The sequence below is a fragment of the Klebsiella sp. JB_Kp004 genome, from assembly GCF_040065795.1.
GTDB classification, from domain to species: Bacteria; Pseudomonadota; Gammaproteobacteria; order Enterobacterales; family Enterobacteriaceae; genus Klebsiella; species Klebsiella quasipneumoniae.
Genome location: NZ_JBEAKW010000034.1, coordinates 1 through 57,671, shown reverse-complemented (window position 1 = coordinate 57,671; position 57,671 = coordinate 1). Strand labels below are relative to the sequence as shown.

The 57,671-nt window shown below is 58.3% G+C and carries 47 protein-coding genes and 1 riboswitch (1 of these 48 running past the window's edge); of the genes, 28 read left to right on the top strand and 19 right to left on the bottom strand.

Going from position 1 to position 57,671, the window contains the following annotated elements; all coding sequences use genetic code 11:
- The 11 genes from mraY to leuO all read right to left on the bottom strand — a co-directional run.
- Positions 1-585: the 5' portion of a phospho-N-acetylmuramoyl-pentapeptide-transferase gene (gene mraY / locus ABLX76_RS15075; protein WP_004204335.1), read on the bottom strand. It extends 498 nt beyond the left edge of the window; only the first 585 of its 1,083 coding nucleotides appear in the window; it begins with the start codon at positions 583-585; its stop codon lies beyond the left edge, outside the window.
- Positions 579-1,937, bottom strand: coding sequence for a UDP-N-acetylmuramoyl-tripeptide--D-alanyl-D-alanine ligase (gene murF / locus ABLX76_RS15070; protein WP_044521021.1), 1,359 nt, complete (start codon positions 1,935-1,937; stop codon positions 579-581). Before murF ends, mraY begins: the two co-directional genes overlap by 7 nt.
- On the bottom strand, positions 1,934-3,421 hold the full coding sequence (gene murE / locus ABLX76_RS15065) for a UDP-N-acetylmuramoyl-L-alanyl-D-glutamate--2,6-diaminopimelate ligase (protein ID WP_023291978.1): 1,488 nt from the start codon (positions 3,419-3,421) through the stop codon (positions 1,934-1,936). The genes murF and murE overlap by 4 nt, the downstream gene beginning before the upstream one ends.
- Positions 3,408-5,174 (bottom strand): peptidoglycan glycosyltransferase FtsI, encoded by a 1,767-nt coding sequence (locus ABLX76_RS15060; RefSeq protein WP_023291977.1) that lies wholly within the window; start codon positions 5,172-5,174, stop codon positions 3,408-3,410. The genes murE and ABLX76_RS15060 overlap by 14 nt, the downstream gene beginning before the upstream one ends.
- A gap of 15 nt (positions 5,175-5,189) precedes the next feature.
- Complete coding sequence (gene ftsL, locus ABLX76_RS15055; protein WP_002888550.1) at positions 5,190-5,555, bottom strand: cell division protein FtsL; 366 nt, start codon at positions 5,553-5,555, stop codon at positions 5,190-5,192.
- On the bottom strand, positions 5,552-6,493 hold the full coding sequence (gene rsmH / locus ABLX76_RS15050; protein ID WP_004204328.1) for a 16S rRNA (cytosine(1402)-N(4))-methyltransferase RsmH: 942 nt from the start codon (positions 6,491-6,493) through the stop codon (positions 5,552-5,554). Before rsmH ends, ftsL begins: the two co-directional genes overlap by 4 nt.
- 2 nt (positions 6,494-6,495) lie before the next feature.
- Positions 6,496-6,954, bottom strand: coding sequence for a division/cell wall cluster transcriptional repressor MraZ (gene mraZ, locus ABLX76_RS15045; RefSeq protein WP_004204327.1), 459 nt, complete (start codon positions 6,952-6,954; stop codon positions 6,496-6,498).
- 640 nt (positions 6,955-7,594) lie between these two features.
- Positions 7,595-8,599, bottom strand: a complete 1,005-nt coding sequence (cra, locus tag ABLX76_RS15040; RefSeq protein WP_004145952.1) for a catabolite repressor/activator — start codon at positions 8,597-8,599, stop codon at positions 7,595-7,597.
- Between the two features lie 180 nt (positions 8,600-8,779).
- On the bottom strand, positions 8,780-9,271 hold the full coding sequence (ilvN, locus tag ABLX76_RS15035) for an acetolactate synthase small subunit (protein WP_002888536.1): 492 nt from the start codon (positions 9,269-9,271) through the stop codon (positions 8,780-8,782).
- Positions 9,272-9,273: 2 nt separating this feature from the next.
- Positions 9,274-10,998 carry an acetolactate synthase 3 large subunit gene (gene ilvI / locus ABLX76_RS15030; RefSeq protein WP_002888534.1) on the bottom strand — a complete coding sequence of 575 codons (1,725 nt, stop codon included), beginning with the start codon at positions 10,996-10,998 and terminating at the stop codon, positions 9,274-9,276.
- A 394-nt stretch (positions 10,999-11,392) separates the two neighbouring features.
- Complete coding sequence (gene leuO, locus ABLX76_RS15025; protein WP_072140386.1) at positions 11,393-12,361, bottom strand: transcriptional regulator LeuO; 969 nt, start codon at positions 12,359-12,361, stop codon at positions 11,393-11,395.
- 614 nt (positions 12,362-12,975) lie between these two features.
- Between leuO and leuL the strand changes: the two genes are divergently transcribed.
- From leuL to aroD, 9 genes are all read left to right on the top strand, one after another.
- A complete protein-coding gene (gene leuL / locus ABLX76_RS15020) occupies positions 12,976-13,062 on the top strand; it encodes a leu operon leader peptide (RefSeq protein ID WP_017901192.1) in 87 nt (28 codons plus the stop codon).
- Positions 13,063-13,157: 95 nt separating this feature from the next.
- The gene (leuA, locus tag ABLX76_RS15015; RefSeq protein ID WP_023291975.1) at positions 13,158-14,729 is read left to right on the top strand and encodes a 2-isopropylmalate synthase; all 1,572 of its coding nucleotides are present in this window, start codon (positions 13,158-13,160) and stop codon (positions 14,727-14,729) included.
- On the top strand, positions 14,729-15,820 hold the full coding sequence (gene leuB, locus ABLX76_RS15010) for a 3-isopropylmalate dehydrogenase (protein ID WP_023291974.1): 1,092 nt from the start codon (positions 14,729-14,731) through the stop codon (positions 15,818-15,820). The genes leuA and leuB overlap by 1 nt, the downstream gene beginning before the upstream one ends.
- 2 nt (positions 15,821-15,822) lie before the next feature.
- Entirely contained in the window at positions 15,823-17,223 is a 1,401-nt protein-coding gene (gene leuC, locus ABLX76_RS15005) for a 3-isopropylmalate dehydratase large subunit (RefSeq protein ID WP_023291973.1), read from the top strand.
- A 10-nt stretch (positions 17,224-17,233) separates the two neighbouring features.
- The gene (gene leuD, locus ABLX76_RS15000) at positions 17,234-17,839 is read left to right on the top strand and encodes a 3-isopropylmalate dehydratase small subunit (RefSeq protein WP_048336394.1); all 606 of its coding nucleotides are present in this window, start codon (positions 17,234-17,236) and stop codon (positions 17,837-17,839) included.
- Between the two features lie 397 nt (positions 17,840-18,236).
- Positions 18,237-20,270 (top strand): FAD-dependent oxidoreductase, encoded by a 2,034-nt coding sequence (locus ABLX76_RS14995; protein ID WP_087849883.1) that lies wholly within the window; start codon positions 18,237-18,239, stop codon positions 20,268-20,270.
- An 11-nt stretch (positions 20,271-20,281) separates the two neighbouring features.
- Positions 20,282-21,145, top strand: a complete 864-nt coding sequence (locus ABLX76_RS14990; protein WP_017901194.1) for a shikimate dehydrogenase — start codon at positions 20,282-20,284, stop codon at positions 21,143-21,145.
- A 10-nt stretch (positions 21,146-21,155) separates the two neighbouring features.
- On the top strand, positions 21,156-22,370 hold the full coding sequence (locus ABLX76_RS14985) for an MFS transporter (RefSeq protein ID WP_032453837.1): 1,215 nt from the start codon (positions 21,156-21,158) through the stop codon (positions 22,368-22,370).
- A 30-nt stretch (positions 22,371-22,400) separates the two neighbouring features.
- Entirely contained in the window at positions 22,401-23,156 is a 756-nt protein-coding gene (gene aroD, locus ABLX76_RS14980; protein WP_065882765.1) for a type I 3-dehydroquinate dehydratase, read from the top strand.
- Positions 23,157-23,193: 37 nt separating this feature from the next.
- Here aroD and ABLX76_RS14975 read toward each other — a convergent pair whose 3' ends face one another.
- Positions 23,194-24,090, bottom strand: coding sequence for a LysR family transcriptional regulator (locus tag ABLX76_RS14975; protein ID WP_004204315.1), 897 nt, complete (start codon positions 24,088-24,090; stop codon positions 23,194-23,196).
- Positions 24,091-24,321: 231 nt separating this feature from the next.
- On the opposite strand from ABLX76_RS14975, the gene ABLX76_RS14970 reads away from it, so the two are divergent.
- On the top strand, positions 24,322-25,632 hold the full coding sequence (locus tag ABLX76_RS14970; RefSeq protein WP_348874765.1) for an MFS transporter: 1,311 nt from the start codon (positions 24,322-24,324) through the stop codon (positions 25,630-25,632).
- Positions 25,633-25,676: 44 nt separating this feature from the next.
- Here the strand turns inward: ABLX76_RS14970 and ABLX76_RS14965 are convergent, their stop codons facing one another.
- Both ABLX76_RS14965 and sgrT read right to left on the bottom strand, forming a co-directional pair.
- Positions 25,677-26,861 carry a sugar efflux transporter gene (locus ABLX76_RS14965; RefSeq protein ID WP_023291966.1) on the bottom strand — a complete coding sequence of 395 codons (1,185 nt, stop codon included), beginning with the start codon at positions 26,859-26,861 and terminating at the stop codon, positions 25,677-25,679.
- Between the two features lie 277 nt (positions 26,862-27,138).
- Positions 27,139-27,291: a glucose uptake inhibitor SgrT gene (sgrT, locus tag ABLX76_RS14960; protein WP_004204309.1), complete on the bottom strand. Its 153-nt coding sequence runs from the start codon at positions 27,289-27,291 to the stop codon at positions 27,139-27,141.
- 87 nt (positions 27,292-27,378) lie between these two features.
- On the opposite strand from sgrT, the gene sgrR reads away from it, so the two are divergent.
- The 4 genes from sgrR (at position 27,379) to thiQ (ending at position 32,578) form a co-directional block, all read left to right on the top strand.
- On the top strand, positions 27,379-29,034 hold the full coding sequence (sgrR, locus tag ABLX76_RS14955) for an HTH-type transcriptional regulator SgrR (RefSeq protein ID WP_065882768.1): 1,656 nt from the start codon (positions 27,379-27,381) through the stop codon (positions 29,032-29,034).
- Positions 29,035-29,071: 37 nt separating this feature from the next.
- Positions 29,072-29,291, top strand: a riboswitch (TPP riboswitch).
- Between the two features lie 32 nt (positions 29,292-29,323).
- Positions 29,324-30,307: a thiamine ABC transporter substrate binding subunit gene (gene thiB, locus ABLX76_RS14950; RefSeq protein ID WP_023291964.1), complete on the top strand. Its 984-nt coding sequence runs from the start codon at positions 29,324-29,326 to the stop codon at positions 30,305-30,307.
- On the top strand, positions 30,283-31,893 hold the full coding sequence (gene thiP, locus ABLX76_RS14945; protein WP_065882770.1) for a thiamine/thiamine pyrophosphate ABC transporter permease ThiP: 1,611 nt from the start codon (positions 30,283-30,285) through the stop codon (positions 31,891-31,893). Before thiB ends, thiP begins: the two co-directional genes overlap by 25 nt.
- Positions 31,877-32,578: a thiamine ABC transporter ATP-binding protein ThiQ gene (thiQ, locus tag ABLX76_RS14940; protein WP_348874762.1), complete on the top strand. Its 702-nt coding sequence runs from the start codon at positions 31,877-31,879 to the stop codon at positions 32,576-32,578. The genes thiP and thiQ overlap by 17 nt, the downstream gene beginning before the upstream one ends.
- Here thiQ and ABLX76_RS14935 read toward each other — a convergent pair.
- Positions 32,565-33,332 carry a DedA family protein gene (locus ABLX76_RS14935; RefSeq protein WP_023291961.1) on the bottom strand — a complete coding sequence of 256 codons (768 nt, stop codon included), beginning with the start codon at positions 33,330-33,332 and terminating at the stop codon, positions 32,565-32,567. The two genes, thiQ and ABLX76_RS14935, sit on opposite strands and share 14 nt — an antisense overlap.
- A 128-nt stretch (positions 33,333-33,460) precedes the next feature.
- A complete protein-coding gene (gene araC / locus ABLX76_RS14930; RefSeq protein ID WP_004204301.1) occupies positions 33,461-34,306 on the bottom strand; it encodes an arabinose operon transcriptional regulator AraC in 846 nt (281 codons plus the stop codon).
- Between the two features lie 336 nt (positions 34,307-34,642).
- Here araC and araB point away from each other — a divergent pair, with 336 nt between their 5' ends.
- The 6 genes from araB to rluA all read left to right on the top strand — a co-directional run bounded on the left by araB (position 34,643) and on the right by rluA (position 44,997).
- Entirely contained in the window at positions 34,643-36,352 is a 1,710-nt protein-coding gene (gene araB, locus ABLX76_RS14925; protein WP_348874760.1) for a ribulokinase, read from the top strand.
- Between the two features lie 10 nt (positions 36,353-36,362).
- Positions 36,363-37,865 (top strand): L-arabinose isomerase, encoded by a 1,503-nt coding sequence (gene araA, locus ABLX76_RS14920; RefSeq protein WP_023291959.1) that lies wholly within the window; start codon positions 36,363-36,365, stop codon positions 37,863-37,865.
- Between the two features lie 137 nt (positions 37,866-38,002).
- Positions 38,003-38,698 (top strand): L-ribulose-5-phosphate 4-epimerase, encoded by a 696-nt coding sequence (gene araD / locus ABLX76_RS14915; protein WP_017901201.1) that lies wholly within the window; start codon positions 38,003-38,005, stop codon positions 38,696-38,698.
- 176 nt (positions 38,699-38,874) lie between these two features.
- Positions 38,875-41,232: a DNA polymerase II gene (gene polB / locus ABLX76_RS14910; RefSeq protein ID WP_348874759.1), complete on the top strand. Its 2,358-nt coding sequence runs from the start codon at positions 38,875-38,877 to the stop codon at positions 41,230-41,232.
- A 187-nt stretch (positions 41,233-41,419) separates the two neighbouring features.
- The gene (gene rapA, locus ABLX76_RS14905; protein WP_032453828.1) at positions 41,420-44,326 is read left to right on the top strand and encodes an RNA polymerase-associated protein RapA; all 2,907 of its coding nucleotides are present in this window, start codon (positions 41,420-41,422) and stop codon (positions 44,324-44,326) included.
- A gap of 11 nt (positions 44,327-44,337) precedes the next feature.
- A complete protein-coding gene (gene rluA, locus ABLX76_RS14900; RefSeq protein WP_348874757.1) occupies positions 44,338-44,997 on the top strand; it encodes a bifunctional tRNA pseudouridine(32) synthase/23S rRNA pseudouridine(746) synthase RluA in 660 nt (219 codons plus the stop codon).
- Between the two features lie 42 nt (positions 44,998-45,039).
- On the opposite strand, the gene citX is transcribed toward rluA, so the two are convergent.
- Positions 45,040-45,579, bottom strand: a complete 540-nt coding sequence (gene citX, locus ABLX76_RS14895; RefSeq protein ID WP_004204286.1) for a citrate lyase holo-[acyl-carrier protein] synthase — start codon at positions 45,577-45,579, stop codon at positions 45,040-45,042.
- Positions 45,580-45,758: 179 nt separating this feature from the next.
- Positions 45,759-47,123 (bottom strand): 2-hydroxycarboxylate transporter family protein, encoded by a 1,365-nt coding sequence (locus tag ABLX76_RS14890; RefSeq protein WP_044520990.1) that lies wholly within the window; start codon positions 47,121-47,123, stop codon positions 45,759-45,761.
- Positions 47,124-47,446: 323 nt separating this feature from the next.
- Here ABLX76_RS14890 and ABLX76_RS14885 point away from each other — a divergent pair, with 323 nt between their 5' ends.
- The gene (locus tag ABLX76_RS14885) at positions 47,447-49,072 is read left to right on the top strand and encodes a sensor histidine kinase (RefSeq protein ID WP_049015408.1); all 1,626 of its coding nucleotides are present in this window, start codon (positions 47,447-47,449) and stop codon (positions 49,070-49,072) included.
- Positions 49,062-49,760 carry a response regulator gene (locus tag ABLX76_RS14880; protein WP_023291954.1) on the top strand — a complete coding sequence of 233 codons (699 nt, stop codon included), beginning with the start codon at positions 49,062-49,064 and terminating at the stop codon, positions 49,758-49,760. The genes ABLX76_RS14885 and ABLX76_RS14880 overlap by 11 nt, the downstream gene beginning before the upstream one ends.
- A 31-nt stretch (positions 49,761-49,791) precedes the next feature.
- Here ABLX76_RS14880 and djlA read toward each other — a convergent pair whose 3' ends face one another.
- The gene (gene djlA / locus ABLX76_RS14875; RefSeq protein ID WP_008807470.1) at positions 49,792-50,619 is read right to left on the bottom strand and encodes a co-chaperone DjlA; all 828 of its coding nucleotides are present in this window, start codon (positions 50,617-50,619) and stop codon (positions 49,792-49,794) included.
- A 243-nt stretch (positions 50,620-50,862) separates the two neighbouring features.
- Here djlA and lptD point away from each other — a divergent pair, with 243 nt between their 5' ends.
- From lptD to apaH, 6 genes are read left to right on the top strand one after another with little or no spacing between them, the layout of a single operon-like run.
- Positions 50,863-53,211, top strand: coding sequence for an LPS assembly protein LptD (gene lptD / locus ABLX76_RS14870; RefSeq protein WP_032429098.1), 2,349 nt, complete (start codon positions 50,863-50,865; stop codon positions 53,209-53,211).
- A 54-nt stretch (positions 53,212-53,265) separates the two neighbouring features.
- Entirely contained in the window at positions 53,266-54,552 is a 1,287-nt protein-coding gene (gene surA / locus ABLX76_RS14865) for a peptidylprolyl isomerase SurA (protein ID WP_023291952.1), read from the top strand.
- A gap of 5 nt (positions 54,553-54,557) precedes the next feature.
- Complete coding sequence (pdxA, locus tag ABLX76_RS14860; RefSeq protein WP_023291951.1) at positions 54,558-55,547, top strand: 4-hydroxythreonine-4-phosphate dehydrogenase PdxA; 990 nt, start codon at positions 54,558-54,560, stop codon at positions 55,545-55,547.
- A complete protein-coding gene (gene rsmA, locus ABLX76_RS14855; RefSeq protein WP_023291950.1) occupies positions 55,544-56,365 on the top strand; it encodes a 16S rRNA (adenine(1518)-N(6)/adenine(1519)-N(6))-dimethyltransferase RsmA in 822 nt (273 codons plus the stop codon). The genes pdxA and rsmA overlap by 4 nt, the downstream gene beginning before the upstream one ends.
- A 2-nt stretch (positions 56,366-56,367) precedes the next feature.
- Positions 56,368-56,745 carry a Co2+/Mg2+ efflux protein ApaG gene (gene apaG, locus ABLX76_RS14850; protein WP_004204274.1) on the top strand — a complete coding sequence of 126 codons (378 nt, stop codon included), beginning with the start codon at positions 56,368-56,370 and terminating at the stop codon, positions 56,743-56,745.
- Between the two features lie 4 nt (positions 56,746-56,749).
- On the top strand, positions 56,750-57,598 hold the full coding sequence (apaH, locus tag ABLX76_RS14845) for a bis(5'-nucleosyl)-tetraphosphatase (symmetrical) ApaH (protein WP_348874755.1): 849 nt from the start codon (positions 56,750-56,752) through the stop codon (positions 57,596-57,598).
- Positions 57,599-57,671 lie beyond the last annotated feature (73 nt).

The window sequence follows — 57,671 nt, the reverse complement described above, 5'->3', positions numbered from 1 at the left end:
GTCGGTCAGGTTAACCGCATTGCCGGTGCCGACGATCACGAAGTAGGCCAGCAGGATATAGAACAGCCCCAGCTGCGGCATAACGTCTTTAAAGAACGGTACCACCAGCTCGGTCGCTGGGGTGTCTTTCCCGGCCAGATAGAGCGCGAACGCCACGCCCAGCGCGATCACCGACATCCAGAAATATTTCCAGCGGGCGATCAGGCCTTTGGTGTCTTTGCGCACCACTTTACGGTAGTCATCAACGAAGCCGATGATCCCGTAGCCGATTAATACCGTCAGCACGCACCAGACGTACGGGTTGGAGGGGTAAGCCCACAGCAGCACTGACACGGTGATCGCGGTGAGGATCATGATCCCCCCCATGGTCGGCGTGCCGCGTTTGCTGAAGTGGGACTCCGGACCGTCGTTACGAACCACCTGGCCGAAGGAGAGTTTTTGCAGACGGGCGATCATGCGCGGGCCCATCCACAGAGAGATGAACAGCGCGGTCAGCAGGCTGACGATGGCGCGAAACGTCAAATACGAAAAGACGTTAAAGCCGGAATAATATTTGACCAAATGTTCGGCCAGCCATACTAACATGTCCCAGTCTCCTGTAATGCGCGTACTACCTCTTCCATGGCGGCACTACGTGAACCCTTCACTAAAATGGTCATTATCTTATGCTCCGCCAGCAGCTCGCGCAGGCGAGCCACCACGGCGGCTTTATCGTTAAAATGTTCGCCCACGCCGCTGGCGCGGCTGATATCCGCGCTCAAGGCGCCGACGCTGAGAACGCAATCCAGCCCTGCCGCTTTCGCCGCCTCGCCGACTTCACGATGGCAAGCCGCGCTTTCCGCGCCAAGCTCCGCCATATCGCCGACCACCATCGTCCGGAAGCCGGGCATCTCTGACAGCACCTGCACCGCCGCGGTCATCGAACCGACGTTAGCGTTATAGGAGTCATCCAGCAGCAGCTGGCTCTCGGTCAGGCGAATCGGGAACAGACGTCCCGGCACGGCCTGCAGCTGCGCCAGACCGGCTTTCACCGCCGCCAGATCGGCGCCTACCGCCATCGCCAGCGAGGTTGCCGCCAGCGCGTTAGCGATGTTGTGGCGTCCAGGCAGCGGCAGCAGTACGTCAACGTTGCCGGTTGGGGTCTGCAGCGTAAATTCGGTGCCGTGGCTGGTGATCTGCACGTTAGTCGCGGTGAAATCGCTGTTGGCCGCGTTCGGCGAGAAGCGCCACACTTTGCGATCGCCAATCACCGCCTGCCAGTTCAGCCAGTCGTTGTTGTCGGCATTGAGAATGGCGATGCCGTTTTCCGGCAGACCGGTATAGATTTCGCCCTTCGCCTTCGCCACGCCCGCCAACGAGCCGAAACCTTCAAGGTGCGCGGCGGCAAGGTTGTTGACCAGCGCCGCTTCCGGACGCGTCAGGCTGACGGTCCAGGCGATTTCGCCCTGGTGGTTGGCGCCAAGCTCAATCACCGCGTACTGATGTTCTTTGGTCAGACGCAGCAGGGTCATCGGTACGCCGATATCGTTGTTCAGGTTGCCGGCGGTATACAGCGTGTTGCCGCACTGGCTGAGGATCGCCGCGGTCATCTCTTTGACCGAGGTTTTACCGGACGAGCCGGTCAGGGCGACGACGCGAGTCGGCACCTGCTGACGTACCCAGGCGGCCAACTCGCCGAAAGCCTGCCGGGTATCTTTCACAATCACCTGCGGGAGATCGCAGGGCAGCGGACGGCTCACCAGCAGCGCGCCGGCGCCTGCCGCTTTCGCCTGTTCGGCAAAATCATGGGCGTCGAAACGCTCGCCTTTCAGCGCCACAAACAGGCAGCCCGCCGTGATTTTACGGGTGTCGGTGGTCACCTCGTCGATAGCGATATCGCTACCCTGCCGTTCGCCATGAGCGATCGCGGCGAGCTGGCTTAACGTAAAGCGAATCATGCTACCGCTCCCAGCAGACGCGCGACGGTGACGCGGTCGGAATAATCCAGACGACGGTTGCCGACGATCTGGTAATCTTCATGGCCTTTACCCGCCACCAGCACCACGTCGTTCTCCTGCGCCTGCATCACGGCGTTGGTCACCGCTTCCGCACGGCCTTCCATCACTTTTGCATGACCTGCATCGAGCATGCCGGCCAGAATATCGTTGATAATCGCCCGCGGCTCTTCGGTACGCGGGTTGTCGTCAGTGACGACCACGATATCGGCGAACTCTTCAGCAATCGCCCCCATCAGCGGACGCTTGCCTTTGTCGCGGTCTCCGCCGCAACCGAAGACGCACCACAGCTTGCCGCTGCAGTGCAGGCGCGCGGCCTGCAGCGCTTTTTCCAGCGCGTCAGGCGTATGGGCATAATCCACCACCACGGCCGGTTTACCGGGCGCGCTGAACACTTCCATACGGCCGCATACCGGCTGTAAACGAGCCGCCGTTTTCAGCAGATCGGCCAGCGGATAGCCCAGCGCCAGCAGCGTGGCCAGCGCCAGCAGCAGGTTGCTGACGTTAAAGGCGCCCATCAGGCGACTTTCGATTTCACCGTTGCCCCAGCTGGAGTCAAACTGGATGGTGGCGCCGCTGTCGTGATAGTTGACCGCGGTGGCCTTCAGCCAGCGGCCGTGGCAGTTCGGATTGATATGATCTTCCATCGACACCGCCACCGCGTCCGGTAGCTTCGCCAGCCAGCGACGACCGACTTCATCGTCAGCGTTGACGATGGCCTGGCCGCAATGGTGGGTGGAGTACAGCAGCCATTTCGCCGCTTCGTAGTGCGCCATATCGCCATGGTAGTCGAGGTGGTCGCGGCTCAGGTTGGTAAATACCGAGGCGGCAAACTGCACGGCCGCCACGCGGTGCTGCACCAGCCCGTGGGAAGAGACTTCCATCGCGCCGAAGGTTGCCCCCTGCTCGACCAGGCCGGAAAGCACGTGCTGAACATCGACCGCAGAGCCGGTGGTGTTTTCGCTCGGCACCACTTTATCCAGCAGCCCGTTGCCGACGGTCCCCATCACCGCGCTGGTTTCGCCGAGCAGTTTCGCCCATTGCGCCAGAAGCTGGGTGGTGGTGGTTTTGCCGTTGGTACCAGTCACGCCCACCAGACGCAGCTGCTGCGACGGCTGATGATAAAAACGCCCGGCCAGCGCCGATAAACGTTCGTTAAGCTGGCTCAGGTAGATAACCGGCACGCCGTGCATTTCACGGATCTCACCGTCTTTCGCTTCGCCCTGCGCTTCAGCAATAATGGCAGCCACACCTTGCGCTATCGCCTGCGGGATATAACGACGCCCGTCCGCCTGATGACCCTGTACCGCGATAAAGAGATCGCCGGAAGCCGCCACCCGGCTGTCCAGCGTCATCTCTCGCAGAATGCGCTCCGGTGCGTTTGGCACCCATGGAGCGAGAAGGTCGCGCAAATTACGATCTGCCACCTGTTCCCTCGCCTTGATTAATTACAAATTCACTTTTTTCGCCCGTTGCCAGCGCATCCGGTTCGATGTTCATGGTGCGCAATACGCCGCCCATGATGGCACCGAACACCGGCGCGGAAACGGCGCCACCGTAGTATTTACCTGCCTGCGGGTCGTTGATCACCACCACCAGCGCAAAGCGCGGATGGCTGGCGGGCGCAACGCCTGCGGTGTAAGCAATATATTTGTTGATATAGCGGCCATCCGGCCCCACTTTTTTCGCCGTACCGGTTTTAATCGCGATGCGATAACCTTTGATCGCCGCTTTCACGCCGCCGCCGCCGGGCAGCGCCACGCTTTCCATCATATGAACGACGGTACGAACGAGTGATTCCGGGAAGACACGCTCGCCCGGAACCGGTGGATCAACTTTGGTAATCGACAGCGGGCGATAGATGCCGTAGCTGCCAATCGTTGCGTAGACTCGCGCTAACTGTAACGGGGTTACCATTAGCCCGTAGCCGAAAGAAAAGGTGGCCCTCTCTATGTCAGACCACCGTTGTTTTTGAGGATATAAGCCACTGCGTTCTCCGACCAACCCCAAATTGGTCGCCTTTCCAAGCCCAAAACGTGAGTAAGTATCTACTAACGCTGAGGACGGCATCGCTAACGCCAGCTTAGAAACACCGACGTTACTCGACTTCTGTAGCACCCCGGTCAGGGTCAATTCGCTGTAGCGCGCCACGTCTTTAATTTCGTGGCCGTTAATTCGATAAGGCACGGTATTGAGTACGGTATTTTCGTTGACGATACCGCGCTGCAGCGCCGTCATCACCACCATCGGCTTCACCGTCGAACCCGGTTCGAAGACATCGGTGATGGCGCGGTTACGCATGGTGTCTTTCGCCGTGCCGGCGAAATTATTTGGGTTGTAGGACGGGCTGTTGGCCATCGCCAGCACTTCGCCGGTGTTCACGTCCACTAACACCGCGCTACCGGACTCGGCTTTGTTAAAGGCCACGGCGTTGTTCAGCTCACGATAGACCAGCGCCTGCAGACGCTCGTCGATGCTCAGCGCCAGGTTGTGCGCCGCCTGGCTGTCGGTGGAAGAGATGTCTTCAATTACCCGGCCATAGCGGTCTTTACGCACGATACGCTCGCCCGGCTGGCCGGTGAGCCATTTATCAAAGCTTTTTTCGACCCCTTCAATCCCCTGGCTGTCGACGTTGGTAAAACCGATGAGGTGAGCGGTCACTTCCCCGGAAGGGTAGTAACGACGGGATTCTTCACGCAGATGAATGCCCGGCAGCTTCAGTTTTTTGATGTAGTCGGCCATGTCAGGGTTAACCTGACGCGCCAGATAGATGAAACGCATCCGCGGATTGGTATTGATGCGCGTCGCCAGCTGATCCAGCGGCATATTGAGGGCATCCGCCAGCGCCTTCCAGCGCGTATCCAGGGTTACCCCGCCGGCATCATGGAGTTCTTTCGGATCGGCCCAGATAGCTTTCACCGGCACGCTGACCGCCAGTGGACGTCCGGAGCGGTCGGTAATCATCCCGCGCGCGGTGGACACTTCCTGTACGCGCAGGGAACGCATATCGCCCTGACGCACCAGCATATCCGGGCTGACCACCTGTAGCCAGGCAACGCGCCCCAGCAGGAAAGTCAGCGCCAGCAGAATGCAGCCGCACAGCAACGCAAAACGCCAACTGATAAAGTTGGCCTGTTCTTCCTGACGTTTTGCTTTTGGCGTTTTTGGCGCTGCTTTCATCCGTCGCAATAATCCTTATTTCTGTACAACGATATTTTCTTGTGATGGATCGACGTGTTGCATCTGCAACTTCTCGGTCGCGATCCGTTCAACCCGACTGTGATCGCCGAGCGCGTTCTCTTCGAGGATCAGGTTGCGCCACTCAATGTCCAGGGCGTCGCGTTCCAGAACCAGTTGTTCACGCTGCGCGGTCAACAGGCGCGTGTGGTGCGCGGTGGTGACCACGGTAATCGCCGTAATAATGATGCAAATGAACAGGCAGAGTGGCAGTTTCCCAAACCGCAGAAGGTCGTCCCCGATCACGCCAGGCAAAGCATGGCGCTCGTTGCTTCCAATCGACCCTTTAACTTTGCTTAAGGCCTCTGTCACTCTGCCGATCATGCGTTCGTCCTCTCTGCGATACGCAGCACTGAACTACGGGCACGTGGATTCTCTGCCACCTCTTCTTCGCCCGGCATCAACTTGCCTAGTGCTCGTAACTCACGGCCGCCCAGTTTTTTGAGCTGCGATTCGGTCATCGGTATTCCCGCCGGAACCTGCGGACCGCGGCTTTGCTCACGCATAAAGCGCTTTACAATGCGATCTTCCAGCGAATGAAAACTAATGATCGACAGCCGCCCGCCCGGGGCCAGCACGCTGAGCGAGCTTTTTAGCGCCTGCTCTATCTCCTCCAGTTCACTGTTTACCCAAATGCGCACCGCCTGGAAGGTACGGGTCGCGGGATGTTTGTGCTTATCTTTTACCGGCATCGCCGCGGCGATGACCTCCGCCAGCTCTTTGGTGCGGGTCATCGGTGCAATGCGATTACGTTCGACGATCGCGCGGGCGATCCGTTTACCGAAACGCTCTTCGCCGAAGGTTTTAATCACCCAGGCGATATCCGCTTCTTCAGCGGTCTGCAGCCATTCGGCCGCGGACTGACCGCGCGTCGGATCCATGCGCATATCCAGCGGCCCGTCGCGCATAAAGGAAAAGCCGCGTTCCGCATCGTCAAGCTGCGGGGAAGAGACGCCAAGATCGAGCAGAATGCCGTCGATCTTACCGGTAAGATTGCGCTCGCCGACGTACTCAGCAAGCTGTGAAAATGGACCATGTACGATGGAAAAGCGGGGATCATCGATGGTTTGCGCGACGGCAATCGCCTGAGGATCGCGATCGATTGCCAGCAAGCGTCCTTCCGCTCCCAGTTGGGAGAGGATCAGGCGCGAGTGACCGCCGCGACCAAAGGTACCATCAATATAGATACCGTCTGGACGAATATTGAGGCCGTTGACGGCTTCATCCAGAAGTACCGTAGTGTGTTTAAAATTTTCCATCATTTTTATAAAGACAAATCCTGCAGGCGCTCCGACAGTTCACCGGTCGCGGACTGCTCAGCGTCGATATCTTCCTTGACCCGTTGATACCAGGTCGTTTCGTCCCACAGTTCAAATTTATTAAACTGCCCGACCAGCATCACTTCTTTTGTCAGCCCGGCATGCTGCCGTAACACCGGCGCTATCAGCAAGCGACCGGCATTATCCATCTGACATTCGCTGGCATGACCCAGAAGCAAACGCTGTACGCGCCGCTCAACGGGATTCATGCTCGATAAACGCGACAATTTCTGCTCGATGACTTCCCATTCAGGCAATGGATAAAGCAGCAGGCACGGGTGATGAATGTCAATGGTGCATACCAATTGACCGGCAGCGTCCTCGATCAGCCCATCGCGATAGCGCGTTGGCACGGCCAGGCGGCCTTTGCTGTCGAGATTGACTAACGTTGCTCCACGGAACATGCCAGCCTCACCCCTTTTCGCCACTTTATCCCACAAATTCCCACCACAAGGAGTTTACGGAGCGGAGGAAAAGCTTGTCAAGCCAGCACGAATGCCAACGGAGCTCAAAAACCCATTATTTACAGCCGACATTAGCCCTGATGAAAAAATCATCAACAGGCGAGGCAAATTAACGTTATGAATACGTGTAAGAAAATAACCAACAAACTCGTAACAGTTATAAACATCAAAATATCTTCGGCGGGAAAATATAAAGTGTCAGTTTGCGACGCGAGCGGCATTTTAGGCCATTATGCCGGCCGTTAACAGTACCTGTTGCTGGCTGAAGGGCTGACCAGGCGCGGGATAAGGCAGGAGAGAAAGGTTGGGGCTAACAAAATGGGTGTTAATTCAGCAATTAACCTGGTGAATGTAACAAAATAATACAATTAAAGCCGGCACAATCATTTTTTGTGTCCCGTTTTGAGTCACAAAACGATTGCCAGCGAATAAAACAAAATAACGCGTAAAGAAGTTTAGGGATTTGTCTGAAATATATTCAGTTTTGCATTCTGGACGTCAGTTGCCTGATTTATCGCCAACGGCCTGCTCTCTGGCAGGCCTGCCAGGATTAATCCTGGGTGCTGACGATATTGCGCCCTTAACGGCGATTCAGGCTGCCGCGGCGATAAAGATTACGACGAATACGGCTGAGGCCCGGCTTCGGCTTGCGCGGTTCATCGAGGCTGGCGAGGACGATCTCGAGCACCCGCTCAGCGACATCGCGATGGCGCTGGGCCACGGCCAGTACCGGACACTGCAGGAAATCGAGCAGCTCATTATCGCCGAAGGTGGCGATCGCCAGCTCGGAAGGCAGTTTACCCTCACGGCGCAGCGTCACATCCATGACGCCCTGCAGCAACGGGAAAGAGGTGGTGAACAGCGCCTGCGGCATCGGATGGGTTTCAAGCCATTTCTCAAACAGCTGGGCCGCCGCTTCTCGCTCGTAGCTGTTGGCATAGAGATAATGCACCTCACGCGGATCGTCCTGCCAGGCTTTACGGAAGCCTTGCTCGCGCAGGAAGCTCACCGACAGTTCCGGCAGCGCGCCCAGATAAAGCACCGTTTCGCCGGGAAAGGTCCGCAACTCGGCGGCGAGCATCTCGGCATCGTCCTGGTCAGCGCCGACGACGCTGGTGAAGTGCTCGCGGTCAAGGGCGCGGTCGAGGGCGACAATCGGAAACGGATCGTTAGCCCAGCGCTGATAAAAAGGGTGCTCCGGCGGCAGCGAGGTGGAAACAATGATGGCGTCCACCTGGCGCTGTAGCAGATGCTCGATACAGCGCATTTCGTTATCGGGCTGATCCTCCGAGCAGGCAATCAGCAACTGATAGCCGCGCTGGCGCGCCTGCCGCTCCAGATAATTTGCAATGCGGGTATAGCTGGTGTTCTCCAGATCCGGGATCACCAGACCGATAGAGCGTGTGCGTCCTGCACGCAGGCCAGCAGCGACCGCATTCGGGTGATAGTTGTGCTCTCGCACGACAGCCATCACTTTTTCGACCGTTTTGTCGCTTACGCGGTACTGCTTCGCTTTGCCATTAATCACATAGCTCGCGGTGGTTCTTGAAACACCGGCCAGCCGGGCGATTTCATCCAGTTTCACAATTGCCCCTTGGGTAAGAAGTGCCAAACATAACCATTATTCAGGTATGGAACCCTTTTTATAACATCTAAGCGCAGAATAGTTAGCGCAGCAACCGCTTTCGCTTACAGTTCCTACTGATTTCGCAAAAAAAAAGCCCGACAGTCGCTGCCGGGCTATTTTTGCATCAGTTCCCGATCCTCAGCGCATGATTTTATCACCGCGAGACAGGCCGACCACGCCGGAGCGAGCCACTTCCACGATCCGAGCGACATCGCGCAGAGAGGCCAGGAAAGCGTCGAGCTTATCGCTGGTGCCGGCGAGTTGAACGGTATAGATAGAAGGCGTCACGTCGATAATCTGTCCACGAAAGATTTCGGTGTTGCGCTTCACTTCTTCACGGCCGTAACCGCTGGCCTGGACCTTCACCAGCATGATTTCGCGTTCGACATGAGCCCCCTGCCCCAGCTCGCTGACCCGCAGGACATCCACCAGCTTGTGCAGCTGCTTTTCAATCTGCTCGATCGCTTTTTCATCGCCCACGGTCTGGATGGTCATCCTGGAGAGGGTCGGATCGTCCGTCGGGGCGACAGTCAGGCTTTCTATATTATAGCCGCGCTGGGAAAAGAGGCCGATAACGCGGGACAATGCGCCCGATTCGTTTTCCAGTAATACCGATAATATCCGGCGCATAATCAGGTCCTCTCCGTTTTGCTCAACCACATTTCATCCATGCCGCCGCCGCGGATCTGCATGGGGTACACATGCTCACTGCCGTCGACGGTGACATCGACAAACACCAGCCGGCGCTGTCGCACCTGCTCCAGGGCTTCTGCAAGCTTCGTCTCCAGCTCCTGCGGCTCGCTGATGCGGATCCCAACGTGGCCATAGGCTTCCGCCAGACGAACGAAGTCCGGCAGCGACTCCATATAGGACTGCGAGTGGCGCCCGGAATAGAGCATATCCTGCCACTGCTTCACCATCCCCAGATAGCGGTTGTTGAGGTTAAGCACCAGGACCGGCAGCTCATACTGCAGCGCAGTAGAGAGTTCCTGAATGTTCATCTGAATACTGCCGTCACCGGTCACGCAGACGACCATTTCGTCCGGCAGAGCCATTTTGACCCCCAGCGCAGCCGGTAGGCCAAAGCCCATGGTGCCGAGGCCACCGGAGTTAATCCAGCGCCGCGGCTTGTCGAAGGGGTAATAGAGGGCGGCGAACATCTGGTGCTGACCCACATCGGAAGTGACATAGGCATCGCCCTGAGTCAGGCGCCAGATCGTTTCTATCACCGCCTGCGGTTTGATCTTGTCGCTCTGGTCGTCGTAGCGCAGGCAATGGCGGGCGCGCCACTGCTCAATCTGCTGCCACCAGTCGCGAATGTCGTCCAGCGGCTGCTGCGCCTCTTCCTGCTCCAGCAGCTCCAGCATCTGCTCCAGCACCAGCCGGGCATCGCCGACGATCGGCACATCTGCTGGCACGGTTTTCGAGATTGAGGTCGGATCGATATCGATATGCAGCACAGTCGCGTTCGGACAGTATTTGGCCAGGTTATTGGTGGTCCGATCGTCAAAGCGAACGCCGACGGCAAAAATCACGTCTGAATGGTGCATGGTCATGTTGGCTTCATAAGTGCCGTGCATGCCCAGCATCCCCAGCGCCTGCGAGTGCGTCGCCGGGAAAGCGCCCAGCCCCATCAGGGAGGAGGCCACCGGCAGCTTCAGCTTTTCCACCAGCTCGCGCAGCTGAGGTTCGCAATGCGCATTGATCGCCCCGCCGCCGACGTAGACGACCGGCTTGCTCGCCGCCACCAGGGTCTGCAGGGCGCGTTTGATCTGGCCTTTATGACCGCTGGTCGTCGGGTTATACGAGCGCATGCTGACCGCGTCTGGCCAGACGTACGGCAGTTTCTTCGCCGGATTGAGTATATCCTTCGGCAGATCGACCACCACCGGCCCGGGGCGACCGCTGGCCGCCAGCCAGAAGGCTTTCTTCAGCACGCCGGGAATATCTTCGGTCTGCTTCACCAGGAAACTGTGCTTCACCACCGGGCGGGAAATCCCCACCATGTCGCACTCCTGGAAGGCATCGTAGCCGATAAGCGATGTCGCCACTTGCCCGGAGAGGATCACCAGCGGGATAGAGTCCATATAGGCCGTCGCGATACCGGTGATGGCGTTCGTCGCCCCAGGCCCTGAGGTCACCAGCACCACACCGACCTCCCCGGTCGCTCGCGCCAGGCCATCCGCCATATGCACCGCCGCCTGCTCGTGGCGAACCAGCACATGATCGATACCGCCAAGGGTATGTAACGCATCATAGATATCGAGGACTGCGCCTCCGGGATAGCCGAATACTTGCTTGACGCCCTGATCGACAAGCGATTGGACGACCATCTCGGCTCCTGACAACATCTCCATGGTTTGCCTCCAGGCTTATTGTTTTACGACAGCGGAACTCAATTTCCGCGCGCTCGCACGATGCGAAGGAGTACCCCTCCGCACTGAGGTGAATGGACTGCATGCCACTACCATAACTGCTCGCCAGCAGGCAGGCAATTCGCCACCGGAGATGCTTTCTAAGTAGAATAAGAAGAAAAACAAGCGGAGAGAGGAAAATATGGTGGAATGCTTCAGATATAAGAAAAGAGAATAGTAAATACTCGGAGAAAAGGCGCGATAGCAGGAATTGATCCATTTTTTGTTAACGGGCGGAGAGCAACCGAAAGGGTAAACAGCATAAAATTCTGCATTATTGTAATTAAATCATATAAAAAAAGGAGCCGAAGCCCCTTTCATGCTTATTGCCATCGGCTCAGCGCTGACAAATATCCACCAGCAGCTCTTCCATCCACTGATGACCTTTATCGCGACCCGCCGCTTCGTGCCAGGAGAGATAGCAGGTCCGGCTATTCACCTTCAGCGGCAGAGGTAATATTTGCAGCGCTAACTTATCGGCAAACTCATTTGCCAGCCAGCGCGGCGCAATGGCCACCATCTGCGTTTGCGACACCACGTTTAATACGCTGACCATCGCATTACCTTGATACGCGATGCGCGCTTGTTTATCGGCGGTGTCATACCACGGCAGACTGAATGAGGCATACCGATCGAGAGCCACCGCGGCATGCTCCTCGCGATAAATATCAGCCTCCATCACCGGTCCGGAGATACGCGGATGGTTGCGGCTAGCCACCAGAACCATTTCATCTTTGAATAGCGGTACACAGGCAAACTCAGGACGACGAAATTCTTCATAACCGATCACAAATTCCGTTTCCTGATAACGTAACTGATGTTCCGTATTTTGATTAAGCGCTGATTTAAAGACTAAATGAATATTGGGCGCGATTTCGGCGACTTTATTAAAAATCACCGACGTCAGGATGTTATCCAGCGGGCTACAGACGCACAGATTGAAAACACGCTCACTGCTCAAGGGTTCAAAACCGGAGCCTGGCAATTCGTTTTGTACCAGCTGCAGCGCCTGACGCACTGAGCCAAACAGCTGATAGGCCCGCGCCGTCGGCTGAATACCGCGGCCATAGCGCACAAACAGCTCATCATTAAACATCACTTTCAGACGTGAAACCGCGTTGCTCACCGCCGGTTGAGACATGCCGAGCGTATGGGCGGCACGGGTAATATTCTGTTCCTGCATAACCGCATCAAAAACGGTAAGCAGATTGAGATCAACCATCCGTAGTTGAGGTTTTACGACTTCCTGTCCGGGGGCTGATTTATATTCTGGACTTTCAATTAACATATCTAGTTCCGCCGTCACGATGAATTCCCTTTACTAAACCGCTATAATTAGCGCCGAAAATATCATTTATCATGCCAATGACATTTGCAAAATAGCAAAGGTGTATTTTAGGAATATATCAAGGCTATGAGTGGCAGTGTCAAACCGGTACCACCGGAATAAATAAACTGCTCAAACAATATGAGTTACTTAATGAAGATGAGTCTAACCATAATCCAGGAAAATAAAAACAACACCAATGGTTAACTGTAACTTAAGCAATAATAAAGTATTTTATTTTCCACCCCATAAAATTAACAACTATTTATCATTGAAAAAAGATCCGCTAAGGGGTAGACATATTCACACGAAAAATAAATATAATTATTTCATTCAGATAGCGATTTTTGACCGCTTCGCTCGCGGCGCATCGTGAGCGAGGCCTTTAATGCAAAGTGCATTTTCAAATGAAACATATCCCTGTGTGCCCCCGCAGGTCCAAAATAGGATCTTCGGCAAAAAAGGGCTAACATCAGCACAATTAGCTAATTCACGCCGCGGACCAAAAACGCTTTTTCCATGCCAGGGGTTGACTTTGAAACGGCTATCCAGTAACTCTAAAAGCATAACGATTTCATCTGGAGTTTGACGCAATGATTCGCACCACTCGCATCACCAGCCTACTACTACTAAACGCATGCCATTTGCGCGGTAGGCTGTTGGGCGACGTTCAGCGTTAAGTCATCTTCCAGCAAGACTATAAAACCCGCGCCTTGGCGCGGGTTTTTTTATGCTCGTCAACAAGGCGCCAGGACACAGACTAAGGATCCAAACCATGAGCCAGCAAGTCATTATTTTCGATACGACCTTACGTGATGGCGAACAAGCGTTACAGGCAAGCCTGAGTGTCAAAGAGAAGCTGCAGATTGCTCTGGCCCTCGAGCGCATGGGTGTTGACGTGATGGAAGTCGGTTTCCCGGTTTCTTCTCCGGGCGATTTTGAATCCGTGCAGACCATCGCGCGCACCATCAAAAACAGCCGCGTGTGCGCCCTGGCGCGCTGCGTCGAGAAAGACATCGACGTGGCGGCGGAATCCTTAAAAGTGGCAGAAGCGTTCCGTATCCACACCTTCATCGCCACCTCGCCGATGCATATCGCCACCAAACTGCGCAGCACCCTGGATGAGGTCATTGAACGCGCGGTTTATATGGTGAAGCGGGCGCGCAACTACACTAACGATGTCGAGTTCTCCTGTGAAGACGCCGGCCGTACGCCGATTGCTGACCTGGCTCGCGTCGTGGAAGCCGCGATTAACGCTGGCGCCACCACCATTAATATTCCGGATACCGTCGGCTACACCATGCCGTTCGAGTACGCCAACATTATCAGCGGCCTGTATGAGCGCGTACCGAATATCGACAAAGCCATTATCTCCGTCCATACCCATGATGACCTGGGTATTGCCGTCGGCAACGCCCTCGCCGCGGTCCACGCCGGAGCCCGCCAGGTAGAAGGCGCGATGAACGGTATCGGCGAGCGCGCCGGCAACTGCGCGCTGGAAGAGGTCATCATGGCGATTAAAGTGCGCAAAGACATCATGAACGTGCACACCAATATCAACCACCATGAAATCTGGCGCACCAGCCAGACCGTCAGCCAGATCTGCAACATGCCGATCCCGGCGAACAAAGCCATCGTCGGCACCGGCGCCTTCGCCCACTCCTCCGGTATCCACCAGGACGGCGTGCTGAAGAACCGCGAAAACTACGAAATCATGACCCCGGAATCCATCGGCCTGAACCAGGTGCAGCTGAATCTGACTTCCCGCTCCGGCCGCGCGGCGGTGAAACACCGGATGGAAGAGATGGGTTACCAGGAGAGCGATTACAACCTGGATCACCTGTACGACGCGTTCCTGAAGCTGGCGGACAAAAAAGGCCAGGTCTTCGATTACGATCTGGAAGCGCTGGCGTTTATCAACAAGCAGCAGGAAGAGCCAGAGCATTTCCGCCTGGATTACTTCAACGTTCAGTCCGGCTCCAGCGATATCGCCACCGCCTCGATCAAGCTGGTCTGCGGGGATGAGATCAAAACCGAAGCCGCCAACGGCAACGGTCCGGTTGATGCTATCTACCAGGCGATTAACCGCGTCACCGATTACAACATTGAATTAGTGAAATATGGCTTAAGCGCGAAAGGCCACGGCAAAGACGCCCTGGGCCAGGTGGATATCGTCGTTGACTACAACGGTCGCCGTTTCCACGGGGTTGGTCTGGCAACGGATATCGTAGAGTCGTCAGCCAAAGCGATGGTTCACGTGCTGAACAACATCTGGCGCGCCGCCGAAGTCGAAAAAGAATTGCAACGCAAAGCTCAGAATAAAGAGAACAATAAGGAAACCGTGTAATGTCGAAGAATTACCATATTGCCGTTTTGCCGGGTGATGGCATTGGCCCGGAAGTGATGAACCAGGCGATGAAAGTACTGGAAGCCGTGCGCCAACGTTTTGCCATGCACATTACCACCAGCCAGTACGACGTCGGCGGCGCGGCCATCGACCGTCAGGGAACGCCCCTGCCGCAGGCGACCGTCGCCGGATGCGAGCAGGCGGACGCGATCCTGTTCGGCTCTGTCGGCGGCCCGAAGTGGGAACACCTGCCGCCCGCAGAACAGCCAGAGCGCGGCGCCCTGCTGCCGCTGCGTAAACACTTTAAACTGTTCAGCAACCTGCGCCCGGCCAAACTGTATCAGGGGCTGGAAGAGTTCTGCCCGCTGCGCGCCGACATCGCCGCCAACGGCTTCGACATTCTCTGCGTTCGCGAACTGACCGGCGGCATCTACTTCGGTCAGCCGAAAGGTCGCGAAGGCAGCGGTCAGCATGAGAAAGCTTTTGATACCGAGGTGTATCACCGCTTTGAAATCGAACGTATCGCGCGCATCGCGTTTGAATCCGCCCGTAAACGTCGTCACAAAGTGACCTCCATCGATAAAGCCAACGTCCTGCAGTCGTCCATTCTGTGGCGCGAAATCGTCACCGAGATCGGCAAGGAGTATCCGGACGTTGAGCTGGCGCATATGTATATCGATAACGCCACCATGCAGCTGATTAAAGATCCGTCCCAGTTCGACGTGCTGCTGTGCTCCAACCTGTTCGGCGACATCCTCTCCGACGAGTGCGCAATGATCACCGGCTCGATGGGTATGCTGCCCTCCGCCAGCCTCAACGAACAAGGTTTCGGCCTGTACGAGCCAGCGGGCGGCTCGGCGCCGGATATCGCCGGCAAAAATATCGCTAACCCGATCGCGCAGATCCTCTCCCTGGCGCTGCTGCTGCGCTATAGCCTCGACGCTGACGAGGCGGCGAGCGCGATTGAAAGCGCGATTAACCGCGCTCTGGAGGAAGGCGTTCGTACCGGCGATTTAGCGCGCGGCACGGCGGCGGTCAGCACTGATGAAATGGGCGATATCATTGCCCGCTATGTCGCAGAAGGGGTGTAATCATGGCGAAGACGTTATACGAAAAATTGTTTGATGCGCACGTGGTGTATGAGGCGCAAAACGAAACTCCGCTGTTGTATATCGACCGCCATCTGGTGCATGAAGTCACCTCCCCGCAGGCCTTTGACGGCCTGCGCGCCCACGGCCGCCAGGTGCGCCAGCCGGGTAAAACCTTCGCCACCATGGATCACAACGTCTCGACGCAGACCAAAGATATTAACGCGTCCGGCGAGATGGCCCGCATTCAGATGCAGGAGCTGATTAAGAACTGTAAAGAGTTCGGCGTTGAGCTGTACGATCTGAACCACCCGTACCAGGGCATCGTTCACGTGATGGGCCCGGAACAAGGGGTTACCCTGCCGGGGATGACCATTGTGTGCGGCGACTCCCATACCGCCACCCACGGCGCCTTCGGCGCGCTGGCCTTCGGCATCGGCACCTCCGAAGTAGAGCATGTGCTGGCGACCCAGACCCTGAAACAGGGTCGTGCGAAAACCATGAAAATCGAAGTGCAAGGCAAAGCGGCGCCGGGCATCACCGCCAAAGATATCGTGTTGGCGATCATTGGTAAAACCGGCAGCGCCGGCGGCACCGGCCACGTGGTGGAGTTCTGCGGCGAAGCGATCCGCGATCTGAGCATGGAAGGCCGCATGACCCTGTGCAACATGGCGATCGAGATGGGCGCGAAAGCGGGCCTGGTCGCGCCGGATGAAACCACCTTCAATTACGTACGCGGCCGTCTGCACGCGCCGAAAGGCAAAGATTTTGACGATGCGGTGGCGTACTGGAAAACCCTGAAAACCGACGACGGCGCCACATTTGACACCGTAGTGACGCTGCAGGCGGCTGAGATTGCCCCGCAGGTGACCTGGGGCACCAACCCGGGCCAGGTGATTTCGGTCAGCGATAATATCCCCGATCCTGCGTCGTTCAGCGACCCGGTGGAACGCGCCAGCGCCGAGAAAGCGCTGGCCTATATGGGGCTGAAATCCGGCATTCCGCTGACGGAAGTGGCTATCGATAAAGTATTCATCGGCTCCTGTACCAACTCGCGTATCGAAGATTTGCGCGCGGCGGCGGAAATCGCCAAAGGGCGTAAAGTGGCGCCGGGCGTCCAGGCGCTGGTGGTGCCGGGTTCCGGTCCGGTGAAAGCGCAAGCGGAAGCGGAAGGCCTGGATAAGATCTTTATCGAAGCCGGCTTTGAGTGGCGCTTACCGGGCTGCTCTATGTGTCTGGCGATGAACAACGACCGCCTGAACCCGGGCGAGCGCTGCGCCTCCACCAGCAACCGTAATTTTGAAGGCCGCCAGGGCCGCGGCGGACGCACGCACCTGGTGAGCCCGGCAATGGCCGCGGCGGCAGCTGTGACCGGCCATTTCGCCGATATCCGTAATCTGAAGTAAGGAGACCATCATGGCAGAGAAATTTACCCAACATACCGGCCTGGTGGTTCCGCTGGATGCTGCAAACGTCGATACCGACGCGATCATTCCCAAGCAGTTTCTGCAGAAAGTGACCCGCACCGGCTTTGGCGCGCACCTGTTCAACGACTGGCGCTTCCTCGACGATAAAGGTCAACAGCCGAACCCGGAGTTCGTGCTGAACTTTCCTGAGTACAAAGGCGCATCTATCCTGCTGGCGCGGGAAAACTTCGGCTGTGGCTCCTCGCGCGAGCATGCGCCGTGGGCGCTGACCGATTACGGTTTTAAAGTCGTTATCGCCCCAAGCTTTGCCGATATTTTCTATGGCAACAGCTTCAACAACCAGCTGCTGCCGGTGACGTTGAGCGATGAGCAGGTCGACGAGCTGTTCAAACTGGTGCAGGCCAAACCGGGCATTACGTTTGAAGTGGACCTGGAAGCGCAGGTGGTTAAAGCGGGGGATAAAACCTACAGCTTTAAGATCGACGATTTCCGTCGCCACTGCATGCTCAATGGCCTGGATAGCATCGGCCTGACGCTGCAACATGAAGCGGCTATTTCCGACTATGAGCACAAGCTGCCGGCGTTTATGAATTAATCTTCGCGCCCGGTCATTTGACCGGGCTTTTTAGTTTATTGCGGCAGAAAATTGAGATCTTACGCACAAAAAACAATATTGCTTCGCCGATCGTCAGCCCATGACGTTGGCCTGCCCCACGCGATAAAGACGAATGATTCCGCTTTCCTCCCCCTGACCTGCGTGGTTTATGTATTATCCCTTCACTGCAAGTAAAAATAAGGTACGAGTGTTTAATATAAAAATATAACAATGTGAAAAAAGCGTTAATCTCATAGAGAACCCCTATAGCTCACAGCAAAAAAAAGCATTATTTTTCGATTTTTCGCCTCGCTATCTTTTCCCACAGAGAAATATTAACTAAGGACACGCCCGGGCCCCCGCATAGCGGTTTCCCGGCCTCCTGTGGAGAGAAGAGATGAGCCACTATCCGCACCTTTTCAGTCCGTTGACCATCAACGGCATGACGCTAAAAAACCGCATTATTATGCCCCCGATGGGCACCAATATGGCCACGCTCAATGGCGAGGTCTCGCAGGAACAGCTGGAATACTACGAACTGCGGGCCAAAGGCGGCACCGGGCTTATCACCATCGAAAACATCTGTATTGATTTCCCTTTCGCCTCCAACGGCACCACCCAGCTGCGGATCGATAACGATCAATATATCCCGCGGCTGTTTAAATTAACCGAGACCCTGCATAAACATGGCGCCTGCGTATCCATTCAGTTAAATCACGCAGGCGCTTCGGCTTATGCCTACCGCCTCGAAGGTCAGACACCGCTCTCCTCCTCGACGACGCCCTCGAAAAAGCACGGTAATATTCCGCGGCCAATGACCCATGAGGAAATTTATCACGCGGTGGAAAAATTCGGTGACGCCGCAGAGCGCGTTCGTCGCGCGGGTTTTGACTGCGTCGAAATTCATGCTGGCCACTCCTATTTAATTAGCCAGTTTTTATCGCCGCTATTTAACAAGCGCACCGATGAATTTGGCGGCAGCGTCGAAAACCGCGCCCGGATATTAAGTCTGATTGTCGATAAAGTTCGCGCCTGCGTCGGGCCGCGTTTTCCGGTCAGCCTGCGCATTAGCGCCGACGACTTCCTCAAGGGCGGCAATACCCTCGAAGATTCTCTGCGCATCCTTGAGCTCTGCCAGGAGAAGGTCGATATCATCAACGTCTCGGCGGCGCAGAACGACAACCTGAATCTGCAAATCGACCAGATGTCGCTGGAGGATGGCTGGAAACGTTATCTCTCCCGCGCGGTGCGCGATAAATTCCATAAGCCCACGGTCATCGCCGGCAATATCCGTACCCCGCAGGTGGCCGAGGATATCCTCGCCAGCGGCGATGCCGATCTCATTGCCATTGGTCGCGGTCTGATTGCCGAGCCGGAGTGGGTGCAGAAGGTGCAAAGCGGTAAAGAACGCCTGATGCGCAAATGCATCTCCTGCAATATCGGCTGCGCCGACCATCGCATCGCCCGCTCGCGCCCGCTGCGCTGTTCAATTAACCCGGACATCATTCACGGCGATACCTACAAAACGCGGCGCGTTAATCGCGAAACGAACGTGGTCGTCATCGGCGCTGGCACTGCCGGGATGGAGGCCGCCTGCACCGCGGCGGAAGTCGGCTGCCACACCTGGCTGCTGGAGGCGAAAAATCACGTCGGCGGTCTCGCCAGCGATATCGCCCGTCTGCCGGAGAAAAAACGCATCGCGGATTTCCCGCAGTTTATGAAAAACCGCATCGCCACGCTGGACAACCTGATGCTGCAGGTCGGCAAACGGGCAGACGTAGCCTCGGTTTCCGCCCTGCGTCCGCATCTGATCGTCAATGCCACCGGCTCGACCCCCCTGCTGCCGCCTATTGCAGGACTGCGGGAGAATATTGACGCCGCGGAAGGCAAGGTCTTTTCCATTACCGGCATGATCGACAATCTGGCGAAATTTACCCATGTCGAGGGCAAACGCATCGCCGTTGTCGGCGCGGGCGCCGTTGGCCTTGACGTCATCGAATACTTTACCGCTCGCGGCGCGCTAGCGGTATTAATCGAAATGCAGGACGCCGCCGGTCGCGATCTCGACATCATTACCAGGAATGCCATGTTGAACATGCTCGACGAGCACCAGGTCGAACAGCACATGAATACGCAACTGATGGCGGTGGCTGCCGACCATTTCCAGGTGAAAAATACACAGCATACCTTCGATATCCCCTTCGACTACGGCTTTGTCTGCCTGGGGATGCGCGCCAACCGGACGGGTCTCGACGAGATCGAGCGCTGGGCCAATGCCAATAACGTCAAAATCATGAATATCGGCGACAGCGTGATGGCGCGACGCATTATCGACGGCATCCGCGAAGGCCGCAACGTGCTGGACACCCTCGAAGACATGGGTGCGCTGGGCAGCCGCGAAGCACAACGAATTCCCTTTCTAACTTATTGAGGATTTTTGTCATGGCAGAACGTATTACTGGACACACTGAGCTGATTGGTCTGATCGCCACCCCGATTCGCCACAGCATGTCGCCCACCATGCACAACGAGGCTTTCGCCCATCTCGGGCTGGACTACGTCTACCTGGCTTTTGAAGTCGGTAATCAGGAGCTGAAAGACGTTGTGCAGGGCTTCCGGGCTTTGAAGCTGCGCGGCTTTAACGTCTCTATGCCGAACAAAACCGAGATTTGCCAGTATCTCGATAAGCTCTCGCCGGCGGCGCAGCTGGTCGGGGCGGTGAATACCGTGGTCAATGACGACGGCGTACTGACCGGGCATATTACCGACGGCACCGGCTATATGCGCGCCCTTAGCGAAGCGGGTATCGATATTATTGGCAAGAAGATGACCGTGCTCGGCGCCGGCGGCGCGGCGACCGCGCTCTGCGTCCAGGCGGCACTGGATGGAGTGAAGGCGATCTCGATCTTCAACCGTCGCGATAAATTCTTCGCCAACGCCGAAGAAACGGTAGCCAAGATCCGCAACAACACGCGCTGCGAGATCCATCTGTTCGATCTCGACGATCATGACAAACTGCGTGCCGAAATCGACAGCAGCGTGATCCTGACCAATGCCACCGGGGTCGGCATGAAGCCGTTCGAAGGCCAGATGCTGCTCCCGGACGACAGCTTCCTGCGTCCGGACCTGATCGTCTCCGACGTCGTGTACAACCCGCGCAAAACCCACCTTCTGGAAGTGGCTGAGAAAAAAGGCTGCCGTACGCTAAACGGCCTCGGGATGATGCTGTGGCAAGGCGCGCGCGCGTTCGAAATCTGGACGGGTAAACAGATGCCGGTTGATTACATCAAAAGCATCCTGTTCTAAGGGGCAAGCGATGAAAAATAAATACGTCCCTACCGCGGCAGGGCTGTACCTCAACTACCTGATTCATGGCATGGGGGTGCTGCTGATCACCCTCAACATGGCCCATCTCCAGGAGCAGTGGGGAACAGACGCTGCCGGCGTATCAGTGGTGATCTCCTCGTTAGGGATCGGCAAACTGGCGACCATCGTGACCGGCTTTCTGTCGGATCGCTTTGGTCGTAAGCCCTTTATCTATCTGGGGATCCTCAGCTATCTGATCTTTTTTATCGGCATTCTGCTGACCAAAAATATCTATCTGGCCTATGTCTTCGGCATTATGGCGGGCCTGGCGAACAGCTTCCTCGACTCCGGCACCTATCCGGCGCTGATGGAATCTTTCCCGCACTCCGCCAGCCGGGCCAACGTGCTGATCAAAGCCTTCGTCTCCGCCGGACAGTTCCTGCTGCCGTTCATTATCAGTTTCCTGATCTGGGCGAATCTGTGGTTCGGCTGGTCGTTCGTGATTGCGGCGGCGCTGTTTGTTGTGAGCGGCCTCTATTTGCTCAAAATGCCGTTCCCGGATAGCCAGGCGGCGAAAAAAGAGGCCACCCCAGGGCCACAGGCGGAAACCTCCGCCCGTCCGCAGGCCAACAAACTGGATATGGTGATCTTCACCCTGTACGGCTATATCGGCATGGCGACCTTCTATCTGGTCAGCCAGTGGCTGGCGCAGTACGGTCAGTTCGTGGTCGGCCTGCCCTATGCCTCGGCGATTAAGCTGCTCAGCATCTACACCGTCGGGTCGCTGGTCTGCGTCTTCGTGACCGCCGCCTTCGTCAAAGAGGTGTTCAGCTCCGCCGTCGCCATGATCATCTATACTGGCCTGTCGATGGTCTCGCTGCTGCTGGTGTGCCTGTTCCCGACGCCGATGATGGTTACCGGCTTCGCCTTTGTCATCGGCTTTGCCGCCGCGGGCGGAGTGCTACAGCTGGGAGCGACGATCATGGCGATGAGCTTCCCGAACGGGAAAGGCAAGGCAACCGGCATCTTCTACACCGCCGGCAGTATCGCCAGCTTCACGATCCCGCTGATCACCGCCAAACTTTCGCAGATCAGTATTGCCAGCATTATGTGGTTTGATTTTGCGATCGCCGTGATCGGCTTTGTGATCGCCCTGTACATCGGCTATCGTCAACTGCAGGCTCGGGCGGCGCAAAAAGTATCACCCACCGCAGTCACCGCCTGAGGTTCAACGCGAATAATAATGGATGCCTACATGACAAATGCAGTTACCGTAAAGAACATCACCTTCCAGGAAGGGGAAACCTTAATTTGTGTACCGCTGATCGGCAAAACGCTGGATGAAATACTGGGTAACGCCCACGGCCTGGTCGACGCCGGCGCCGATATCATCGAATGGCGCGTTGACCACTTTACTCAGGTGAGAGAGATGGCTCAGGTGATGGCCGCGCTGGCGGAAATCCGTGGCGCGCTGAAAGCGCTGCCGCTGCTGTTCACCTTCCGCAGCAAGAAAGAAGGCGGCGAGACCGAGCTCAGCGACGACGCCTACTTCGCGCTCAACCGCGAAGCGGCGCGCAGTGGCCTGGTTGATGTCATCGATATCGAGCTGTTCAATGATGAAGCGCAGATCCGCGCGCTGGTTGACGATGCGCATGCCGCGGGCGTCAAAGTGATCATGAGTAACCATGATTTTCATAAGACCCCTGCCCAGGAAGATATCATCTATCGCCTGCGCCGCATGCAGGATCTGGGCGCCGATCTGCCGAAGATCGCGGTGATGCCGCAATCGCCGCAGGACGTTCTGACCCTGCTCGCCGCCACGCTGACCATGAAAGAGAAGTATGCCACCCGCCCGCTGATCACCATGTCGATGGGAAAATCGGGCGGCGTCAGCCGGGTCACCGGGCGTCTTTTTGGCTCAGCCATGACCTTCGGTACCGTGGGTCAGGCTTCCGCGCCGGGACAGATCGCCATCGACAAGCTGCGTGAAGTAATGGATATTCTCTCCTGATAACCCCTTAGCCCGGAGGACCTCTCCGGGCTATTCGCTAACAGATCTTCTGGCTGTCGTGGATGACCACATTTTTAAACGACTGCAGCGCAGGGGAAAGTCCGCGGTCTTTCATGGTTGCCAGATAAATATAGCGCGGAGGGAGGGTGTTTTTAATCTTCAGGATATGGACGTTGTAATGGGAGAGCGCCGAGATCCGCGGCATGATCGCGATCCCGTAGTCAATGCTGACCAGCCCGGCCATCGCGGTATCCTCTTCCACGTAGCAGGCAATCTCCGGCACCAGCTTTTGCTGCATAAATACATTATCGATAAACGGACGTAAGCCGCTATTTTCTGAAAAATAGATATAGGGATAATGAATCGTCTCCACGAGGTCGACTTCATGTTCATACAGCCGGGCCAGCGGATGATCCCTGGCGGTCACCACCACCAGCTCCTGCTGAATAACCGGAATAAAATCGATATCGGGTTCATCGGCAATATAAGAGCAGATCGCCAGATCGACTTTTCCCGCTTTCAGCTCTTGCAACAGCGTCAGCGAGGTCCCTTGAGTAAAAGAAAAAGTCACGTTGTGAAATTCAGGTGAAAGAGAATATTTATTAATTAACTGCGGAACAACATATTCGCCCATCGTGTAAATAAAGGCTATACGAATGTTTTCTTTATTTTCAGCGCCGTTTTTTTGCAAAACTGTGCGGCCATTTTCCAGTGAGGCCAGCGCATCTTCGACATACGGCAGAAACCGCTTGCCGTTTTGCGTAATTTTAACGTTCCGTCCCTGTCTGGCGAACAGCGCGACCCCTAACTCCTTCTCCAGCTCTGATATCGCATGGCTTAGTGAAGGCTGGGTGATGCACAGACTGGAGGCCGCTTCGGTATAATGTTCAGTTTCAGACAGACGTTTAAAATAATAAAGTTGCTTTAGGTTCATTATTTTTGCCCGTATAATATAAGAATAAATTCACTGATGCTAATATACCATGCAAGCCACCAATAATGCGCACGTGCGGGAAAATATTGGCGGTGCATCAAATATTATTTTCTGAAGCGGATGAATGTGCCACAAAGCGTTGCCATTCATAGATACAACCTATAGTTCCCGGAGCTATTTTTGCATATACAAATATATGCAAAAATATTTTAAACTTTAAAGGAACTCGCTATGAGTATGTCAAACTCTCAGGAAGTCCTCACTTCCTCATCGGGGACGAAAAAAAGAAGCCGCGTTCGGATAGTTATTTTACTGCTGTTGTCCGTCGGAACGATGATCAATTATCTCGACCGCACCATCCTCGGTATCGTTGCCCCACAGTTAACCCAGGAAATTCATATCGATCCGGCGATGATGGGCATCATTTTCTCCGCCTTTGCCTGGACCTATGCCCTGGCGCAGATCCCCGGCGGCATGTTTTTAGACCGCTTCGGCAACAAACTGACCTATGCCCTGTCAATTTTCTTCTGGTCGCTGTTTACCCTGCTGCAAAGTTTCACCCTCGGGCTTAAATCTCTGCTGCTTCTGCGCCTGGGACTCGGCGTCAGTGAAGCGCCCTGCTTCCCGGCCAACAGCCGCATCGTCAGCACCTGGTTCCCGCAGCATGAGCGCGCGCGGGCGACGGCAACATATACGGTTGGTGAATATATAGGACTGGCGGCCTTCTCGCCGCTGTTATTTTTAATCCTCGAACATCATGGCTGGAGAACGCTTTTTTTCCTCACCGGCGGATTAGGTATTTTATTTACTTTGGTGTGGTGGCGTTTTTATCATGAACCCCATGAATCGCGCACGGCTAATCAAGCGGAGCTGGATTATATCGGCGCAAACGGCATTGACAATAAAATCCAGAACGTTCCATTTAACTGGCGTGACGCCAGGCGCCTGCTGGGCTGTCGCCAGATCCTCGGCGCCAGTCTGGGTCAGTTTGCCGGCAACACCACGCTGGTGTTTTTCCTGACGTGGTTTCCCAGCTATCTGGCCAACGAGCGCCATCTTCCCTGGCTGCACGTTGGCTTCTTCGCCACCTGGCCGTTCCTCGCCGCCGCCATCGGCATCCTCTTCGGCGGCTGGATCTCGGACCGACTGCTGAAGCAAACCGGCTCCGTCAACATCAGTCGGAAGTTACCAATAATTTCCGGATTATTACTCTCCAGCTGTATTATTGCGGCGAACTGGGTGAGCGCCAACAGCACCGTTATTATTATCATGTCGGTGGCGTTTTTTGGCCAGGGAATGGTTGGCCTGGGCTGGACGTTAATTTCTGATATTGCCCCGGAAAATATGGCAGGCCTGACCGGCGGTATATTTAATTTCTGCGCTAATATGGCGTCGATTATAGCCCCACTGATAATTGGCGTGATTATCTCCGCTACGGGTAACTTCTTTTACGCACTGGTCTACGTCGGCCTGACGGCGCTGATCGGCGTGATTGCCTACATCTTTATCATCGGCGACATCAAGCGAATCGAACTGAAGTAAACCCGGCGGCCCCGGCGAATTGCACGCCGGGGCGAAGAGGACGGTCAGATATCCTTTACCTTGCTGGTTAAAAACAGCGTCACCAGCGAAATCGCGGCGATCGTCCAGTAGACGCTGGCGTGGCCATAGCTCTGCGACAGCGCCCCCTGCATCACGCCGGCCAGGATCACGCCAGTGGAAATACTGTTGGTAAACAGGGTGGTCGCCGCCCCCGCGCGCCCCGGCATTAAATCCTGGAACCACAGCATGCCGATCCCGGCGATAATGCCGATAAAGATGGCGTTGAACAGCTGCAGGGCCAGCAGCGCCGTACGGCCATGAAACAGGATCAACCCCAGATAAAACAGCACACCGGCCGCCACCGCCGCCACCATCATTTTACGTTTACCAAAGCGCTTCACGTAGTAGCCGGCGAGGATCATCGCTGGAATCTCCAGCCCGGCGGCGGTGCCCATCAGGATCCCGGCCAGGCTGTCGGGAAGCCCGAGATCGCTGCTGATCCACAGCGGCATATCAATGATATACATGGTGTTGCAGGTCCACATCAGGGTGGAGGCGATAAACAGCATGCGTACGTTCTTGTCCTGCCAGCCGCCGGCCTGCGCCAGCGCCTCCGCCTCTTCCGAGGGCTGCTCCACGCGCGGAACCGAGGGTAGTTTGACGGCAATCAGCGCCAGGCTGATCACAAAGATGCCCGCCGCAATGGAGAACATGGTGGTAAAGCCATAGTTGAGCGCCAGCATAAAGGCCAGCGGCGGGCCAATCACCCACGCCAGGGACAGCTGGGCACGCATGACCGAGCTGAACATCACCACTTCCCGCGCCGAGCTGTCGGCATATTCCCGCGCCAGGGCAAAGAGCTGCGGCATGGCGGCGTTAGCGATGGATGCCAGCATCACCCCGCAGGTGATCAGCGTCAGATAGTGGCGGTTGAAGGCAAACAGCAGCGCATTGCCTACCGCCATCAGGCAGCAGAACATAATTAACCGCCGCCGGTCGCCGCGGCTATCGGAGCGCTTGGCCAGCGCCAGACTCACCAGGATCCCGGCTATCGCATTCACGGTGTAGAACAGGCCCACCCAGAACGGCTGCGCCCCCACTTCGCGGCTGAGAAACAAACTCAACGTCGGCGCCTGCAATGCGCCCGCCACGCCCATCATAAAAGCAACCAGCATAAAGGCGGCATAGACGCCGTTTAGCCGTCGTCCCATCGTCATCAACCACAGCATGAAATGTCCTTAACACACGCGAAGTAAACGAAAAAAGCCAGCAGAGGCTTTCTGCTGGCGGGTGATTCTATACTCTTTGGAATTCACGTTGCAGGACAAACGGTTAACCGTTTTTGCGCTGGCTCCGAAAGGGTGAGTCCCGTAGGGGCGATTCACGCGGCCAGAACATAGGGCTCTGGGAGCATCGACAGCGATAAACCCGGGCGAGCGCGCGCACCTGCAGCTTGAAAAACGACGAGTATAACACCAATACTCAGTCACACATGATGTCTGCAAGTCAATGATCAGAGGTCTTTGACGTCACTCCCCACTGCATCAGTTCTCCCAGAATTTCCTGCTGTCGTCCTGCCATCAGGCGGGCCAGCCAGGACGCTTCCTGCGTCGCAGAAAAGTAGCGCTGGTAGAACGATTTTGCGGTAGACCTCATCATATTCACCTCCTCGCTTCATCGGGATTCATTATTGGCTTAATATGGGGAGTAATAAATTGCTGAGTTTTGCGCAGGAGTTCCTCTTTTATGTCTTCCGGCCGTCTGCAACAACAGTTCATCCGTCTATGGCAGTGCTGCGACGGCAAATCGCAGGAGACCACCCTCAACGAGCTGGCGGAAATGCTGAGCTGCTCGCGCCGCCACATGCGCACCTTGCTCAATATGATGGAGTCCCGCGGCTGGCTGACCTGGGAGGCGGAGGCTGGCCGCGGAAAACGCTCGCGGCTGAGCTTTCTCTATACCGGCCTCGCCCTGCAGCAGCAGCGTGCCGAAGATCTGCTTGAACAGGATCGCATCGATCAGCTGGTGCAGCTGGTCGGCGATAAAGCCGCCGTCCGTCAGATGCTGGTCTCGCATCTCGGGCGCAGCTTCCGCCAAGGGCGGCACATCCTGCGCGTGCTCTACTACCGGCCAATGAAGAATTTACTGCCCGGCAGCGCGCTGCGACGTTCGGAAACCCATATCGCCCGGCAAATATTCAGCGCTCTGACGCGGGTAAATGAGGAAAATGGGGAACTGGAAGCCGATATTGCCCACCACTGGCAGCAGTTGACGCCCACCCACTGGCGCTTTTTCCTCCGGCCAGGCATCCATTTTCACCATGGCCGTGAGCTGGAGATGACCGATGTGATCGCTTCTCTGCAGCGCAGCAATGCCCTGCCGCTCTATTCGCATATCGAACGCATTGAATCGCCCACCGCCTGGACCCTGGATATTCATCTGCGCCAGCCCGACCGCTGGCTGCCCTGGCTGCTGGGCCAGGTGCCGGCGATGGTGCTGCCGCAGGAGTGGCGGACCATGAACCACTTTTCTTCGATGCCGGTCGGCACCGGCCCGTATGCCGTGGTGCGCAACAATCAGAACCAGCTCAAGATCCACGCCTTTGAGGACTATTTTGGCTACCGGGCGCTGATCGATGAGGTGAACGTCTGGGTGCTACCGGAAATTAGCGAAGAGCCCAACGGCGGCCTGACGCTGCAGGGCAATACCGAAAGCGAAAAGGCGGTGGAGAGTCGTCTGGAAGAGGGGTGCTACTACCTGCTGTTCGACTCGCGAAGCCCGCTGGGCGCCAACGAGGCGGTGCGCCGCTGGTTAAGCTATCTGTTCCAGCCCGCGAACCTGCTCTACCACGCGGGCGAGCTTTACCAGGGCAACTGGTTTCCCGCTTACGGCCTGCTGCCGCGCTGGCATCACGCCAGCAACCACGCCTGCGACAAGCCGGCGGGCCTGGAGACGGTTACCCTCACCTACTACCGCGATCACGTCGAACATCGGGTGATCGGCGGGATCATGCGCGACCTGCTGGCGGCGCATCAGGTAAAGCTGGAGATCCAGGAGCTGGAGTACGATGCCTGGCATCGCGGCGAGGTGGTCAGCGATATCTGGCTCAACAGCGTTAACTTCACCTTGCCGATCGAATTCTCGCTATTCGCCTATCTGTACGAAGTCCCGCTGATTCAGCGCTGCATCCCCATCGACTGGCAGGAAGACGCCAGCCGCTGGCGCGCGGGAGAGTTTAATCCGGCTACCTGGAGTCAGCGCCTGCTGGCCAGCCAGCATATCGTGCCGCTGATCCATCACTGGCTGATGATTCAGGGGCAGCGCAGTATGCGCGGCGTGCGGATGAACACCCTCGGCTGGTTCGATTTTAAATCCGCATGGTTTGCGCCGCCTGAGCCGTAAGCGCTTTCCGTCATCTGACAAAATCATTACACTAAGGCCGTTCTCAACGGGGTGCTAATAAACATACGCAATATCATTCAAGTTGCATCAAGGCAGCAAGCGGGTGAATCCCCTGGAGCATAGATAGCTATGTGACTGGGGTGAACGCGCGAAGCTAACGCAGATGCGGCTTGAAGGATGAAGCGTATGGGCTGAGAAAATACCCGTCGAACCTGATCCGGATAACGCCGGCGAAGGGATTTGAGGCTCACTCAAAATCCTTTGCCACCCCTTTTTTCTGAGGTGCAAAGTGTTGAAAAAATTACTCCCGCTGCTGGCGCTGGTCGCCATGCCCGCTCTGGCTAAGCCTGTCCTCACCGTCTATACCTATGACTCCTTCTCTGCCGACTGGGGCCCCGGCCCGGCGGTCAAAAAAGCGTTTGAAGCGGACTGCGGCTGCGAGCTGAAGTTCGTCGCGCTGGAAGATGGCGTTTCGCTGCTGAATCGTCTGCGCATGGAAGGCAAGAACAGCAAGGCTGACGTCGTGCTGGGCCTGGATAACAACCTGCTGGAAGCCGCGGCGCAGAGTCAGCTGTTCGCTAAAAGCCACGTTCCCGCCAGCGCGGTCAGCGTGCCGGGCGGCTGGGATAACGACACCTTTGTCCCCTACGATTACGGCTATTTCGCCTTCGTCTATGACAAAAACAAACTGGCCAATCCGCCGAAAAGCCTGAAAGAGTTGGTCGAGAGCCCGCAGAAGTGGCGCGTCATCTATGAAGATCCGCGCACCAGCACCCCGGGGCTGGGGCTGCTGCTATGGATGCAAAAAGTCTATGGCGATAAAGCGCCCGAGGCCTGGCAGAAACTGGCGGCGAAGACCGTTACCGTCACCAAGGGCTGGAGCGAAGCCTACGGTCTGTTCCTGAAAGGCGAAAGCGACTTGGTGTTGAGCTACACCACCTCGCCGGCCTACCACATTATTGAAGAGAAAAAAGACCACTATGCGGCGGCGAATTTCGCCGAAGGCCACTATCTGCAGGTCGAAGTTGCCGCCCGCACCGCCGCCAGCAAGCAGCCGGAACTCGCGGAAAAATTCCTCAAATTCATGGTATCTCCTGGCTTCCAGAACGCCATCCCCACCGGCAACTGGATGTATCCGGTGACCCAGGTCGCGCTGCCGGCCGGTTTTGCAACCCTGGTGAAGCCCCAGACCACGCTGACGTTTACCCCGCAGCAGGTCGCCAGCGAGCGTCAGACCTGGATTAGCGCATGGCAACGCGCCGTCAGCCGCTAAACCTTAGCGGGCTGCTGCCGGGCCTGTTCGCCGCCACGCTGCTCTGCGCCGTCGCGCTGGCGGCGTTTCTGGCGCTGTGGTTCAGCGCGCCCGGCACGGGCTGGCAGACGGTTTTCAGCGATAGCTACCTCTGGCACGTGGTGCGCTTCTCCTTCTGGCAGGCGTCGCTCTCAGCGCTGCTTTCGGTGGGCCCGGCCGTCTTTCTCGCCCGCGCGCTTTATCGGCGTCGCTTTCCCGGCCGCACCCTGCTGCTGCGCCTGTGCGCGATGACCCTGATCCTGCCGGTGCTGGTGGCGGTGTTCGGCATCCTCAGCGTCTATGGCCGCCAGGGCTGGCTGGCCTCGCTGTTTCACACTTTCGGCTGGCAGTGGGATTTCTCGCCTTACGGCCTGCAGGGCATCCTGCTGGCGCACGTCTTTTTCAATATGCCGATGGCCACCCGCCTGCTGCTGCAGGCGCTGGAGAACATTCCCGGCGAGCAGCGGCAAATTGCCGCCCAGCTTGGCATGCGCGGCTATGCCTTCTTCCGCCTCGTCGAATGGCCATGGATGCGCCGGCACATTCCCGCCGTCGCCGCGCTGATTTTTATGCTCTGCTTTGCCAGCTTCGCCACCGTGCTGTCGCTGGGCGGCGGCCCGAAGGCCACCACCATTGAGCTGGCTATCTACCAGGCGCTGAGCTTTGACTACGATCCGGCGCGAGCGGCGATGCTGGCGTTGATCCAGATGCTCTGCTGCCTCGGGCTGGTGCTGCTCAGCCAGCGTCTCAGTAAAGCGGTGGCTATCGGCGTCAGCCATGTCCGCGGCTGGCGCGACCCTGACGATCGCCTGCATAGCCGGCTGAGCGATGGGTTGCTGATCGGCGCCGCCCTGCTGCTTCTGCTGCCGCCGTTGCTGGCGGTCATCGTCGACGGGATCAACCGCAACATGCTGGACGTGCTGGCGCAGCCCGCCCTCTGGCAGGCATTGACGACTTCTCTGCGCATCGCCATTGCCGCCGGGCTGTTGAGCGTCACCCTGACGATGATGCTGCTATGGAGCAGTCGCGAGCTGCGCGCCCGTCAGCGGCCGCTGGCCGGGCAGGCGATGGAGCTGAGCGGCATGCTGATCCTTGCCATGCCGGGCATCGTGCTGGCTACCGGCTTCTTCCTGCTGCTCAATAACAGCATCGGCCTGCCGGAGTCCGCCGACGGCATCGTCATCTTTACCAATGCCCTGATGGCGATCCCCTACGCGCTTAAAGTGCTGGAAAACCCGATGCGCGACATTGCCGTCCGCTACAGCATGCTCTGCCAGTCGCTGGGGATCGAAGGCCTGGCGCGGCTGCGGGTCATCGAACTTCGCGCGCTCCGGCGCCCGCTGGCCCAGGCGTTAGCCTTCGCCTGCGTGCTGTCGATTGGCGACTTCGGCGTGGTGGCGCTGTTCGGCAACGAGGCGTTCCGCACCCTACCTTTCTATCTGTACCAGCAGATAGGCGCCTACCGCAGCCAGGACGGCGCCGTCACCGCCCTGCTTCTGCTGCTGCTCTGTTTCTTATTATTTACGCTGATTGAAAAACTTCCGGGGCGTGATGCTAAAACTCAATGATGTAACCTGGCTGTACCAGCATCTGCCGATGCGCTTTACTCTCGACGTCGCGCGCGGCGAGCGCATCGCGCTGCTCGGCCCCAGCGGCGCCGGAAAGAGCACCCTGCTGAATCTGATCGCCGGTTTTCTGCCGCCCGCCAGCGGCAGCCTGCAGATTAACGGCGAGACGCATCACGCGACGCCGCCGGCGCAGCGTCCGGTTTCGATGCTGTTCCAGGAGAATAACCTGTTTAACCATCTGACCATTCGGCAGAATATCAGTCTCGGGATCCACCCTGGCCTGAAACTGAGCCGCGAACAGCAGCAGAAAGTCACGGCGATTGCCGCCCAGATGGGAATTGATGACCTGCTTGAACGCCTGCCGGGAGAGCTCTCCGGCGGTCAACGGCAGCGCGCGGCGCTGGCCCGCTGTCTGGTGCGCCAGCAGCCGGTGCTGCTGCTGGATGAACCCTTCTCAGCGCTCGACCCGGCGCTGCGCCAGGAGATGCTGGCGCTGGTGGCTGATGTCTGCGAGCAGCAGCAGCTCACCCTGCTGATGGTCTCGCACAGCGTGGAAGATGCCGCGCGCATTGCGCCGCGCTCGATTGTGGTCGCCGAAGGGCGCATTGTCTGGGATGGCGCTACCGCCGAGCTGTTAAGCGGCCACAGCAGCGCCTCGCATCTGATGGGGATCAGCGCGCAATAACCTTGTGCAGGATCGCCAGATAGACCGGCATCAGCGGATGGCGGAAGACAAACGTTAACGCCGTTGCCGCCAGCGCGACCATAAGCGGCGTCAGCCACAGCAGACGCCCGCGCGGCAGCCAGCGGGTCAGCCGATCGCCAGACGTTTTCGCGCTCCGCCACAGCCGCCAGCACAGCCACCCCGCCAGCCAGGCGAGCAGCGCCGCCCCCAGCAGCAGCCATTTAAAGCTGGCGCTGTTTTCATCGGCCGGAATATCAATCGCCGCCCCGGCGAGAATGCCAGGCAGGAAATAGAGCGGCGGCCAGAGCAGACAGCCGATAACATTTGGTAGCACGAATTTGGCCACCGGCAGGTCGAGCATCCCGGCGACCATCGGCACCAGCGGACGCGTCGGCCCGACAAAGCGGCCAATCAGGATGGTGATCATGCTGTGCTGGTGCAGCGCATGCTCGGTTTTCTCCAGCAGGGCGCGGTTTTTCTTCATGAACGACCAGCGGTGCAGCGGCTTTTTAAAGCGCCATCCGAGCCAGAATGAGATCCAGTCGCCCAGCAGACAGCCCACGATCCCCGCCAGCCACGCCTGCCAGAAGTTAACCTCACCGCCGCCAATCAGCGCCCCAAGGCCGGCCATCATCACCGTTCCGGGTAAGATAAGCCCCACCAGCGCCAGCGACTCGAGAAAGGCCACCAGCATCACGGCTAACAGCGAGTAGACCGTGGATTGGGTAATAAAGTGTTCGAGCAATGCTTGCATAATGTACCCGGTTAAAAAACGAAGCCCGGATTCTCCGAAGCCATCGCGCCGTCGTCAAGCCACCAATTGTCTTAATAGTTTACTGGCTGTGACATTTAAGCGGGTCATCATTTCACTTTCTTTACTTTTTATTCACATCCCGCGCGGAATTCGCTCGGGCTGGCGCCGGTGCATTTTTTGAACACGCGGGAAAAATAGAGCTGATCTTCAAAGCCGACGTTGCGCCCGACGGTGGCGATCGGCATCCGCGTGGTGCTCAGCAACAGTTTGGCCTGGCTGATACGCTGGTCCTCCCGCCAGCCGAGGACGCTGATCCCCAGCTGCTGGCGGAACAGGTGCGACAGGCGCGAGGGCGACAGGCAGACGTGCTGGGCGACGCTGGCGATATCAAAATGGCTGTCCGCCAGATGGTCGCTGATGTACTGGCAGGCGTCGCGCACCCGGTTATCCAGCGGCGGATGCAGCGATTCGTTGATCGCCTCCATCCGCCGCAGCAGGAGCTGTTCCAGCAGATTAATCGCCAGCAGTTCGGAATAGCGCCCCGCCCCTTGCCCGGCATCGACGATCTGGCCGAACAGCTCGCCAAAGCGCGCCTGCCACTGCTCGTCCGGACGGAAAAAGCCGGTCTGGGCGAAGATCGTCGGCCAGTTGAGCCACTCGTGCCAGTAGGCGCGCGGGCGGAAGTAGACCCACTGGTGATACCACTCGCTGGCGTCGGGATGGCGGCCGTAATGATGGATCTCCCCCGGCGGGAACAGCAGCATATCGCCCGGCCGGCAGACAAACTGCTCGCCGTGGTTGTTGATTACGCCCTCGCCGCGGATCGTCAGGTTGAGGATATAGCCTTTCATACCCAGCGGGCGGTCGATAAAGAAATCCAGGTATCCCTGCGCCTCAATCGGCGTCAGGCCGGTGACCAGATGAGCGTTAAAAGAGTAGCCCGGCAGCAGCGGATCGTTTTGCGTTTCGGCCATACGCGTGGTTCTCCCGAAGGTATTAGTGACACCAATTGTCCATATTCATCATTTTATCGCTCTCGGCCCTGTCACGACTGCGACGGCGGTGGAAATTTCGCTAAAAAGCCGCACAGCAAGCGAAAAAAGCGCCAGCAGCGTGCATTCCACCGGGATATGCCGGGTAACAAAAGTGTCTATAAATACGGCAGGAAAGTCCACATCGAATATTTGCACGGCGTCACACTTTGCGAGGTGACAGCAAAATAATCCATAAGATTAGCGAATCCGGCCTGACGGATTTTGCCGGGGATATCTACTGTTGCTGCATGAATGATTTCTGCATGGAGTAACAAGATGGCAATTGCGATTGGCCTCGACTTTGGTAGTGACTCAGTCCGCGCCCTGGCGGTGGAATGCGCGTCCGGCGCAGAACTGGCGGCAAGCGTGGAGTGGTATCCGCGCTGGCGGGAAGGACAGTATTGCGATGGCGCGAACAACCGCTTCCGCCACCACCCGCGAGATTACATCGAGTCCATGGAAGCGGCGCTGAAAAGCGTACTTGCCTCCCTGAGCGCCGAACAGCGCGCCGACGTCGTGGGCATTGGCGTCGACAGCACCGGCTCAACCCCGGCTCCCGTTGATGCCGAGGGCAACATGCTGGCGCTGCGCGAAGAATTCGCTGACAACCCTAACGCCATGTTTGTCCTGTGGAAGGATCATACCGCGGTCGAGGAAGCCGAGGCGATCACCCGCCTGTGCCACCAGCCGGGCAAAGAGGATTACTCGCGCTATATCGGCGGGATCTACTCCAGCGAATGGTTCTGGGCCAAAATCCTCCACGTCACCCGGGAAGATAGCGCCGTCGCCCAGGCAGCCGCCTCGTGGGTGGAGCTTTGCGACTGGGTGCCCGCCCTGCTCTCCGGCACTACGCGTCCGCAGGATCTGCGCCGCGGCCGCTGCAGCGCCGGGCATAAATCGCTGTGGCATGAGAGCTGGGGCGGGCTGCCGCCGGCCAGCTTCTTCGATGAGCTTGATCCCATCATTAACCAGCATCTGGCCTGGCCGCTGTTCACCGATACCTGGACGGCCGATGTGCCGGTCGGCACGCTAAGCGCAGAGTGGGCCCAGCGCCTGGGCCTGTCGCAGACCGTGGCCATCTCCGGCGGCGCCTTCGACTGCCATATGGGCGCCGTTGGCGCCGGCGCGCAGCCTAACGCGCTGGTGAAAGTCATCGGCACCTCCACCTGCGACATTCTGATTGCCGATAAAGAGAGCGTCGGCGACCGCACGGTCAAAGGCATCTGCGGCCAGGTCGACGGCAGCGTGGTCCCGCACTTTATCGGTATGGAGGCAGGCCAGTCCGCCTTCGGCGATATTTACGCCTGGTTTGGGCGCATCCTCGGCTGGCCGCTGGAACAGCTGGCCCAGCAGCATCCGGAATTGCGCGAACAAATCAAAGCCAGCCAAAAACAGTTACTGCCGGCGCTCACCGAAGCCTGGGCCAACAATCCATCGCTGGAGCATCTGCCGGTAGTGCTTGACTGGTTCAACGGCCGCCGCACGCCGAATGCCAACCAGCGCCTGAAAGGGGTGATCACCGACCTTAACCTGGCCACCGACGCGCCGGCGCTATTCGGCGGACTGATCGCCGCCACCGCCTTCGGCGCCCGCGCCATTATGGAGTGCTTCACCGAGCAGGGGATCCCGGTTAACAACGTCATGGCGCTCGGCGGTATCGCACGGAAAAACCAGGTCATCATGCAGGCCTGCTGCGACGTGCTGAACCGCCCGCTGCAGATTGTCGCCTCCGATCAGTGCTGCGCGCTGGGGGCGGCTATCTTCGCCGCCGTCGCCGCCGGCGTCTATGAGGATATTCCCGCCGCCCAGCAGCGGATGGCAAGCCAGGTGGAAACCACCCTGCAGCCGCGCCCGGCGCAGGCACAGCGTTTCGAACAACTCTATCAGCGCTACCAGCAGTGGTCGGTCAGCGCCGAACAACACTATCTCCCTTCGGCTGCAAAGGCGGAAAAAGCCCCGCAATCTCAGGCAGCGCTCACCCATTAAGGATACGAAAATGACGATTTTTGATAACTATGAAGTATGGTTCGTTATTGGCAGCCAACATCTCTACGGCCCGGAAGCCCTGCGCCAGGTGACGAAGCATGCCGAACATGTGGTGAACAGCCTGAATGCGGAAGCCAAACTGCCGTGCAAACTGGTCCTCAAGCCGCTGGGCACTACCCCGGACGAGATCACCCATATCTGCCGCGACGCCAACTACGATGACAAATGCGCCGGGTTAGTGGTCTGGCTGCATACCTTCTCGCCGGCAAAAATGTGGATCAACGGCCTGACCATCCTCAACAAGCCGCTGCTGCAGTTCCATACGCAGTACAATGCCGCGCTGCCGTGGGACAGCATCGATATGGACTTTATGAACCTGAACCAGACCGCACACGGCGGCCGCGAGTTCGGCTTCATCGGCGCCCGTATGCGCCAGCAGCACAGCGTGGTGACCGGCCACTGGCAGGATAAAGAGGCCCACCAGCGCATCGGCGGCTGGATGCGCCAGGCGGTCTCCAGACAGGATACCCGTCATCTGAAAGTGTGCCGTTTCGGCGATAACATGCGTGAAGTGGCGGTGACCGACGGCGATAAAGTCGCGGCGCAGATCAAGTTTGGCTTCTCAGTGAACACCTGGGCGGTCGGCGATCTGGTGCAGGTGGTCAACAGCGTCAGCGACGGCGATATCAGCGCGCTGGTCGATGAATACGAGAGCAGCTACCGTCTGACCCCGGCGGCGCAGGTTCACGGCGACAAGCGCCAGAACGTGCTGGACGCCGCGCGCATTGAGTTGGGAATGAAACGCTTCCTCGAACAGGGCGGTTTCCACGCCTTTACCACCACCTTTGAAGATCTCCACGGCCTGAAACAGCTCCCGGGTCTCGCCGTACAGCGCCTGATGCAGCAGGGCTACGGCTTTGCCGGCGAGGGCGACTGGAAAACCGCCGCTCTGCTTCGCATCATGAAGGTGATGTCAACTGGTCTGCAGGGCGGCACCTCCTTTATGGAGGATTACACCTACCACTTCGACAATGGCAACGATCTGGTGCTCGGCTCGCACATGCTGGAAGTGTGCCCGACGATCGCCACCGCTGAGAAACCGATCCTCGACGTCCAGCCGCTGGGCATCGGCGGCAAAGCGGATCCGGCGCGCCTGATCTTCAATACCCAGACCGGCCCGGCGATTGTCGCCAGCCTGATCGACCTGGGAGACCGCTTCCGTCTGCTGGTCAACACCATTGAAACCGTCCCGACGCCGCACGATCTGCCGAAGCTGCCGGTGGCCAACGCCCTGTGGAAAGCGCAGCCGGATCTGCGTACCGCTTCGGAAGCCTGGATCATCGCCGGCGGCGCGCACCATACCGTCTTCAGCCATGCGCTGAACCTCGACGATATGCGCCAGTTCGCCGAGCTGAATGATATCGAGCTGACCGTCATCGACAACGATACCCGTCTGCCGGCCTTCAAAGACGCGCTGCGCTGGAATGAAGTCTATTACGGTTCAAAACGCTAAAAGGTCGTCCCCTCACCCTACCCCTTTCCCCGCCGGGGAGAGGGTACCGGCCGGGCGCGATGCCGCCTTCCTCCCTCTCCCGCCGGGAGAGGGCCGGGGTGAGGGATACCCGACTCGCCTGCTATTCGGAGCACACTATGTTAGAAGATCTTAAACGCCAGGTTCTGGAAGCCAACTTAGCGCTGCCGCAGCATAATCTGGTGACCTTAACCTGGGGCAACGTCAGCGCCGTCGACCGCGACCAGGGCGTTCTGGTTATCAAACCCTCCGGCGTGGATTACCGCGTAATGACCGCCGACGATATGGTGGTGGTCAGTCTGGAGAGCGGCGAAGTGGTGGAGGGTAAGAAGAAGCCCTCGTCGGATACCCCGACCCATCGCCTGCTGTATCAGGCTTTCCCGACGCTGGGCGGCATTGTGCATACCCATTCGCGCCACGCCACCATCTGGGCGCAGGCCGGGCAAGCTATTCCGGCGACCGGCACCACCCACGCCGACTATTTCTATGGTCCGGTGCCCTGCACCCGGCTGATGACCGATGCGGAGATCAATGGCGAATACGAATGGGAAACCGGCAAGGTGATTGTTGAAACCTTCCGCCAGCGCGAGATCGACCCGGCGCAGATGCCCGGCGTGCTGGTTCATTCCCACGGCCCGTTCGCATGGGGTAAAAACGCCGAAGACGCGGTGCATAACGCCATCGTGCTGGAAGAGATCGCGTATATGGGCATCTTCTGCCGCCAGCTGGCGCCGCAGCTGCCGGATATGCAGCAGACCCTGCTGGATAAGCACTATCTGCGTAAGCACGGGGCTAAAGCCTACTACGGCCAATAATCACCCTGCTCGCGCTGCGCCTGGCAGGGCTACGGCTCTGCCGCGTCGGGTAGCCCGGATAAGCGCGCAAGCCGAAATCCAGCGCCACCTTAGCGCCGAGTACCTGTATAAAACCCCAGCACCTCCTGAGAAACCAGGCTATAATCAGGCCTGGTTTTTTATCGTTGAGAGCACCCGTGACCCAGCCACGAGCAGGTTTTTTACTCACCCGTCACTGGCGGGACACTCCGCAAGGCACCGAGCTGTCCTTCTGGCTGGCCACCGACGACGGCCCGCTGCAGGTCACGCTGCCGCCGCAGGAGTCCGTCGCCTTTATCCCCGCCGCGCAGCGGGCGCAGGCTGAGCGACTGCTGCACGGTGAGAAAGGCTTCCGCTTCGCCCCGCTGGCCCTGAAAGATTTCCACCGCCAGCCGGTGGTCGGCCTCTACTGCCGCGCCCATCGTCAATTGATGCGTCTGGAGAAGATGCTTCGCGACAGCGGCGTCACCCTCTATGAGGGCGATATCCGTCCGCCGGAGCGCTACCTGATGGAGCGCTTTATTACCGCCCCGGTGTGGGTGGAAGGTGAAACGCGTGGCCCGCATCTGGTCAACGCGCGCATGAAACCCCATCCTGACTATCGCCCGCCGCTGAAATGGGTGTCGCTGGATATCGAAACCAGCCGTCACGGCGAGCTGTACTGCATCGGCCTGGAAGGCTGCGGTCAGCGGGTGGTCTACATGCTGGGCCCCAAACCGGAAACGCCGCCAGACGTCGATTTCGATCTGGTCTACGTCGCCAGTCGCCCCCTGCTGCTGGAAAAGCTCAACGCCTGGTTTGCCGATCACGACCCCGACGTGCTGATCGGCTGGAACGTGGTGCAGTTCGATCTGCGCGTCCTGCAAAAACATGCCGAACGCTATCGTATCCCGCTGCGGCTCGGCCGCGGCAACAGCGAGCTGGAGTGGCGCGAGCACGGCTTTAAGAACGGCGTCTTCTTCGCCCAGGCCAACGGTCGGCTGATTATCGACGGTATCGAGGCGCTGAAATCGGCGTTCTGGAATTTCTCCTCCTTTTCGCTGGAGGCGGTGGCGCGCGAGCTGTTGGGCGAAGGCAAAGCCATCGACAACCCGTGGGATCGGATGGACGAGATCGATCGCCGCTTCCATGACGATAAACCGGCGCTGGCCATCTATAACCTGCAGGACTGCGAGCTGGTGACGCGGATCTTCCACAAAACGGAGATCATGCCGTTTCTGCTCGAACGAGCGACGGTCAACGGCCTGCCCGCCGATCGCCACGGCGGCTCGGTCGCCGCCTTCAGCCACCTCTATTTTCCGCGCATGCACCGCCTGGGCTACGTGGCGCCGAACCTCGGCGACGTGCCGCCGCAGGCGAGCCCCGGCGGCTATGTGATGGACTCCCGCCCCGGCCTGTATGACTCGGTGCTGGTCCTGGACTACAAGAGCCTGTATCCGTCGATCATTCGCACCTTTTTAATCGATCCGGTCGGCCTGGTGGAGGGTCTGGCGCAGCCCGATGACCAGCACAGCATTGAGGGCTTCCTCGGCGCCCGCTTCTCGCGAGACAAGCACTGCCTGCCGGGGATTGTCAGCCAGATCTGGCATGGCCGCGATGAAGCCAAGCGCCGGCACAATAAGCCGCTCTCCCAGGCGCTGAAGATCATCATGAACGCCTTTTACGGCGTACTGGGCACCAGCGCCTGCCGCTTCTTCGACCCGCGTCTCGCCTCGTCGATCACCATGCGCGGCCACGCGATCATGCGTCAGACCAAAGCGTTAATTGAAGCCAAAGGCTATGACGTTATCTACGGCGATACCGACTCCACCTTCGTCTGGCTTAAGCGCCCGCACAGCGAAGCGCAGGCGGCGGAGATTGGCCGGACGCTGGTGAACGATGTCAACGCCTGGTGGGCGCAAGAGCTTGGCAAAAGCCAGCTTACCAGCGCCCTGGAGCTGGAATACGAAACCCACTTCTGCCGCTTTCTGATGCCGACGATCCGCGGCGCCGATACCGGCAGCAAGAAGCGTTACGCCGGCATGATTCAGGAGGGCGACGGCCAGCGCATGGTTTTCAAAGGGCTGGAAACGGTGCGCACCGACTGGACGCCGCTGGCCCAGCAGTTTCAGCAGGAGCTGTACCTGCGCATCTTCCGCAACCAGCCGTATCAGGATTATGTGCGGGAGACTATCGCCAGGCTGATGAACGGCGAGCTCGATGAGCAGCTGGTTTATCGCAAACGCCTGCGCCGGCCGCTGGCGGAGTATCAGCGCAACGTGCCGCCTCACGTGCGCGCCGCGAGGCTTGCCGATGAGCACAACCTGAAGCGGGGTCGGGCGCAGCAGTATCAGCAGCGCGGCACCATCAAATACGTCTGGACCACCGGCGGCCCGGAACCGGTGGATTATCAACAATCGCCGCTCGATTACGACCACTATTTGTCAAAGCAGCTGCAGCCGGTGGCGGAAGGGATCCTGCCCTTCGTCAACGACGACTTTGCTACAATAGTGACAGGACAGCTGGGGCTATTTTGATTTTTTCACACCCATTCCGCGGGCGCAGAAGCCTGAAAATGAACCGTGAGGAGGACGTGACGAACGTTCTGCCATCCAGTAATATAGCGCCCTTTCCATTCCTGGCCCCAATTTTGACGCATCTCCGGTTGTACATGGGGATGATCAACTATTGCCTGCAATTAAAGAACTAAAGAGCCGAACATATATGCCTTTTACACTTGGTCAACGCTGGATTAGCGACACAGAGAGCGAACTAGGATTAGGGACGGTGGTAGCGCTGGATGCGCGCATGGTCACTCTCCTCTTCCCCGCCATCGGCGAAAACCGTCTGTACTCACGCAACGATTCCCCGATCACTCGCGTGATGTTTAACCCGGGCGACACCATTACCAGCCACGAAGGCTGGCAGCTCCACGTTGACAAAGTGCATGAAGAGAACGGGCTGCTGTCCTACACCGGCACCCGCCTCGATACCCAGGAAGCGAACGTCACCCTGCGTGAAGTGCTGCTCGACAGCAAACTGGTGTTCAGCAAGCCGCAGGACCGCCTGTTCGCCGGCCAAATCGACCGCATGGACCGCTTTGCCCTGCGCTACCGCGCGCGCAAGTTCCAGAGCGAGCAGTACCGCATGCCATGGAGCGGCCTGCGCGGCCAGCGCACCAGCCTGATCCCGCATCAGCTGAACATCGCCCACGACGTGGGTCGTCGTCACGCTCCGCGCGTCCTGCTGGCCGATGAAGTGGGCTTAGGTAAAACCATCGAAGCCGGGATGATCCTGCACCAGCAGCTGCTCTCCGGCGCCGCCGAGCGCGTACTGATTGTGGTCCCGGAAACCCTTCAGCACCAGTGGCTGGTGGAGATGCTGCGCCGCTTCAACCTGCGCTTCTCGCTGTTTGACGACGAGCGCTACGCCGAAGCGCAGCATGACGCCTATAACCCGTTTGAAACCGAACAGCTGGTGATCTGCTCTTTAGATTTCGTGCGCCGCAGCAAGCAGCGTCTGGAGCATCTGTGCGACGCCGAGTGGGACCTGATGGTGGTCGATGAAGCGCACCACCTGGTGTGGAGCGAAGAGGCGCCGAGCCGCGAATATCAAGCCATTGAACAGCTGGCCGAGCGCGTGCCTGGCATTCTGCTGCTGACCGCGACGCCGGAACAGCTGGGGATGGAGAGCCACTTTGCGCGCCTGCGCCTGCTGGATCCGAACCGCTTCCACGATTTCGCGCAGTTTGTCGAAGAACAGCAGAACTACCGTCCGGTGGCCGACGCCGTCGCCCTGCTGCTGGCGGGCAACAAGCTGAGCGATAACGAACTCAATACCCTCGGCGATCTGATCGGCGAGCAGGATATCGAGCCGCTGCTGCAGGCTGCCAACAGCGATCGCGAAGACGCCCAGGCCGCGCGCCAGGAGCTGGTCTCGATGCTGATGGACCGCCACGGCACCAGCCGCGTGCTGTTCCGTAACACCCGTAACGGCGTCAAAGGTTTCCCGAAACGCGAGCTGCACACCATTCGCCTGCCGCTGCCGACCCAGTACCAGACGGCCATCAAAGTGTCCGGCATCATGGGCGCCCGCAAAACCGCGGAAGAGCGCGCGCGCGACATGCTCTATCCGGAGCAGATCTATCAGGAATTTGAAGGCGATACCGGCACCTGGTGGAACTTCGACCCGCGCGTTGAGTGGCTGATGGGCTACCTGACCAGCCACCGTTCGCAGAAGGTGCTGGTGATCTGCGCCAAGGCCGCCACCGCGCTGCAGCTGGAGCAGGTGCTGCGCGAGCGCGAAGGTATCCGCGCCGCCGTGTTCCATGAAGGAATGTCGATTATCGAACGCGACCGCGCCGCGGCGTGGTTTGCCGAAGAAGACACCGGCGCCCAGGTGCTGCTGTGCTCTGAGATCGGTTCCGAAGGACGCAACTTCCAGTTTGCCAGCAATCTGGTGATGTTCGATCTGCCGTTTAACCCGGATCTGCTGGAGCAGCGTATCGGCCGCCTCGACCGTATCGGCCAGGCGCACGATATCCAGATCCACGTCCCGTACCTGGAAAAGACCGCGCAGTCGGTGCTGGTGCGCTGGTACCACGAAGGTCTCGACGCCTTCGAGCATACCTGCCCGACCGGACGGACCGTTTACGACAGCGTCCATGACGAGCTGATCAACTACCTTGCGGCGCCGGAATCCACCGACGGCTTTGACGATCTGATCAAGTCCTGCCGCCAGCAGCATGACGCCCTGAAAGCGCAGCTGGAGCAGGGCCGCGACCGTCTGCTGGAGATCCACTCCAACGGCGGCGAGAAAGCCCAGGCCCTGGCGGAGAGCATCGAAGAGCAGGATGACGACACCAGCCTGATCGCCTTCTCGATGAACCTGTTCGATATCGTCGGCATCAACCAGGACGACCGCGGCGAAAACCTGATCGTCCTCACCCCTTCCGACCATATGCTGGTCCCGGACTTCCCGGGTCTGCCGGAGGACGGCTGCACCATCACCTTCGAGCGTGACGTGGCGCTGTCCCGTGAAGACGCGCAGTTCATCACCTGGGAGCACCCGCTGATCCGCAACGGCCTCGACCTGATCCTCTCCGGCGATACCGGCAGCAGCACCATTTCCCTGCTGAAGAACAAGGCGCTGCCGGTCGGCACTCTGCTGCTGGAGCTGATCTACGTGGTCGAAGCGCAGGCGCCGAAGCAGCTGCAGCTCAACCGCTTCCTGCCGGCGACCCCGGTTCGCATGCTGCTGGATAAAAACGGCAACAACCTCGCCGGCCAGGTGGAGTTTGAAAGCTTCAACCGCCAGCTGAGCGCGGTCAATCGCCACACCGGCAGCAAGCTGGTCAACGCGGTTCAACAGGACGTTCACGCCATTCTGCAGCAGGGCGAAGCGCAGATCGCCAAGGCGGCGCAGGGGCTGATCGACGCGGCGCGTAGCGAAGCCGACGATAAGCTGACGGCGGAACTCTCCCGTCTGGAAGCGCTGAAGGCGGTCAACCCGAACATCCGTGACGACGAACTGGCGGCGATTGAAAGTAACCGCCAGCAGGTGCTGGAGGCGCTGGGACAGGCCGGATGGCGTCTGGACGCGCTGCGTCTGATCGTCGTCACTCACCAGTAACGGAACGCAAAATGGCGATGGAAAACTACAATCCGCCGCAGGATCCCTGGCTGGTGATCCTGTATCAGGATGAGCACATCATGGTGGTCAACAAGTCGAGCGGCTTGTTGTCCGTGCCGGGTCGTCTTGATGAACATAAAGACAGCGTGATGACACGCATTCAGCGCGACTTCCCGCAGGCCGAATCGGTGCATCGCCTTGATATGGCCACCAGCGGCGTGATTGTGGTGGCGCTGAATAAGGCGGCGGAACGCGAACTGAAGCGTCAGTTCCGCGAGCGCGAGCCGAAGAAGCAGTACATCGCCCGCGTCTGGGGCCATCCGCAGCCGGCGGAGGGCCTGGTGGATTTACCGCTGATTTGCGACTGGCCGAACCGGCCAAAGCAGAAAGTGTGTTATGAAACCGGCAAAGCGGCGCAGACCGAGTATGAGGTGCTGGAGTACGCGGAAGATAACACCGCCCGCGTGCGCCTGAAGCCGATTACCGGACGGTCGCACCAGCTGCGCGTGCATATGCTGGCGCTGGGGCATCCGATCCTTGGCGACCGCTTTTACGCCACGCCTGAGGCGCTGGCGATGGCCCCGCGCCTGCTGCTGCACGCTGAGACGCTCACCATTACCCACCCCGCCTACGGCAACGCGATGACCTTCCGCGCGCCGATCGACTTTTAGGACCTCCCCGGCAGCGCTTTGCCGCCGGGGAATACTGACCCGTTAATCGCGGGCAAACCACGCGTCAATCATCTGCTCAACGCGGGCAACGACGAGATCGGTGTCGTGACGACGACTGCGCGCGCAGGCGTGCGCCGGCTCATCGCACAGCAGGCAGCGGCGCTGCGACTCGCCCAGCGACTGGCGTCCCACCTGGCCGCTCTGCGGACAGATCACATCGATATCCCACAAGCGTCCCAGCGGATGGCTCTGCTCCAGCGTACTGCACATCGCTTTGATTTCGCTGGCCGGGTGCGCCACGCACCACAGCGCTTCAGGCCCGGTCGGCAGCCACAGCACCTGACGATCCAGCGTTTGCCAGCGGTGCTTCCACAGCAGTTGATCGCAGGCCTGGAGGGCTACGCCCATCATGTTGCGATAGCGAATGCTGTCCTTCACCGCCCCGGGGGTCACCAGGGTCAGGGAAATAACAGGCTGCTGATAATGGGCCAACCAGTCGGCCTGGCGGGCTGCACGCTGCTCTTTCGCCGCCAGCAATGCGTCGATGCTGACGCCCGCCTGGGCGGGAGTATCCACTGACATTAATTCCTCTCCTACATATGATAAATGCGACAGCGCCTGGACTGTCATGATGATGGTTGCGATAGCCGATCGCGCGCTGATTGTAACGCTAAATGCGGAGCATTTAGGATACAGAACGCAGATATTTTCGGCGTTCTGTAGCGGAAAATAGCAGGTTTATCGCTGAGCGTAGCGTTATATCACGCCAGATAGTGGCTGAGGAACAGCAACCCCAGCGAGACATTTATCGCCCCGCCAATCCGGGTAGCGATCTGCGCGAACGGCATCAGGCTCATGCGGTTGCCGGCGGTCAGGATCGCCACATCGCCGGTGCCGCCCTGCCCGCTCTGGCAACAGGAGACAATCGCCACATCGACCGGGTGCATCCCTATCTTTTTACCGACCAGGAAACCGGTCGCCACCAGCGCGGAGACGGTGCTGACGATCACCAGCAGGTTGGTGAAAGTGAAGGCGTTCACCAGCTCCTGCCACGGGGTGATCGCCACGCCGACGGCAAAGAGGATCGGGTAGGTGACCGCGGTGCGGAAGAATTTATACACCATCTGCGATCCCTCCTGCAGGCGCGGAGAAACCACATTAGCCAGCTTTAACAGCACCGCGAGAAACAGCATGCCCACCGGCGCCGGCAGACCAATCAGTTTGTGGCCGAGCATCCCCATCATATACAGCAGCACCGCCAGCAGCGCGCCGGAGGCCAGCGTCCCGACGTCGGTTTTGCCGCTCACGCCTTCGCTCTCGCCGAGGCTGCGGGTTTCATGGCTGCGGTTCGGCATCAGCTGCCCTTCGCCGGTCAGATGCGGGAAGCGCTTGCCGAGCTGGTTGAGGCAGCCGGAGATGACGATCGCCGTCAGGCTGCCGAGCATCACCATCGGCAACACCCGGCCCAGGGCCACTCCCTGCTCCATATGCATTAGCGCGGCGTAGCCCATCGATAGCGGGATCGCCCCTTCCCCTACGCCGCCGGCCATGATCGGCAGCACGATAAAGAAGAACACCTGGAACGGCTCCATGCCCAAGAGCGTGCCGACGCCGATGCCCACCAGCATGCCGACCACCTCGCCGCACAGCATTGGGAAGAAGATCTTCAGGAAGCCCTGAATCAGGGTGGTGCGGTTCATACTCATGATGCTGCCGACGATAATGCAGCAGATATAGAGATAGAGGATGTTGGTGGATTTATAGAATTTGGTGGTGGATTCAACGACCACGTCCGGCAGCAGGCCGTAATGGACCAGCGCGGAAGGAATAAAAGTGGCGCAGATCGCCGCCGCGCCGAGTTTTCCCAGCACCGGCAGGCGTTTGCCAAACTCGCCGCAGGCGAAGCCAAAGAAAGCCAGCGTAGCCACCATCACCACGATATCGCTCGGCAGTTTACCGCCAAGGCAGTCGAGAGCGATCAGCCCCCCGGCCAGCAGAAACAGCGGCAGCGGGACGATCCCTACCTTCCAGTTATCCATGATGTGCCACCAGCGCTGCCTGAGCGTGGTTTTCGGCGTATTGATCGGTTCAAGGGTTGCAGAGAATGCGTTGTCTGTGGTGCTCATAAATTCAGCCCTGTCGTTATTATTCATTTTCAGCGTAAAGGGACAGCGGCTTCGTTAATGTGAAGCTCCCCGAATTAAAAAAGAAGTTTTAATGGTCACTATGGTTTTTATGGTTTCTATTCGCTGATCCGCGCAGGGGTGATATATCTCTGATTTATTATCGTGGTTTTTATGGTTTTTATTTCCCGCCACGCGTTATTTCCGCCGCGACTACTGGCGACAGCCGGCGCCTGCGCCGCTGATCACAACTTTCCCTTAACATTTACGTCACGTGACAGAAAAATGATAGAGTGCCGGTATGGTGAATACGTCGTCCGGGACCTATGAAATTATCTTTTCAATATAAGCTGTTTATTTCGCTGGTCGCTTTTTTCTCAGTCCTGTTTATCGCGCTGGGTATTTATTATTACTTTGACGCCAGCCGCCAGCTTTATCAGGAAATGAGCGCCCGGGCCAAAATTCAGGCCGAAGAGATAGCCCTGATGCCAAATTTACGTCAGCAGGTCAGCCGGCATGACCCGCAGGCGATTCAGGCGTTTATGCAGCAAATCGCCGCCCATAGCGACGCCAGCTTTATCGTCATCGGTGACCGCCAGGGGATGCATCTGTTTCATTCCGTCCATCCGGAGTGGGTCGGCACGCGGCTGGTCGGCGGCGACAACCAGGCGGTACTGGAGGGAAAGTCCATTACCACCATTCGCAAAGGCGGCCTGGGCGTCTCGCTGCGCAGTAAAACGCCCATCGTCGATGACGCGGGGCGGGTGATCGGCATTGTCTCCGTCGGCTACCTCACCAGCTATCTCGATAGCATTACCCTGAGCAAAGTGATCAATATTTTTATCGCCGCCGTCCTGCTGCTCACCGCCCTGTTTATCTTCTCCTGGTACTTTACCCGCAGCATCAAGAAACAGATTTTTTCGCTCGAGCCGCGGGAGATAGGCCTGCTGGTGCGCCAGCAAAAGGCGATGATGGAGTCGATCTTTGAGGGGGTGATCGTCATCGATCGCCAGCGGCGCATTGAGGTGATTAACCATGCCGCCCGCAGCCTGCTGGGACTCAGCCAGCCCGCCCGTCAGCTGCGCGGCCAGTCCATCGACAGCGTGATTTCCCCGCAGCCCTTTTTCGCCAGCGGCGACATGCTTGAGCGCGACACCCATGATGAGCTGTGCCGCTTCAACCAGTTGACCGTGCTCGCCAGTCGGGTGCGCATTATGCTGGAGAACACCCTGCAGGGCTGGGTGATTACCTTTCGTGACCGCAATGAAATCAATGCCCTCACCGCCCAGCTGAGCCAGGTGAAGCGCTATGTCGACAATCTTCGCATCATGCGCCACGAGCAGCTCAACCGGATGACCACCCTCTCCGGCCTGCTGCATATGGGCCATTATGACGAAGCGATCCGCTATATTCAGGCCCAGTCGGAGCATGCTCAGGAGCTACTGGACTTTATCTCCTCGCACTTCCACTCGCCGACGCTGTGCGGTCTGCTGCTCGGCAAAGCCACTCGCGCCCGCGAAAAAGGCGTGGCGCTGAGCTTCGACCCGGCCTGCCGCATTGACCGTCCGCTGCCGTCGCTGATGGAATCCGAACTGATCTCCATCATCGGCAACCTGCTGGATAACGCCATCGAAGCCACGCAGCGCGCCGAGCTTCCGCATGAGCCGGTGGAAGTCCTGATCCAGCTCAACGCCCGGGAGCTGATTATCGAAGTGGCCGACCGCGGCGTCGGCATCCGCCCCGATATCCGCGAGCGCATTTTTGAACGCGGCATCACCACCAAAACCCGTGGCGATCACGGCATTGGTCTGTATCTTATTGAACATTATGTCACTCAGGCGGGCGGCACCATCGAAGTCGCCGATAACGCGCCGCGGGGAACGATCTTCACCCTGTTTATCCCGGCCGACGCGCCCGCCTGTCCGCAACCGGAGGCCCACGATGCATCATGACCTGGTCGATGTGCTAATCATTGAAGATGAGAGCGAGCTGGCGCGCCTGCACGCCGAGCTTGTGCAGAAACACCCGCGCCTGCGGCTGGCGGGCATGGCGGCCTCCCTCGCTCAGGCCCGTCAGTTGCTCCACGCCACGCCGCCGCAGCTGGTGCTGCTGGATAACTATTTGCCGGACGGCAAAGGGGTGACGCTGATGACCGACCCGGCGCTGGCGACCAGCCAATGCTCGGTGATCTTTATCACCGCCGCCAGCGATATGGAAACCTGCAGCCAGGCCATCCGCAACGGCGCCTTCGACTATATTCTTAAGCCGGTATCATGGAAGCGGCTGAGCCAGTCGCTGGAGCGTTTTATCCAGTTCTACGATCAGCAGCGGGAGTGGAAAATCGTCGATCAGCAGAACGTCGATTCCCTCTATCAATTGCAGGCGAAGAACTATCGTATGGATAGTGGCAGCAAAGGGATTGAAGAGAAAACGCTGGCGCTGGTGCAGGGTCTGTTTAGCGGCCGGGAAGCGCACTGCTTTTCCGTTGATGAGGTGGTCAGCGCCGCCGGGCTCAGCAAAACCACCGCCCGCCGCTATCTTGAACACGGCGTTGAGACCGGTTTTCTGGAGGTGGAGATGCTGTACGGAAAAATCGGCCATCCGCGGCGGCTGTATCGCCGCGCACAGGCCAAACGCTAATCCCCTCGCCGGGCGGGAGGGGCTGGAAAACTCAGAAGCCGCGCTGCTCTTTAATCAGCTCCCAGGCCTTCTGGATCTCCTGGGCTTTCTGTTTGGCCATCTCCATCATCTCCGGCGGCAGCCCTTTCGCCACCAGCTTGTCCGGATGGTGCTCGTTCATCAGCTTACGATAGGCGCGCTTCACCGTCGCCGCGTCGTCAGTCGGTTTCACCCCCAGCACGTTGCAGGCGTCCTCCAGCGTTGGACCGCGCTGCGCCTGCTGCCAGCCGGCGTTGCCGCCGTGCTGACCATAAGATTGCTGCTGCGAACCGCCGCCGAACTGGGCGCCGCCCTGCATCATTCGCAGGAATTGATCGAACTGGGCGCGGGAGATGCCAAGCTCATCGGCGATGACGAACAGCACTTCACGTTCGTTAGGGTGCAGTTCGCCGTCAGCGAACGCCGCCTGCAGCTGAATTTCCAGAAACATCCGAATCAGATCGAAGCGGCCAAAGCAGACGCTGCGCAGCTGGCGCATCTTCTCGCGCAGCGGATAATTGTCGGCCTTGCCGTCGCGAAACGCCTGCTGCGCCGCGGTGCGCGAAGCGCCGTGCAGATTCATGCGATCCATCAGCACATTGGCGACGTGAATATCCGCTTCGGTAACGCGGCCCTTGGACTTGGTCAGATGCCCCATCACTTCAAAGGTGGTGGAAAAGAAGAGCGACTGACGCTCCTGCTGATTGGCGAAGAGATTCAACCGGCGGCTGCGCGCCCGGTCAAACATATGGCCGACCAGGAAGCCGAGCACCACGCCCCAGAACCCACCGCCCATCAGCAAAGCCACTGCCACGCCAATCACTTTACCCAAATACTGCATAGACTCCCCAACTGTTTGTCGCCGTTAAGCACGAATATGACCGCACGTTACCCGGCACTCGCGCCTCGGTCAATTGTGGGACATAGCCTATAATTTGCTTTATCATACTCGTCATTCAACAGGGTGCCTAACGCTCGGGCTCGAAACGGGCAGGATTAACACTAGCGTGATAAAGTTGAGTAAGTTAGGCTCTGACCGTTTGCAAGCCGCTGCCACAAGATGATGGAACAATAAATACAACGTATGAAAAAACGTATTCCCAGCCTCCTGGCTACGATGATTGCCAGCGCCTTGTATAGCCAACAAGGCCTCGCTGCCGATCTCGCAACGCAATGTATGCTTGGCGTGCCAAGCTATGATCGTCCGCTCGTGGAAGGTCGGCCTGGCGATCTGCCGGTGACGATTAACGCCGATCATGCGAAGGGCAACTACCCGGACAACGCCGTCTTTACCGGCAACGTCGATATTAACCAGGGGAATAGCCGCCTCCGCGCCGACGAAGTTCAGCTGCATCAGCAGCAGGCCGCGGGCCAGGCGCAGCCGGTGCGCACGGTGGACGCGCTGGGCAACGTGCACTACGACGATAACCAGGTGATCCTCAAAGGGCCAAAAGCCTGGTCGAATCTGAATACCAAAGATACCAACGTCTGGCAGGGCGATTATCAAATGGTCGGACGCCAGGGACGCGGCACCGCTGACCTGATGAAACAGCGCGGCGAAAACCGCTATACCATTCTGGAAAACGGCAGCTTTACTTCCTGTCTGCCGGGCTCCGACACCTGGAGCGTCGTGGGCAGCGAAGTCATCCACGATCGCGAAGAGCAAGTTGCCGAGATCTGGAACGCCCGCTTCAAGCTTGGCTCCGTGCCGATTTTCTATAGCCCCTACCTGCAGCTGCCGGTGGGCGATAAGCGTCGTTCAGGCTTCCTGATCCCGAACGCGAAATACAGCACCAAAAACGGCGTGGAATTCTCCCTGCCGTACTACTGGAACATCGCGCCAAACTTCGATGCCACTATCACCCCGCACTATATGAACAAGCGCGGCGGCGTGATGTGGGAAAACGAATTCCGCTATCTGACCCAGCTCGGCAGCGGCTTAACGGAGTTTGACTACCTGCCGTCGGATAAAGTCTACGAAGACGACCACTCCAGCGACAGCAACAGCCGCCGCTGGCTGTTCTACTGGAACCACTCCGGGGTTATCGATCAGGTGTGGCGTCTGAACGCTGACTACACCAAGGTCAGCGATCCTGACTACTTCAACGATTTCAGCTCGAAGTATGGTTCCAGTACCGACGGCTATGCGACGCAGAAATTCAGCGCCGGGTATGTCAATCAGAACTTTGACGCCACGGTCTCAACCAAGCAGTTCCAGGTCTTCGATCGGGAGTCGAGCAACTCCTACTCGGCTGAGCCGCAGCTCGACATCAACTACTACCAGAACGATGTCGGTCCGTTCGATACCCATCTGTACGGCCAGGTCGCCCATTTTGTTAACTCGAATAACAACATGCCGGAAGCGACCCGCGTTCACTTCGAACCGACGATCAACCTGCCGCTGTCCAACGGCTGGGGGAGTCTGAATACCGAAGCCAAGCTGCTGGCGACCCACTACCAGCAGAGCAATCTTGATAAGTACAACGCCGCCAACGGTACGGACTACAAAGAGTCCGTTAGCCGCGTGATGCCGCAGTTTAAAATCGACGGCAAAATGGTCTTTGAGCGCGACCTGCAGGAGGGATTCACCCAAACGCTGGAACCGCGCATGCAGTATCTGTACGTACCGTACCGCGATCAGAGTGAAATCGGCAGCTACGACTCCACGCTGTTGCAGTCGGACTACACCGGCCTGTTCCGCGACCGTACCTATAGCGGTCTGGACCGCATCGCGTCGGCCAATCAGGTCACTACCGGTATCACCTCGCGCGTGTATGACGCCGCCGCGGTGGAACGTTTTAACATTTCCGTTGGTCAAATCTACTATTTCACCGAGTCACGCACCGGTGATGACAACATCAACTGGGAGAACAACGACACCACGGGTTCACTGGTATGGGCCGGCGACACCTACTGGCGCATTGCCGATAACTGGGGTCTGCGCGGCGGGATCCAGTACGATACGCGTCTGGATAACGTCGCAACCGGCAACGGCACCATTGAATACCGTCGCGATGAAAACCGCTTAGTCCAGCTTAACTATCGTTACGCCAGCCCGGAATATATTCAGGCCACGCTGCCGTCATATTCCACTGCGGCGCAATATAAAGAGGGTATCTCGCAGGTGGGGATGACCGCCAGCTGGCCGATCGTCGATCGCTGGTCCGTGGTCGGGGCCTACTACTACGATACCAATACCCGGAAAGCAGCAAACCAGATGTTGGGTGTCCAGTATAACTCCTGCTGCTACGCCATCCGTCTTGGCTACGAACGTAAAGTCAACGGTTGGGATAGCAACAACAATGGCGGCGAGAGCAAATACGACAACACCTTCGGAATCAATATCGAATTGCGCGGTCTGAGCTCTAATTACGGCCTCGGCACCCAGCAGATGCTGCGTTCGAACATTTTACCGTACCAGAGCTCCCTGTGATGCGGCTGGTTTACAACATCATCCGCATTTGCGGTTAATCGAAATGGAAAAAGTATGAAGAACTGGAAAACGCTGCTTCTCGGTATCGCCATGATCGCGAATACCAGTTTCGCTGCCCCCCAGGTGGTCGATAAAGTAGCGGCCGTCGTCAATAATGGCGTCGTACTGGAAAGCGACGTCGATGGTTTGATGCAATCGGTTAAGCTCAATGCTGGTCAGGCTGGCCAACAGCTACCGGATGACGCGACCCTGCGCCATCAGATCCTCGAAAGACTGATCATGGACCAGATCGTGTTACAGATGGGGCAGAAGATGGGCGTGAAGGTCTCTGACGACCAGCTCGATCAGGCCATCGCCAACATCGCCAAACAAAACAATATGACCATGGATCAGATGCGCAGCCGTCTGGCCTATGAAGGCATCAACTACAACACCTACCGTAACCAGATCCGTAAAGAGATGCTGATTTCGGAAGTGCGTAACAATGAAGTGCGTCGTCGCATCACCGTGCTGCCGCAGGAAGTGGAAGCGCTGGCCAAACAGATCGGCGACCAGAACGACGCCAGCACCGAGCTTAACCTGAGCCACATCCTGCTCCCGCTGCCGGAGAACCCGACCTCTGATGAAGTCGCCGCGGCTCAGGAGCAAGCGAATGCCATCGTTGAGCAAGCGCGCAACGGCGCCAACTTCGGTAAACTGGCGATCACCTACTCCGCCGACCAACAGGCGCTGAAGGGCGGACAGATGGGTTGGGGTCGTATCCAGGAGCTGCCGGGCATTTTCGCCCAGGCGTTAAGCACCGCGAAGAAAGGGGATATCGTCGGTCCGATCCGTTCCGGCGTCGGCTTCCATATTCTGAAAGTGAATGACCTGCGCGGCGGGACCCAGAACATCTCCGTCACCGAAGTGCATGCCCGTCATATTCTGCTGAAGCCATCGCCAATCATGAACGATGCGCAGGCTCAGGCTAAGCTGGAGCAGATTGCCGCCGACATTAAGAGCGGGAAAACCACCTTCGCTAAAGCGGCGAAAGCGTATTCTGAAGATCCAGGCTCGGCGAACCAGGGCGGTGATTTAGGCTGGGCCACGCCGGATATCTTCGACCCGGCGTTCCGCGATGCGCTGATGCGTCTGAACAAAGGGCAGACCAGCGGACCGGTGCACTCCTCCTTCGGCTGGCATCTGATCGAACTGCTGGATAGCCGTCAGGTCGACAGAACCGACGCCGCGCAGAAAGATCGTGCTTACCGTATGCTGATGAACCGCAAATTCTCTGAAGAAGCGGCAACCTGGATGCAGGAACAGCGCGCCAGTGCGTATGTTAAAATTCTGAGCAACTAATATCGATGCCTGAAACCCGTAAAGTTGTTATCACTCCCGGCGAACCCGCCGGGATTGGCCCTGACCTGGTCGTGCAGCTTGCCCAGCGCGACTGGCCAGTTGAGCTGGTGATCTGCGCCGACGGCGCCCTGTTAACTGACCGAGCCCAGAGGCTCGGTCTTCCTTTATCTCTCCTGCCATACGATGCTGCGCAACCGCCCGTTCCGCAGCGTGCCGGAACGCTGACGCTGCTTAACGTACCGCTGAGCGTCCCGGCGGAGCCCGGCGTGCTGAACGTACAAAACGGCGCCTACGTAGTCGAGACGCTGGCGCGCGCCTGCGACGGCTGCCTGAGCGGCGAATTTGCGGCGTTAGTGACCGGCCCGGTGCACAAAGGCAACATCAACGACGCCGGCATCGCCTTCACCGGTCATACCGAGTTCTTCGAAGAGCGCGCGCAGGCCAGCAAAGTGGTGATGATGCTGGCGACCGAGGAGCTGCGGGTGGCGCTGGTGACGACCCATCTGCCGTTGAAAGCCATCAGCGAGGCGATAACGCCCGACCTGCTGCGCGAGATCATCACGATTCTCGATCACGACCTGCGCACGAAATTTGGCATTGCCCAGCCGCATGTGCTGGTTTGCGGGCTTAACCCGCACGCTGGCGAAGGCGGTCATATGGGAACGGAAGAGATAGACACCATCATTCCGGTGCTGGAAGAGATGCGCGCGAAGGGGATGCACCTCAGCGGTCCGCTGCCGGCTGACACCCTTTTTCAGCCCAAATACCTTGACCATGCCGATGCGGTACTCGCGATGTACCACGATCAGGGCCTGCCCGTGCTAAAATACCAGGGCTTTGGCCGCGGCGTGAACATTACGCTCGGTTTACCTTTTATTCGTACCTCCGTCGACCACGGCACCGCGCTGGAATTAGCGGGCCAGGGAACAGCGGACGTCGGCAGTTTTATCACGGCGCTTAATCTCGCCATCAAAATGATTGTTAATACCCAATGAATAATCGAGTCCATCAGGGCCATTTAGCCCGTAAACGCTTCGGGCAGAACTTCCTCAACGATCAGTTTGTGATCGACAGCATCGTCTCGGCGATTAATCCGCAAAAAGGCCAGGCGATGGTTGAAATCGGCCCCGGTCTCGCCGCGCTGACCGAGCCGGTAGGTGAACGCCTTGACCAGCTGACCGTTATCGAGCTGGACCGCGATCTGGCTGCCCGCCTGCAAACGCATCCGTTCCTCGGGCCGAAGCTGACCATCTATCAGCAGGATGCGATGACCATGAACTTCGGCGAACTGGCGGAGAAAATGGGTCAGCCGCTGCGCGTCTTCGGCAACCTGCCGTACAATATTTCGACCCCGCTGATGTTCCATCTGTTCAGCTATACTGATGCCATTGCCGATATGCACTTTATGCTGCAGAAGGAAGTGGTGAATCGTCTGGTTGCCGGACCGAACAGTAAGGCGTATGGTCGGTTAAGCGTGATGGCGCAATATTATTGCCAGGTGATCCCGGTACTCGAAGTGCCGCCGAGCGCGTTTACCCCGCCGCCTAAGGTCGATTCCGCGGTGGTCCGCCTGGTGCCGCACAGCACGATGCCATATCCGGTCAAAGAGATCCGGGTGCTGAGCCGTATCACCACCGAAGCGTTCAACCAGCGCCGCAAGACCATCCGCAACAGTCTCGGCAATCTGTTCAGCGTGGACGTGCTGACCGAGCTGGGCATCGACCCGGCCATGCGTGCAGAAAATATTTCCGTGGCGCAGTACTGCCAGATGGCCAACTGGCTGTCTGACAATCTGCCATCGAAGGAGAGCTAACCATGATCAATTCGCCTCGTGTTTGCGTTCAGGTGCAAAGCGTCTATATCGAATCGCAGTCTTCTCCGGAAGAAGAGCGCTACGTCTTCGCTTATACCGTCACCATTCGCAATCTGGGGCGGAGTCAGGTTCAGCTGCTTGGCCGCTACTGGCTCATCACTAACGGCCACGGTCGTGAGACTGAAGTTCAGGGTGAAGGGGTGGTCGGCGAGCAACCGCATATTCCCGCCGGCGGTGAATATCAATATACCAGCGGCGCGGTCATTGAAACGCCGCTGGGAACCATGCAGGGTCATTATGAGATGATCGATATCGACGGCGCGCCGTTCCGTATCGAGATCCCTGTTTTCCGTCTCGCAGTTCCAACGCTCATTCATTAAAACAATGTCAACATACCTTATTGGCGACGTTCACGGTTGCTACGATGAACTGATCGCATTATTAGCGCAGGTTGAATTCGACCCGGCGATAGATACGCTGTGGCTGACCGGCGATCTGGTGGCCCGTGGCCCGGGGTCGCTGGAGGTTCTGCGCTATGTCAAATCTCTGGGCGACAGCGTGCGACTGGTGCTGGGCAATCATGATTTACACCTGCTGGCGGTCTTCGCCGGCATCAGCCGCAACAAGCCGAAGGATCGTCTGAAATCACTGCTGGAAGCGCCGGATGCCGATGAGCTGCTCAACTGGCTACGTCGTCAGCCGCTGCTCCAGGTGGACGAAGAGAAAAAGCTGGTGATGGCCCACGCCGGCATCACCCCGCAGTGGGATCTGGAGACTGCCCAGCAGTGCGCGCGCGATGTAGAAGCGGTGCTCTCCAGCGACTCCTATCCTTTCTTCCTTGATGCCATGTACGGCGACATGCCGAATCACTGGAGCAACGAGCTGAGCGGCCTGGCGCGCCTGCGCTTTATCTCTAACGCCTTCACCCGCATGCGCTACTGCTTCCCGAACGGCCAGCTGGATATGTACTCGAAAGAAGCACCCGAGGACGCCCCGGCGCCGCTGAAGCCGTGGTTTGCCATTCCGGGACCGGTCAGCAGTGCCTACAGCATTGCCTTTGGTCACTGGGCATCGCTGGAGGGACGCGGTACGCCGGAGGGCATTTACGCGCTGGATACCGGCTGCTGCTGGGGGGGGGAACTCACCTGCCTGCGCTGGGAGGATAAGCAGTACTTTACCCAGCCGTCGAACCGGCAGAAAAGCATCGACGAAGGCGAAGCCGTCGCGTCCTGAAGTAACATGCGCCGTCCCCCAGGCCCGCGCAAGCGCAGCGCCGCCGGGCAAGAACTGCGGGCGCGGAGCCTCG

Bases quoted from the DNA above. Each gene is read 5' to 3' on its own strand.
- murF (WP_044521021.1), bottom strand. From the start codon at position 1,937: ATGATTCGCTTTACGTTAAGCCAGCTCGCCGCGATCGCTCATGGCGAA.
- ABLX76_RS15060 (WP_023291977.1), bottom strand. From the start codon at position 5,174: ATGAAAGCAGCGCCAAAAACGCCAAAAGCAAAACGTCAGGAAGAACAG.
- ftsL (WP_002888550.1), bottom strand. From the start codon at position 5,555: ATGATCGGCAGAGTGACAGAGGCCTTAAGCAAAGTTAAAGGGTCGATT.
- rsmH (WP_004204328.1), bottom strand. From the start codon at position 6,493: ATGATGGAAAATTTTAAACACACTACGGTACTTCTGGATGAAGCCGTC.
- mraZ (WP_004204327.1), bottom strand. From the start codon at position 6,954: ATGTTCCGTGGAGCAACGTTAGTCAATCTCGACAGCAAAGGCCGCCTG.
- ilvN (WP_002888536.1), bottom strand. From the start codon at position 9,271: ATGCGCCGGATATTATCGGTATTACTGGAAAACGAATCGGGCGCATTG.
- ilvI (WP_002888534.1), bottom strand. From the start codon at position 10,998: ATGGAGATGTTGTCAGGAGCCGAGATGGTCGTCCAATCGCTTGTCGAT.
- leuL (WP_017901192.1), top strand. From the start codon at position 12,976: ATGATTCGCACCACTCGCATCACCAGCCTACTACTACTAAACGCATGC.
- leuA (WP_023291975.1), top strand. From the start codon at position 13,158: ATGAGCCAGCAAGTCATTATTTTCGATACGACCTTACGTGATGGCGAA.
- leuB (WP_023291974.1), top strand. From the start codon at position 14,729: ATGTCGAAGAATTACCATATTGCCGTTTTGCCGGGTGATGGCATTGGC.
- leuC (WP_023291973.1), top strand. From the start codon at position 15,823: ATGGCGAAGACGTTATACGAAAAATTGTTTGATGCGCACGTGGTGTAT.
- leuD (WP_048336394.1), top strand. From the start codon at position 17,234: ATGGCAGAGAAATTTACCCAACATACCGGCCTGGTGGTTCCGCTGGAT.
- ABLX76_RS14995 (WP_087849883.1), top strand. From the start codon at position 18,237: ATGAGCCACTATCCGCACCTTTTCAGTCCGTTGACCATCAACGGCATG.
- ABLX76_RS14990 (WP_017901194.1), top strand. From the start codon at position 20,282: ATGGCAGAACGTATTACTGGACACACTGAGCTGATTGGTCTGATCGCC.
- ABLX76_RS14985 (WP_032453837.1), top strand. From the start codon at position 21,156: ATGAAAAATAAATACGTCCCTACCGCGGCAGGGCTGTACCTCAACTAC.
- aroD (WP_065882765.1), top strand. From the start codon at position 22,401: ATGACAAATGCAGTTACCGTAAAGAACATCACCTTCCAGGAAGGGGAA.
- ABLX76_RS14975 (WP_004204315.1), bottom strand. From the start codon at position 24,090: ATGAACCTAAAGCAACTTTATTATTTTAAACGTCTGTCTGAAACTGAA.
- ABLX76_RS14970 (WP_348874765.1), top strand. From the start codon at position 24,322: ATGAGTATGTCAAACTCTCAGGAAGTCCTCACTTCCTCATCGGGGACG.
- ABLX76_RS14965 (WP_023291966.1), bottom strand. From the start codon at position 26,861: ATGCTGTGGTTGATGACGATGGGACGACGGCTAAACGGCGTCTATGCC.
- sgrT (WP_004204309.1), bottom strand. From the start codon at position 27,291: ATGATGAGGTCTACCGCAAAATCGTTCTACCAGCGCTACTTTTCTGCG.
- sgrR (WP_065882768.1), top strand. From the start codon at position 27,379: ATGTCTTCCGGCCGTCTGCAACAACAGTTCATCCGTCTATGGCAGTGC.
- thiP (WP_065882770.1), top strand. From the start codon at position 30,283: ATGGCAACGCGCCGTCAGCCGCTAAACCTTAGCGGGCTGCTGCCGGGC.
- thiQ (WP_348874762.1), top strand. From the start codon at position 31,877: ATGCTAAAACTCAATGATGTAACCTGGCTGTACCAGCATCTGCCGATG.
- ABLX76_RS14935 (WP_023291961.1), bottom strand. From the start codon at position 33,332: ATGCAAGCATTGCTCGAACACTTTATTACCCAATCCACGGTCTACTCG.
- araC (WP_004204301.1), bottom strand. From the start codon at position 34,306: ATGGCCGAAACGCAAAACGATCCGCTGCTGCCGGGCTACTCTTTTAAC.
- araB (WP_348874760.1), top strand. From the start codon at position 34,643: ATGGCAATTGCGATTGGCCTCGACTTTGGTAGTGACTCAGTCCGCGCC.
- araA (WP_023291959.1), top strand. From the start codon at position 36,363: ATGACGATTTTTGATAACTATGAAGTATGGTTCGTTATTGGCAGCCAA.
- araD (WP_017901201.1), top strand. From the start codon at position 38,003: ATGTTAGAAGATCTTAAACGCCAGGTTCTGGAAGCCAACTTAGCGCTG.
- rapA (WP_032453828.1), top strand. From the start codon at position 41,420: ATGCCTTTTACACTTGGTCAACGCTGGATTAGCGACACAGAGAGCGAA.
- rluA (WP_348874757.1), top strand. From the start codon at position 44,338: ATGGCGATGGAAAACTACAATCCGCCGCAGGATCCCTGGCTGGTGATC.
- citX (WP_004204286.1), bottom strand. From the start codon at position 45,579: ATGTCAGTGGATACTCCCGCCCAGGCGGGCGTCAGCATCGACGCATTG.
- ABLX76_RS14890 (WP_044520990.1), bottom strand. From the start codon at position 47,123: ATGAGCACCACAGACAACGCATTCTCTGCAACCCTTGAACCGATCAAT.
- ABLX76_RS14885 (WP_049015408.1), top strand. From the start codon at position 47,447: ATGAAATTATCTTTTCAATATAAGCTGTTTATTTCGCTGGTCGCTTTT.
- ABLX76_RS14880 (WP_023291954.1), top strand. From the start codon at position 49,062: ATGCATCATGACCTGGTCGATGTGCTAATCATTGAAGATGAGAGCGAG.
- djlA (WP_008807470.1), bottom strand. From the start codon at position 50,619: ATGCAGTATTTGGGTAAAGTGATTGGCGTGGCAGTGGCTTTGCTGATG.
- lptD (WP_032429098.1), top strand. From the start codon at position 50,863: ATGAAAAAACGTATTCCCAGCCTCCTGGCTACGATGATTGCCAGCGCC.
- surA (WP_023291952.1), top strand. From the start codon at position 53,266: ATGAAGAACTGGAAAACGCTGCTTCTCGGTATCGCCATGATCGCGAAT.
- pdxA (WP_023291951.1), top strand. From the start codon at position 54,558: ATGCCTGAAACCCGTAAAGTTGTTATCACTCCCGGCGAACCCGCCGGG.
- rsmA (WP_023291950.1), top strand. From the start codon at position 55,544: ATGAATAATCGAGTCCATCAGGGCCATTTAGCCCGTAAACGCTTCGGG.
- apaG (WP_004204274.1), top strand. From the start codon at position 56,368: ATGATCAATTCGCCTCGTGTTTGCGTTCAGGTGCAAAGCGTCTATATC.
- apaH (WP_348874755.1), top strand. From the start codon at position 56,750: ATGTCAACATACCTTATTGGCGACGTTCACGGTTGCTACGATGAACTG.